Raw genomic sequence first — 56,216 nt, 5'->3', positions numbered from 1 at the left:
AGAAACCTGATTCTTTTTTCTTTAGAGGGCTTTAGCGAAATGGCGAATGCACAACAACCCCTGGTCGGCCTGGTAGGCTGGCGCGGCATGGTCGGCTCGGTCCTGATGGACCGCATGCAGGCCGAAGGCGACTTCGGGCTCATCGAGCCGATGTTCTTCTCCACGTCGAACAAGGGCGGCCAGGCGCCGGCACAGGCGAAGAACGAAACCCGCCTGCAGGACGCGATGGACATCGCGCAGTTGGCCAAGTGCGACATCATCATCACCTGCCAGGGCGGCGACTACACCGGCGAGGTGTTCCCCAAGCTGCGCGCCGCCGGCTGGAAGGGCCACTGGATCGACGCGGCCTCCACCCTGCGCATGGAGGATGACGCGGTCATCGTGCTCGACCCGGTCAACCTGCCCGTCATTCAGAACGCGCTGGCCAAGGGCGGCCGCAACTGGATCGGCGGCAACTGCACCGTGAGCTGCATGCTGATGGGCGTGGGCGCGCTCTACAAGGCTGGCCTGGTCGAGTGGATGACCTCCATGACCTACCAGGCGGCCTCGGGCGGCGGTGCCCAGCACATGCGCGAGCTGCTCACCCAGTTCGGCACCCTCAACGCCGAGGTGCGCGACCTTCTGCACGACCCGAAGTCGGCCATCCTCGAAATCGACCGCAAGATCCTGGCCAAGCAGCAGAACCTGTCGGCCCAGGAAACCGCCAACTTCGGCGTGCCGCTGGGCGGCTCGCTGATCCCCTGGATCGACAAGGACCTGGGCGATGGCATGTCCAAGGAAGAGTGGAAGGGCGGCGCCGAGACCAACAAGATCCTGGGCCAAGGTGCAAGCTTCGGCACCGCCGAGACGCCGGTCGATGGCTTTTGCGTGCGCATCGGCGCCATGCGCTGCCACAGCCAGGCCCTGACCTTCAAGCTCAAGAAGGATGTGCCGCTGGCCGACATCGAAGCCCTGATCGCCGCCGACAACGAGTGGGTCAAGGTCGTGCCCAACACCCGTGAAGCTTCGGTCAAGGACCTGACGCCGGTGGCTGTGACGGGCACCATGACCATCCCGGTCGGGCGCCTGCGCAAGCTGGCGATGGGTCCGGACTACCTGGGCGCCTTCACCGTGGGCGACCAGCTTCTTTGGGGCGCCGCCGAGCCGCTGCGCCGCATGCTCCGAATCCTGTTGGAAGCCTGATGCCGGCAGCGGACGCCAATTCGGCGGCCGTCGTTGCAGGCTTGCAACGACCAGGGTGCGACGAAGGTCGTACTCTCTCGGTTAACAAGCCTTGCCGCCTTGTCAGCTGCGGGGTGAGGTGTTAACGTCCACTTACACTTTTGGGCAGAGCTGCCCCTATCAGCATGACAAGACTTTCGTTGCCTGCCGCCCCTGGTGCGGCGACCCGTGCGATTTCGAAAAAACCTGGTCGTTGTCAGCTGACTGTTCTGGGCGCAGCCGTGGCGCTGCTGGCCTTGAGCACCGATGCCAGCGCGCTGGCCCTGGGCAAGCTGAACGTGCGCTCCGCCTTGGGCGAGCCGCTTCGTGCCGAGATCGAAGTCACTGAAATCACGGCTGCAGAGGCCGACGGCCTTCGCATCAACATCGCCTCGCCGGCCGCCTTTGGCGCCGCCGGCGTGACCTACAACCCGGCGCTGGGCGACGTGCGCGTCAACCTGCAGCGCCGCGCCGATGGCCGCTACATCATCAGCCTGAACGGCAATCGTTCGATGAACGATCCCTTCATCGACCTGCTGATGGAAGCCAACTGGAGCGCCGGCCGCGTGGTGCGCGACTACACGGTGCTGCTCGATCCACCCAGCAGCCCGAAGTCGCAGGTTGCCATTGCGCCGACCGCGCCGCAGGTGAGTTCGGCGCCGGCGCCGCGTGCCAGCACCCGTGCGGCGCGCGCCGCCGCGGCCCCGGCGGCCACCCAGGCCGCGCCGGTCGCTCCGGTGGAAGCAGCGCCTGCCGCGCCCAGCCGCCCGCGTGCCGCTGCTCCGGCGGCGGCCCCCGCCGAAGCGCAGGTGCGCACCGGCAGCGGCGAGGAGCAGCAGGTCACGGTGAAGGCCGGCGACACCGCCGGCAAGATTGCCAGCGCCCACAAGCCGGCCGATGTCTCGCTCGACCAGATGCTGGTGGCCATGCTGCGCGCCAATCCCAGCGCCTTCATCGGCGGCAACATCAACCGGATCAAGGCCGGGGCCGTGCTCAACGTGCCCGGCGCATCGCAGGCCGGCTCGGTGCCCGCCGACGAGGCACGCCGTACCGTCACGGCCCAGAGCCAGAATTTCAACCAGTACCGCCGCCGCCTGGCGGAAAACGCGCCCGCATCGCGCGTGGACAGCGCCGACCGGCAGGCCGCAGGCAAGCTGCAGGCCAATGTGGAAGACCGCAATGCCGCCGCTGCTTCGCCCGACAAGCTGACCATCACCCAAGGCAGCGCCGGCAGCGCCAAGGCCGCCGACGAGAAGCTGGTGAAGAGCCGCCAGGCCGCGGACGACAGCTCCCGTGTGGCCGAGCTGTCGAAGAACCTGAACGATCTGAGCAAGCTGCAGGCTGCCAGCGGCGCTGGCGCCGCGGCCCCGGGCAGTGCGCCTGCCGCGGCCGCGCCGGCCGCCGCTCCTGGCATCGCCGTGCCGGCACCCGCCGGCGTCGCGCCGTCGGCCACGGCACCGGCCCCGACCGCATCTGCACCCGCCACGCCCGCTGTGACTCCCGCCGCTGCTGGCGCCGCGCCGGCAGCCGCTGCACCGGGCGCGCCCACGACGCCCGGCGCCGCCGGGACGCCCCCCGGCGCTCCCGCAACCGCCCCCGGCACATTGGCTCCCGGTGCGGACGCAAGCGCCGCAGCACCGGTGGTCGGCGCTACCCCGGCGGCCCCTGGCGCCACGCCCGAGGGCACGCCCGCTCCTGAGACCGCTGCACCTGTCACGCCGCCGCCGGCTGCCGCCGCACCGGCCAAGCCCAAGGTCGCCGCTGCGCCGCCTCCTCCGCCCAAAGGCTTCTTCGAGGAATTGCTCGAGAACCCGCTGGTGCTCGGCGGCGCCGGCCTGCTGGCCCTGCTGGCCGGCTGGCTGGCCTACCGCGTGACCCGCCGCCGGCGCGCCAATGCCGGCGAGAGCATCTTCCTGGAAAGCCGCATTCCCAAGGACTCCTTCTTCGGATCGAGCGGCGGCGAATCGGTGGACACCAAGAACCAGAGCCTGTCGGCCAGCTCCTCGCTGTCCTACTCGCCCAGCCAGCTGGACGCCGGCGATGTCGACCCGGTCGCCGAGGCCGACGTCTACCTGGCCTACGGCCGCGACCTGCAGGCCGAGGAAATCCTGCGCGAGGCGCTTCGCATCAACCCCGAGCGCAGCGCCATCCACCTGAAGCTCCTCGAAATCCACGCCAAGCGTCGCGATCTGCGCGCCTACGAGGCCCTGGCCTCGGACGTGCACAAGCTGACGGGCGGCACCGGCACCGAATGGGCACGCGTGGTCGAACTCGGCCGCGACCTGGATCCGGGCAACCCCTTGTACCAGCCCGCCGGCGCGTCGGCGGCCAGCCCGGCACCGGCGCCCGTCGCCGCACCGGTGGCGGTCGCGCCCGTGGCACCGGTGGCGGCGCCCGCGCCGGCGGTGCCGGCCCCGGCCTTCATGCCTTCGGTTGCACCGCTGGACTTCGACCTCGAACTCGACAAGCCCGCCAAGCCGGTCAAGCCGACGGTGGCCAAGCCTGCCTCGGCCCCCATCAGCGCCAGCCTGCCGCCGGTGGCCGCGCCGATCGCTGCAGCCGCTTCCCTGGCCGGCCTGAATGGCGCAGGCCGCCGCATCACCGATCTCGAGAACGATTTCGACACCGCCCCCGCTGCCCTGGAGCCGACGCCTCGCCGCACACCGCGCCTGGGCGACGACGAAGAGCACACCCAGCCAGCCACCCTGCGCGCCGGTCTGCCGGGCGATTCGGGCTATGTCGAATTCGAGATGAGCACCCGTGGCGGCCCGCTCGGCACCAGCACCTCGCCGGCCCGACTGGAGCCGGCCTTCGAAGACAGCGGCGAGAACCCGCACACCGTGAAGCTGACCCTGGCGCGCGAGCTGCACGCCCTGGGCGACGCCGAAGGTGCGCGTTCGCTGGTGGAAGAAGTGGCGGCCGAAAGCTCCGGCGACATGCGCGCGCAGGCGCAGCAGCTGCTCGGCCAGTTGCGCTGATCGGGGTCTTCGCTTGGGGGTTCACCGGTGAGGCTGGCCCTCGGCGTTCGCTACAACGGCAGGGCCTACGACGGCTGGCAGAGCCAGCCATCGGGCAAGACGGTGCAAGACAAGCTGGAGGCCGCCTTGGCGGCCTTCGCCGTTCAGCCGATCTCCACCCTGTGTGCCGGGCGCACCGACTCCGGCGTGCACGGCCTGATGCAGGTGGTGCACTTCGACACGGAGGTCGAACGCACGCCCTTCTCCTGGGTGCGCGGCACCAATCGCTTTTTGCCGGAAGACATCGCGGTGCAATGGGCGCATCCGGTCCCCAAGGCCTTCCATTGCCGCGCCAGTGCCCTGACGCGGCGCTACCTGTACGTGCTGTCGCAGTCGCCCGTGCGGCCCAGCCTGGAGGCGGGCCGCGTCGGCTGGACGATGTACCCGCTGGACGGCGATGCCATGCGCGCCGCGGCGCAGATCCTGCTCGGACAGCACGACTTCAGCTCCTTTCGCGCCTCGGCCTGCCAGGCCCTGTCGCCGGTGAAGGACATGCGGCGCATCGAGATCGAGCGCGACGGCCAGGGCGAACGCTGCCGCTGGTACTTCGAGTTCGAGGCCGACGCCTTCCTGCACCACATGATCCGCAACATCATGGGCTGCCTGGTGCGGGTCGGACAGGGCCAGGCCAAGCCGGAATGGATGCGCGAAGTGCTGCAGGCGCGAAGCCGCATCGCCGCGGCACCCACCTTCTCGCCGGCCGGCCTTTACTTCCTGGGCCCGCAATACGGGCCCGAGTGGGGTCTCCCGCCCGAGGTCACCTTGGGCGGCGCCGCCGCTGCGTATCATGGGCCGCCATGAGCGTTGCCCCTCTTGCCCCTCTTCCTAGCGGCTCCCGTACGCGAATCAAGATCTGCGGCCTGACCCGCGAAGAGGATGTGGATGCGGCCGTCCAGGCCGGCGCCGACGCGGTCGGCTTCGTGTGCTATGCCAAGAGCCCGCGCGCCGTGACGCCCGAGCGGGCGGCGCAACTGGCCTCGCGCCTGCCGCCCTTCGTCACGCCGGTGCTGCTGTTCGTCAATGAAGACGCCGCCGCCGCCACCCGCGCCCTGAGCGCCATTGCCGGCGCCATGGCTCAGTTCCACGGCGACGAAACGCCCGCCCAGTGCCTGGCCGGCAGCGGCAACGGCGCCCATCGCTTCCTGCGCGCGGCCCGGATTCCGCTGGGCCCGGCCGGGATCGACTTCGACCTCGTAAAATACGCGCAGGATTTCTCAAACGCCCAGGCCATATTGCTCGACGCCCATGTCGAAGGCTATGGCGGAGGCGGCAAGGCATTCGATTGGTCACTCCTTCCACACGTCGCAAACGCTCACCTCGTCTTGTCTGGTGGGTTGACGCCTGCCAACGTCGGCGATGGCATCCGCGTGCTGCGGCCGCGCTGCAAGTCGCTGGCCGTTGACGTGAGTTCCGGCGTGGAAGCCCGAAAGGGCATCAAGGACGCCGGCAAGATCCGCGAATTCGTGGCCGCCGTGCGCGCGGCCGACGCCTTCGCCTCCTAGTTTGCGCTGGCAGCCCGCCCTCCCCTCGTTGGGACTTGAGGCCGGCCTGCCGGCATCCATCGAGGCTTTTGAAACCATGTTCGACTACCAGCAACCCGACGCCAGCGGCCATTTCGGCATCTATGGCGGCACCTTTGCCAGCGAGACGCTGACGCACGCCATCAACGAGCTGCAGAGCGCCTACGTCCGCTATAAAAACGACCCGGACTTTCTCGCCGAATTCCGCTACGAGCTGGCGCATTTCGTCGGCCGTCCCTCGCCCATCTACCACGCAGCCCGAAGCAGCCGCGAGATGGGTGGCGCGCAGATCTACCTGAAGCGCGAAGACCTCAACCATACCGGCGCCCACAAGATCAACAACGTGATCGGCCAGGCGATGCTGACACGCCGCATGGGCAAGCCGCGCGTCATCGCCGAGACCGGCGCCGGGCAGCACGGCGTGGCCACCGCCACCATTTGCGCGCGCTACGGCCTGGAGTGCGTGGTCTACATGGGGGCCGCGGACGTCAAGCGCCAGAGCCCCAACGTCTACCGCATGAACCTGCTCGGCGCCACCGTGGTGCCGGTGGAATCGGGCAGTCGCACCCTGAAGGACGCGCTGAACGAGGCCATGCGCGACTGGGTCACCAACGTGGAAGACACCTTCTACATCATCGGCACAGTGGCCGGCCCGCACCCCTACCCGGCCATGGTGCGCGATTTCCAGAAGGTGATCGGCGAGGAATGCATCCAGCAGATGCCGGGCATGCTGGCCCAGCAGGGCATCACCGGAGAGGCGCAAGGCAAGCAGCCCGACGTGGTGGTGGCCTGCGTGGGCGGCGGCAGCAATGCCATGGGCATCTTCTATCCCTACATCCCCTTCGAATCGACCCGCCTGATCGGCGTGGAAGCCGCAGGCGAAGGCCTGGACAGCGGCAAGCATTCCGCCTCGATCCTGCGCGGCAGCCCGGGCGTGCTGCATGGCAACCGCACCTACCTGCTGCAGGACGACAACGGCCAGATCACCGAGACGCACAGCATCAGCGCCGGCCTGGACTACCCCGGCGTGGGCCCGGAGCATGCCTATCTGGCCGACATCGGACGCGCCGAGTACGTGGGCGTGACCGACAAGGAAGCGCTGGAGGCCTTCCACTACCTGTGCCGCACCGAAGGCATCATCCCGGCGCTGGAATCCAGCCACGCGGTGGCGCATGCGCTCAAGCTGGCCAAGACCATGCGTCCCGACCAATCCATTCTCGTGAACCTCTCGGGTCGCGGCGACAAGGACATCGGCACCGTGGCCGACCTGTCGGGGGTCGATTTCTATGACCGGCCGTCCATGCGCGGCCTGTCGGTCAAGGGAGGCAAATAATGAACTACCCTCACGCTCGTCACTTCGTGTACTCGCTGCCCCCCGAGGGGGCGCGCGCCTCCCTAGAGGCGGCTCGTCGGGAGGCGCCATGAGCCGCACGACTGCCACTTTCGCCAAGCTGAAGGCCGAGGGCCGCCGGGCACTGATTCCCTACGTCACCGCCGGCTTCCCCTATGCCGACATCACGCCCGAACTGATGCACGGCATGGTCGCCTCCGGCGCCGACGTGATCGAGCTGGGCGTGCCCTTCTCCGACCCGATGGCCGACGGCCCGGTGATCCAGAAGGCCGGCGAAGCCGCGCTGGCGCTGGGCATCGGCATGACGCAGGTGCTGGCCATGGTGCGCGTCTTCCGCGAAAAGGACGACAGCACGCCGGTGGTGCTGATGGGCTATGCCAATCCGGTCGAGCGCTACGAGCAGAAGCACGGCCAGGGCGCCTTCATTCGCGACGCAGCGGCTGCCGGCGTCGACGGCCTCCTGGTGGTGGACTACCCGCCGGAAGAATGCGAAGGCTTTGCAGAAGCGCTGCGCGCCCAGGGCATCGACCTCATCTTCCTGTTGGCTCCGACCAGCACCCCCGAGCGCATGGCCCAGGTGGCGCGCATCGCGTCGGGCTACGTCTACTACGTCTCGCTCAAGGGCGTGACCGGCGCCGGCCACCTGGACACCGAAGCCGTCGGCCAGATGCTGCCGCGCATCCGCGAGCATGTGAAGATTCCGGTCGGCGTGGGCTTCGGGATCCGCGATGCCCGCACGGCCCAAGCCATCGGCAGCGCTGCCGACGCCGTGGTCATCGGCAGCAAGATCATCCAGCTGATCGAAGACCAGCCGCGCGAGCAGGTCGTGCCGCGGGTCAGCGAATTCCTTTCCGGCATCCGCGAGGCGCTCGACGCCCTGCCGGCCGCCACCCCCAAGAACGCCGCAGGGCGCTGAACAGGCCCTAGGGCAAAATACCGCCCGCACCCACCAGGAGTGACCGCATGAGCTGGTTAGAAAAACTGCTTCCCCCCAAGATCGCCCAGACCGACCCGAGCGAGCGTCGCCAGATGCCCGAAGGCCTCTGGATCAAGTGCCCGAGCTGCGAAACGGTGCTCTACAAGACCGACCTGGAACACAACCAGAACGTCTGCCCGAGCTGCGCGCACCACCACCGCATCGGCGCCCGCGCCCGCCTCGACGGTTTCCTCGACCCCGAGGGCCGCTACGAGGTCGGCCAGGAAGTGCTGCCGGTCGACGCCCTCAAGTTCAAGGACAGCCGCAAGTACCCCGAACGGCTGAAGGAAGCGCTGGAGAACACCGGCGAGACCGACGCCCTGGTGGTGATGGGCGGCGCCATCCACAGCATCAACGCGGTGGTGGCCTGCTTCGAGTTCGAGTTCATGGGCGGCAGCATGGGCAGCGTGGTGGGCGAGCGCTTCGTGCGCGGCGTCGAGACCGCCATCGAGCAGAAGGTGCCCTTCATCTGCTTCACCGCCACCGGCGGCGCGCGCATGCAGGAAGGCCTGCTCTCGCTGATGCAGATGGCCAAGACCAACGCGGCCCTGACGCGCCTGGCCAAGAAGGGCCTGCCCTACATCAGCGTGCTGACCGACCCGACCATGGGCGGCGTGAGCGCCGGCTTCGCCTTCATGGGCGACGTGGTGATCGCCGAGCCCAAGGCGCTGATCGGCTTTGCCGGTCCGCGCGTGATCGAGTCGACCGTGCGCGTGACCTTGCCCGAAGGCTTCCAGCGCGCCGAGTTCCTGCAGACCAAGGGCGCCATCGACTTCATCTGCGACCGCCGCGAACTGCGCAAGACCATCGCCGACACGCTGGCCATGCTGCTGCGCCAGCCCGCCGACGCAGTGATCTGAGTTAGCGTCCGAGGGCGTACGCCCAGCCCAGGGCGTCGCCCAGGACGATGGCGACGATCTGCAAGAGCACGATCACGACCAGCGGCGACAGGTCGACGCCACCCACCAGCGGAATGAGCTTGCGCACCGGCCGCACCAGCGGCTCGGCCAGCCGCGCCACCAGGTCCTGCAGCATCGACGAAGCGGTGTGGATCCACGACAGGATGGCGTAGACGATCAAGAGCGCCGTCAGGCCCGACACCGTCAGCTGCATCAAGCCCACCAGCGACAGGATCGGCAGCACGCTGTAGCGGCCGCCTGCGCCGATCAACAGGAACAGCAGCAGGAACTTGGCCATCACCAGCAGCCAGGCGGCGATCAGGCTGGCCAGGTCCCAGCGCCGGAATGGCGGCACGATGCGGCGCAGCGGCAGCACGAGCCAGTCGGTGATCGCAAACACGAAGCGCCCCAGCGGATTGCCGAAGGGCACGCGGTGGTATTGCATGTACAGCCGCAGCAGGCAGGCGCCCCCGAACAGGCCGGCGATCACATCGAGAAGAAACGAGGGAATCTGGTAGAGCATGGCGCGCCGCGTGGAAAGGGAGTGCGATGATAGCCAGCCCGGACCGATTCATGACCTCCAGCGCTCTCACCACCCTCCCCCTTTTTCCTCTGGGCAGCGTTCTCTATCCCGGCGGCGTGCTGCCGCTGCGCATCTTCGAAACGCGCTACCTCGCGATGGTGGGCCAGGCACACAAGACCGGCTCGCCCTTCGGCGTGGTGGCCCTGACCCAGGGCGCCGAGGTGCGCGTGGCTGGCGCGCCGGCCGAGCGCTTTGCCACCGTCGGCACCTTGGCCGAGATTCGTCACTTCGAGGCGCCGCAGCCGGCACTCTTGATGATCGAATGCGCAGGCACGCGGCGCTTTCGCATCCACACGAGCGCCCAACAGAAGAACGGCCTGTGGATCGCGCAGGTCGAATGGCTGGCCGATGACGTGGACCTGGCCGTGCCCCAGGACCTGGCCCATGTGTCGCAAGCTCTGCGCCGCTTGGTCGACACCCTGGAAGAACGGCGCCATGCCGAAGGCAAGGACGACATGCGCTTGCCCGTCGCGCAGCCCTGGCGCTTCGACGATTGCGGCTGGGTCGCCAACCGCTGGTGCGAGCTGCTGCCCATGCAAACCGAACTCAGGCAGCGCCTGATGGCGCTGGACAGCCCGCTGATGCGTTTGGAGCTGGTGGCCGATCTGTTGCAGCGCCACGGCATCGCCTGACAGAGCCTCCCGGCTTTTCACTTCGCTTCGCTGCGTGTAATTCGCCACCTCCCGGGGAGGGGACCTCACCTGCGGCCCGGCGAAGCCGGATCCGCGGTGCGGGACTGGAATCGCGAGATCTCCGCCGCGACTAAAATAGCCGGCTTCGCGCCGCCCGACGGGCACTCCAATTCATTCGCGCGCGCCCCCACGCCGCTGCCCTCTTCCATGACCCAGCCCATGCCCACTACCGCCGCACCCGCGACCGACGACAACCAGCTGATCGCCGAGCGCCGCGAGAAACTGAAGGCCTTGCGCAGCGCTCAGGCCGAAGGCAAGGGCGTCGCCTTTCCCAACGACTTCAAGCCTGCCAATCGGGCGGCCGAGTTGCTGGCGGCCCACAGCGGCACCGAAGCCGAAGCGCTGGAAGCGCAGAACGTCGCCGTCAGCGTGGCCGGCCGCATGATGCTCAAGCGCGTCATGGGCAAGGCCAGCTTCGCCACCTTGCAGGACGCCACCGGCCGCATCCAGCTCTACATCACGCGCGACGCCATCGGCGAAGAGGCCTACGCGCAGTTCAAGCACCTGGACCTGGGCGACATCCTGGGCGCGCACGGCACCCTGATGAAGACCAAGACCGGCGAGCTGTCGATCAAGGTCGCGCAGCTGCGCCTCTTGACCAAGAGCCTGCGCCCGCTGCCTGACAAGTTCCACGGCATGGCCGACCAGGAGCAGAAGTACCGCCAGCGCTACGTCGACCTGATCACCGACGAATCGGCGCGCGCGCGCTTCACCGCCCGCAGCCGAGCTGTTTCGGCGCTGCGCGAGTTCATGGTGGGCCACGACTTCCTCGAGGTCGAGACGCCCATGCTGCATCCGATCCCGGGCGGCGCCAACGCCAAGCCCTTCAAGACGCACCACAACGCGCTCGACCAGGAAATGTTCCTGCGCATCGCGCCCGAGCTGTACCTCAAGCGCCTGATCGTCGGCGGCTTCGAGCGCGTGTTCGAGATCAACCGGAGCTACCGCAACGAGGGCATCTCGGTGCGGCACAACCCCGAGTTCACCATGATGGAGTTCTACGCGGCCTACTGGAATTACCGCGACCTGATGGACTTCACCGAGAACCTGATCCGCAACATCGCGCAGAAGGCCGTCGGCACCTTGCAACTCGAGTACCAGGGCAAGCCGGTGGACCTGATCCAGCCCTTCGAGCGCCTGACGATCCGCGAAGCGATCCGCAAGCACACCGAGGCCGGCGAGCACGTGGACGACGCCGACTGGCTGCGCAATGCCCTGCGCAAGCTGGGCCTGACCGAAGAGAAGAACCGCCTGGCCGGCCGCAGCCTGGCCAGCCTGCAGGTGCTGTACTTCGAGGAAACGGTGGAAGAAAAGCTCTGGCAGCCCACCTTCATCATGGAGCACCCGACGGAAATCTCGCCACTGGCGCGCGCCAACGATGACCGTCCGGAAGTCACCGAGCGCTTCGAGCTCTACATCACCGGCCGCGAGTTCGGCAACGGCTTCTCCGAGCTCAACGATGCCGAGGACCAGGCCGCGCGCTTCAACGCGCAGGTCGACGCCAAGGACAGCGGCGATGACGAAGCCATGTTCTACGACCACGACTTCGTGCGCGCGCTGGAATACGGCATGCCGCCCACCGGCGGCTGCGGCATCGGCATCGATCGGCTGATGATGCTGTTGACCGATTCGCCCAGCATCCGCGACGTCATCCTGTTCCCCGCGCTGCGCCGCGAATCCTGATGCACGAAGCGATGCCCGCGATCGGCATCGACTTCGGCACCTCGAACTCCGCCATTGCGTGCGCGCCCCAGGGCGCGGGCGCCGCGCGGCTGCTGGCGGTCGAAGGCGAGCACCAAACCCTGCCCACGGCGGTGTTCTTCAACGCCGAGGACCGCAGCACGCATTTCGGCCGCGACGCCATCGCGCACTACCTGGCAGGTACCGAAGGGCGCCTGATGCGCTCGCTCAAGAGCCTGCTCGGCAGTTCGCTGATGCAGGAGTCCACGGCGGTCTACGACGGTTTCGTCAGCTTTCACGACATCGTTGCGCGCTTCCTGCATGAGCTCGGGTCTCGGGCAGCGACGACGCTCGGCGAGCGGCCGCAGCGCGTCGTGATCGGGCGCCCGGTGCACTTCGTCGACGACGACGCCAAGCGCGACCGCCAGGCCGAAGACAGCCTTCGCGGCGCGGCGCGGTCGGCGGGCTTTCGCGACATTGCCTTCCAGCTCGAACCGATTGCCGCAGCATTCGACTACGAACAGCGCGTCGCCCGTGAATCGCTGGTGCTGATCGTCGACATCGGCGGCGGCACCTCGGACTTCACGGTCGTGCGCCTGGGCCCGTCGCGCATGACGCGGGCCGAGCGCACCGACGACATCCTGGCCACGAGCGGCGTGCACATCGGCGGCACCGATTTCGACCAGCGCCTCAATCTCGAGTGCGTGATGCCGATGCTCGGCTTCAGGCATGCCGGACCGCAGGGCCGCGAGGTGCCGAACCGCGTCTTCTTCGACCTGTCGACCTGGCATCTGATCCACTGGGCGCAAGCACCCCAGGCCATCGGCCAGGCGCAGCTGCTGCGCGACAACTACACCGACCGTCGCCTGCATGAACGACTGATGCGGGTGCTCAGGGAGCGCCTGGGCCATCACATCGCCAACGAAGTCGAAGGCGCCAAGATTCGCGCCTCGATCAGCGGTGAGCCGGTCGCCATCGACCTTTCCTTTGTCGATGGCGCGCTGAACGCGACGCTGACGCCCACGGACATGCGCCAGCAGCTGGCCGAGCAACTCGACGCCGTGATCGCCTGCGCACACGCCTGCGTCAAGCGCGCCGGCCTGACCAGCCACATGCTCGATGCCATCTACCTGACGGGCGGCTCGTCAGCCTTGCAGCCCTTCCAGCAGGCCCTGCGCCGCAGCTTTGCCGGCGTGCAGGTGATCGAAGGCGATCTGTTCGGCGGCGTGGCCGCCGGCCTTGCCTATGCCGCGCGCGTCGCGCAGCGCGCCGACGCATGAAGTACCTCGCAGGTTACGCCCCGGCGCTGCTGGCCCAGGTGCAGCAACGCATCGACGAAGGCAAGCTGGGCGACTTGCTGCGCGCCCGCTATCCGGAGGCGCACGAGGTGCGCACCGACCGCGCGCTCTACGACTACGCGAGCGCGCTCAAGGCGCAGTTCATGCGCAAGGCCGAGCCCCTGTCCAAGGTGGCGTATGACAACAAGCTGCACGTGGTGGGCCATGCGCTGGGCACCCATACGATGATCTCGCGCGCCCAGGGCGGCAAGCTCAAGGCCAAGCGCGAGATCCGCATCGCCAGCGTCATGCGCGAGGTGCCGCCCGAATGGCTGCGCATGATCGTGGTGCACGAGCTGGCCCATATGAAGGAACGGGCGCACGACAAGGCTTTCTATGCGCTGTGCACCCACATGGAACCGGCCTACCACCAGTACGAGTTCGACCTGCGGCTTTACCTCACGCACCTGGACCTGGGCGGCGAGGCCTTGTGGTCCGCCTCGGGCGCGTCAACCTAGGCAGCAGCTTCCAGGCGACGCAAGGCGTCCAGGTAGCGGCGCGAACCGGTCAGGGCGTCCCAGGCCGGCGCCGCGCCCGCCGGCAGCAGCGCCATCCGGCGGCCGGCACTCTCGGGGTCGGGTGACCAGCGGCCGGTGCGCAGCGCCGCGGCCACGCCTTCGCGCATTTCATCCAGGCCGGCCGCCTTTTCGCCCACGCTCTGGTTGCACAGCATGGCCAGATCGCAGCCGGCCTGCAGGGCGGCCAGCGCCGCATCGGCGAAGCTGAGCAGACGCTCGTCGATGTAGCGGCCGGCCTCCATGCTGAGGTCGTCGCTGAAGATGGCGCCGGCGAAGCCCAGACGGCCGCGCAGCACGTCCTTGAGCCAGCGCGCAGAGAAGCCGGCCGGACGGGCGTCGACCTTGGGATAGATCACATGCGCCGGCATCACCGCGGCCAGACTCGGGCTGAGCCACTCAAAGGGACGGCCGTCCTCCGCCAGGATGGTCTTGAGGCTGCGCCGGTCGACCGGAACGGCCACGTGCGAATCCGCCTTCACGAAGCCGTGGCCGGGAAAGTGCTTGCCGCAGTTGCCCATGCCGGCTTGCAACATGCCGTGCATCACGCTCTTGGCCAGCAGGGCCACCACGCGCGGATCGCGGTGAAAGCTGCGGTCGCCGATCACGCTGCTCTCCCCCCAGTCGAGATCGAGCACCGGCGCAAAGCTGAAGTCGATGCCGCAAGCGCGCAGCTCGCTGGCCATCACGTAGCCCGCGCTGCTGGCCAGCTGCGTGGCCTGCATGGCGTCCCGCATCCATAGCCGGCCCAGTTGGCCCATGGCGGGCAGGCGGGTGAAGCCGTCGCTGCGAAAGCGCTGCACGCGGCCGCCTTCGTGGTCGACGCAGATCAGCATGTCGGGCCGCAAGGACTTGATCTCCCGATTGAGCGCGCTCAACTGCGCGCGGCTTTGCCAATTGCGGGTGAAGTGGATCAGGCCACCCACCAGGGGATCGGCCAGGCGGCGGCGGTCATCGGCCGTCAGCTCCGTGCCGGCGACGTCGATGATGAGCGGCGCGTGCGCAGTTTCTGTCTTCTTTTTCATGGGTTGGCAGGAGGTGGCAGGCCGCGCTCGACGACCACGAAGCTGGCGGCGTAGTCGCTTTCATCGGTGACGGTCACGTGAGCCGTGAGGCCCTGGGCCTCGAACCAGTCCTTCAATGCGCCATGCAACACGATCTGCGGCTGGCCGCTGGGCAGGTTGGTGATCTCGCACAGGCGCCAGCTCATGGGCATGCGCATGCCCTTGCCGATCGCCTTGCTGAAGGCCTCCTTGGCCGAGAAGCGGGTGGCCAGGTAACGCACGCCGCGCTTGGGCCAGCGGGCGCTGCGGGCGCGCCAGACGGCAAGCTCGGCGTCACCCAGCACCTTGGTGGCAAAGCGCTCGCCTTGCCGCTCCAGGGTGGCCGTGATGCGGCGGATGTCGCAGATGTCGGTGCCGATGCCGTAGATCACCGTGCTTCGCTGATGCAGCGCAGGTAGTCGCGGGTGGTGGCGGCGTAGCCCTGCTCGAGCGCGTCGGCAATGAAGGCATGGCCGATCGAGACCTCGCGCACCTCGGGCACCGCGCGCAGAAACTGGGCCAGGTTGTCGCGACTGAGGTCGTGGCCGGCATTGACCTCCAGGCCTGCCGCCTGCGCGGCCTTGGCCGCCTCCACGTAGAGCTGCAGCACCGCATCGGCGCGCGAGGTGCCGCGCGAGGCGGCGTAGCCCTCGGTGTAGAGCTCGACCCGATCGGCGCCGACGGCCTTGGCGGCGGCCATCATGTCCGGATCGGGGTCCATGAACAGGCTCACTCGCACGCGCAGCGCCTTGGCCTCGGCGATCAGAGGGCGCAGCCGCTCGGCATCGTCCGGAAAGCTCCAGCCGTGGTCGCTGGTGAACTGGTCGTGGCTGTCGGGCACGAAGGTGGCCTGGTGCGGGCGCAGTTCGCGCACGTAATCCATCAGGTTGTGAAAGGGATTGCCTTCGATATTGAACTCGGCCTTGGGCCAGTCCTTGGCCAGCAGTTCCGACAGCTCGCGCACGTCCTGCCCGCGAATGTGCCGCTCGTCCGGCCGCGGATGCACTGTGATGCCGTGCGCGCCGGCGTCCAGGCAGACGGCGGCGGCAAAAAGCACGCTGGGAATGCCCAGGTGGCGCGTGTTGCGCACCAAGGCGACCTTGTTGAGATTGACCGACAGGGCAGTGGAGGTGGGGCTCATAGGGCTTGCAGATCTCTCATCAGTTGCCGGGTGCGCAAGGTGCCGACGCCGCAATGGTAGTTGAGCAGCACGCGCAGCTGGTTGCGCAGCGCGCTGTTGCCGCCGGGCGCCAGGCCGGCGATGCGGCGCAAGGTGGCGGTGAACGGCACGCGCTCGTCCAGGGCCGACTGCAGGCTCTGCCAGTCGGCGCCGGACAGGGAGGCCTCCTCGCCCTCCGCCTGGCGCAGTCCGGCCTCGGCCACCAGGGCGTAGGCGAGCGACTCCTTCAGCGGCCCCAGCGTCAGGGTCTGGGCATCGAGGCTGGGCAGCAGGCCGATCTCACGCAGGAGGATCAGCTCGAAGGCGCGCAGCGCAGCCGACTGCGCCGCGCTCTGCGCTGTCGCATGTTCGCCCGCCAGCACCTCCACCGCGCCCGCATAGGCGTCGAACAGCGCCGGGTGCGGATCGTCGCGCGCCAGAAGGCGCATCAGCAATTCGTTGAGGTAGTAGCCCGACAGAAGCGCGTCGCCGGTGGGCATGACATGGCCGCCCATCCATTCGGCTGCCTTCAGCGTGCGGATCTCGGTGTCGCCGCCGAAGTTGAGCTGCAGCGGCTGCAGCGGCAGCAGCACCGGCCGGAAGTTGGAGCTGGGCCGCTTGGCGCCCTTGGCCACCAGCGCAATGCGGCCGTGGTGCCGGGTGAAGGTCTCCAGGATCAGGCTGGACTCGCTCCAGTCGTAGCGGTGCAGGACGTACGCCGGCTCGTGCGAGACGCGATGGGTGGCCACCTGACGCTGCTCTGCCGCCGGCTTACTCGTAGCCGAAGGACTTGACCCGCGCCTCGTCGTCCGCCCAGCCCGAGCGCACCTTCACCCACAGCTCGATGAAAACCTTGGCGTCCATCAGCTTTTCCAGCTCCTGGCGCGTCTCGGTGCCGATGCGCTTGATGCGCTCGCCCTTGTCGCCGATCACCATGGCCTTGTGGCCGTCGCGCTCGACCACGATGGTGGCGGCGATCTTCAACAAGCGCTTCTGGCCCTTCTTCTGCGGCGGCTCTTCCTCGAACTTGTCGATGACGACGGTGGAGGTGTAGGGCAGCTCGTCGCCGGTCAGGCGGAAGAGCTTCTCGCGCACCGTCTCGCTGGCCAGGAACTTCTCGCTGCGGTCGGTCAGCTCGTCGGCGTCGTACCACCAGTCCTGCTCGGGCAGGTATTTTTCGCAGATGCCCAGCAGGCGCTCGATGTCCTTGGCATTTTTGGCCGACATCGGCACGAACTCGGCAAAGTCGTGCTCCGTCTGCATCTGGGCCAGCCAGGGTGCGATGTCGCCGCGCCGGTGCACGTTGTCCAGCTTGTTGGCGATGAGGAGCGTGGGAATCTGCTTGCCCAGGAGCTTCAGCACGCGGGCGTCGGCCGGGGTGAAGCTGCCGGCCTCGACCACGAACAGGATCAGGTCGACGTCCGCCACCGCGCCCAGCACGGTCTTGTTGAGCGAGCGGTTCAGTGCATTGGCATGGCGCGTCTGGAAGCCCGGCGTATCGACGAAGACGTATTGCGTGCCGCCGCTGCCATCGGGCTGCGCCACCGTGCGCATGCCGGTGATGCGGTGGCGCGTGGTCTGCGCCTTGCGCGAGGTGATGCTGATCTTCTGGCCCACCAGTGCGTTCAGCAAGGTGGACTTGCCCACGTTGGGCTTGCCGACGATGGCGACCAGGCCGCAGCGGCGGCCGGCCACGGCCGGTGCGCCGCCCTCGCCTGCGGCGCCGGGTGCTGCGCCCGCTGGCGGCTGCGTATCTTGGGATTCCTGGTTCATTTGCTTCTCTGGTTGCGCGCCTTCAGGCGGATCAGCATGGCGGCGGCGGCGGCCTGTTCGCCGGCCCGGCGCGAGCCGCCGATGCCGCGCTCGGTCCAGCCGAACTCGGCCACCTCGCACTCGACCTCGAAGGTCTGCTTGTGCGCGGCTCCAAGTGTGGCTGCCACGCGGTAGACGGGCAACTTCATTTTGTGTCCCTGCAGCCATTCCTGCAGTTCGGTTTTCGGGTCCTTGGCGGCGGCGTCCATGCGAGGGGTGATCTCGACTGACTCGTACAGCCGATGCACCAGCGCCTCGGCCGCCACGAAGCCGGCATCGAGGTAGACGGCACCGATCACGGCCTCCAACGCATCGGCCAGGATGGAGGGTCGGTTCGGCCCGCCCGAGCGGGCCTCGCCCTCGCCCAGGCGCAGCAGCGGCGACAGGGCCAGCTTGATCGCCAATTGATGCAGCGTGTCCTGCTTGACCAGGTTGGCGCGCACGCGCGAGAGATCGCCTTCGGGCAGCTCGGCCAGGCGGCGGTAGAGCAGGTGCGAGACGGCCAGGTTGAGCACCGAGTCGCCCAGAAATTCCAGGCGCTCGTTGTGGTCGGCCGAGAAGCTGCGGTGCGTCAGCGCGCGCTGCAGCAGGCGCGGATCCGCAAAGCTGTGTTGTAGGCGCGCTTGCAGCGCGGCAATTCCGCTTTCCGACACAGCCGATCCATGCGCGCCGAGCCTCAGCTCGACTGGCCCTTGTATTTCAGCAGCAGGTAAGCGGGGCCGAACAGATGGATCTCGCGGTCGTAGGCGAACGAGACGACGACCTTGTCGCCGACCTTCTGGACGTCGAGGTCCTTGCCGCTGACGGACTGGAAGTCGTCGATGGCCTGCGCACGGTCGAAGATCGCGCGCACCTCAGGCACCGTGGTGCCGTCTTTCGCCTTGTTCACGGCCTTGGTGATGGCCTGGTACTCGATCAGCGTCGGAATGACCTGCGCCACCACGATACCCACGCAGCCCACCACTGCGGCCACGAACAAAAGGCCGACGAACGAAATGCCGCGCTGCCCCGACGGGCGGCCCCACCGCTTAACCCTCATGACTATCCTCGTCTTATTGAACGCTTATTGGAATGAACCGATGCGTTTGAAATTGCCGAAGTTCATCCAGATGAAAAACGCCTTGCCGACGATGTTCTGGTCTGGAACGAAGCCCCAATAGCGCGAGTCCAGCGAGTTGTCGCGGTTGTCACCCATCACAAAATAATGGCCCGCGGGCACTTTGCAAACCACGCCTTCAATACTGTAACGGCAATTGTCACGATTCGGGAACTCGGCGATCTCCACCTCGGACAAACCGGCGCGGCGGCTATCGTCATTCAGCAGTTTGTGTTCTTTTCCGCTCAGGTCTTCGCTGTATTGCTTGAGGTAGCGCATGCTCTCCTCGTCGAAATACTCGGGCACCGAAGTCTTGGGCACCGGCTTGCCATTGATGGTGATCTGCTTGTTGAGATAAGCCACCTCATCGCCCGGCACGCCGACCACCCGCTTGATGTAATCCATGCTGGGCTTGGGCGGATAGCGAAACACCATGACGTCGCCGCGCGCCGGCGGCGTGCCGTCGGTGAGCTTGGTATTGATCACCGGCAGGCGAAAACCGTAGGTGTACTTGTTCACCAGGATCAGGTCGCCCGTCAGCAGGGTCGGCATCATCGAGCCGGAGGGGATCTTGAATGGCTCCACCAGGAAGGAGCGCAGCAGAAAGACCGCCAGGATCACCGGGAACAGGCCAGCCGTCCAATCGAGCCACCAGGGCTGCATCAACAGGCGCTCGCGCGCCTTGCCGTCTTCGCGGTCGACCTGGGTGATGCCCTGCTTGGTCAGCTCTTCACGCCGCTGCGCCAGCGAAGCATCGAGCGCCTGCGCCGCCTGCGCGCGGCGCGGTAGAAAATAGAAGCGTTCGGTCAGCCAGTAGATGCCCGTCACCGTGGTGGCCAGGAATAGCAGCAGCGAGAAGTTGCCTTCGACCGCGCCGAAATACCAGGCGCCGATATAGCCGGCAAAAGCGGCGAGGATGAGGGAGGTGAGAAAAGGCATTCTTTTTAGTCTTCGACTTGCAGGATCGCGAGGAACGCTTCTTGCGGGACCTCGACCGAGCCGATCTGCTTCATGCGTTTCTTGCCCGCCTTCTGCTTTTCAAGAAGCTTCTTTTTGCGGGTGATATCGCCGCCGTAGCACTTGGCGAGCACGTTCTTGCGCAGCGCCTTGATTGTCTCACGCGCAATGATGTTGGCCCCGATGGCGGCCTGGATCGCCACGTCGTACATCTGGCGCGAAATGATCTCGCGCATCTTGCTCACCACCGCCCGGCCGCGGAATTGCGACTGGCTGCGGTGCACGATGATCGACAGCGCGTCGACCTTGTCGCCGTTGAGCAGGATGTCGACTTTGACCACGTCCGAGGCGCGATATTCCTTGAACTCGTAGTCCATCGAGGCGTAGCCGCGGCTCACCGATTTGAGCTTGTCGAAGAAGTCCAGCACGATCTCGCCCAGCGGCATCTCGTAGGTCAGCATGACCTGGCGGCCGTGGTAGGCCATGTTGATCTGGACGCCGCGCTTCTGGTTGGCCAAGGTCATCACCGAGCCCACGTATTCCTGCGGCATGTACAGGTGGACGGTGACGATCGGTTCGCGAATCTCGGCCATGCGGCCGACATCGGGCATCTTGGAAGGGTTCTCCACCATGATCACCTCGCCGTCGCTCTTGACGACCTGGTAGACCACACTGGGCGCGGTGGTGATGAGGTCCTGGTCGAACTCGCGCTCCAGGCGCTCCTGCACGATTTCCATGTGCAAAAGGCCCAGGAAGCCGCAGCGGAAACCGAAGCCCAGCGCCTGGCTGACTTCCGGCTCGTAGTGCAGCGAGGCATCGTTGAGCTTGAGCTTTTCCAGCGCGTCGCGCAGCGCGTCGTACTCGCTGGCCTCGGTCGGGTACAGACCGGCGAACACCTGCGGCTGGATTTCCTTGAAGCCCGGCAGCGGCTCGGTGGCAGTGAAGGCGGCGCCGCCGCTGCCACCCTTGATCAGGGTGACGGTGTCGCCCACCTTGGCGGCCTGCAGCTCCTTGATGCCGGCGATGATGTAGCCCACCTCGCCCGCCTCCAGCGAGTCGCGTGACTCGTTGGCTGGCGTGAAGACGCCCAGGTTGTCGGCGTTGTAGTTGGCACCAGTGGCCATCATCTTGATGCGCTCGCCCTTGGCCAGGCGGCCATCGACCACGCGCACCAGCATCACGACGCCGACGTAGGCGTCGAACCAGCTGTCGATGATCATGGCGCGCAACGCGCCTTCGGGGTTGCCGCGCGGCGCCGGCACCTTGGCGACAACCGCTTCCAGAATTTCCTCGATGCCCAGGCCGGTCTTGGCCGAGCATGGAATCGCATCGCCTGCATCGATGCCGATCACATCTTCGATCTCGGCCTTCGCGTTGTCGGGATCGGCCTGCGGCAGATCCATCTTGTTGAGCACCGGCAGCACTTCAACGCCGAGGTCGAGCGCGGTGTAGCAGTTGGCCACCGTCTGCGCTTCCACACCCTGGCTCGCATCGACCACGAGCAATGCGCCTTCGCATGCGGAGAGCGAGCGCGACACTTCATACGAGAAGTCGACGTGGCCCGGCGTGTCGATCAGATTGAGGTTGTAGACCTTGCCGTCGCGCGCCTTGTAGTGCAGCGCAGCGGTCTGCGCCTTGATGGTTATCCCACGCTCCTTCTCGATGTCCATCGAGTCGAGCACTTGCGCCTCCATCTCGCGGTCCGCGAGCCCGCCGCAGCGCTGGATCAGGCGATCGGCAAGCGTCGACTTGCCGTGGTCGATGTGCGCAATGATCGAAAAATTTCTGATGTGATTCATCAACGGGGACGCTTAAGTACTTGAATTGGCTCGTGCACGCCGCTTGCGGGCAAGAAAAAAGGGCGCGTCCTCTAGGAGACGCGCCCTGAACCAACAAGCAATGGCAACTGCAGTAGTTGGAGCTTCATTGTAGGCAAAAAGGGGGGCGCGTACAGCCGAGGGAACCGGCCAAAAGGCTCGTTGCAGGTCAGCAACATGAAACTTATAAACAGCTTATCAACAAAACCTGTGCAGCATGCTTGGGACAACTTGTGGGCGATCTGTGGAGCGCCGGTGGACTGTCACAAGACATCCCGCATCGTGAACAAGCATGTTTGCCTTATGCGCCGGACCTGCCAGAGAGCCCTCGTATTCTACCAAATTGGGTTGTTAGCTTTTGGATAAGTTAGTGTGCGCAAACTAATTTATTGCTGGATGGAGGCGTCGAATATTTTTGAAAGCGTCTGCATTTGGCCAAAAAAAGGCCCCAAACCCGACTAGCGGCTGGGGCCACTTGACGCACCGGCGTCCGATCAGCGAGAGGGCCGCAGCAACGCGTACTGCGCCCAATCGCCGCGCCGAAAGAGCATGCTGATGGGCTTGGACTTGTCGGCCTTGGCCAATGCGCTGTCGAACTCCTTCAGGCTGGAGATCTCGGTGTTGCCCACGGCAAGAATCACGTCGCCCTCGCGCAGTCCGGCGCGGGCGGCGGCTTCGGTAGCGGACTCGACCTTCACACCACCCTTGAGCTTGAGTTCGCGCTTTTGAGCTTCGCTCAGTTCACTCACCGCCAGCCCGAGGGAACGAGCCGCCACCGAAGAAGAGGACTTCGCAGCGGGCTCCTCGCGCTCGGCCGCCACCTTGGCCGGCTTGTCGGGCTCGATCTCGGCGATGGTCACGCTCAAGTCGCGCGTGGCGCCGCGGCGGAACACGGTGACGGTGCTGCGCGTGCCCGGCTTGGTATTGCCCACCAGGCGGGGCAAGTCGCTGGGCCGCTCGATGGGCTTGCCGTCGAACTTGGTGATGATGTCGCCCGCCTCGATGCCGGCCTTCTCGCCCGGCGAGCCGGCTTCCACGCTGCGCACCAGCGCGCCGGCGGCCTTGCCCAGGCCGATCGATTCGGCCACGTCCTTGGTCACCTGGTCGATCTGCACGCCGATACGTCCGCGCGAGACGCGGCCATTGGAGCGCAACTGGTCGCTGACGCGCACCGCCTCGTCGATCGGAATCGAGAAGGAGATGCCCATGAAGCCGCCCGAGCGCGAATAGATCTGACTGTTGATGCCCACCACCTCGCCACGCATGTTGATCAGCGGTCCGCCCGAGTTGCCCGGATTGATGGCCACGTCGGTCTGGATGAAAGGCAGGTAGTCGCCGGTGTCGCGCTGCTTGGCGCTGACGATGCCGGCGGTGACGGTGTTCTCCAGGCCGAAAGGCGAGCCGATGGCCATCACCCACTCGCCCACGCGCAGGCGGGAGATGTCGCCGACCTTCACCGCCGGCAAACCGGTGGCGTCGATCTTCACCACCGCCACGTCGGTGCGCTTGTCGGCGCCGATGATCTTGGCCTTGAACTCGCGCTTGTCGGTCAGGGTGACCAGCACTTCGGAGGCGTCTTCCACCACGTGCGCATTGGTCATCACGTAGCCGTCGGCGGTCAGGATGAAACCGGAGCCGACGCCGCGCGGACGCTCTTCTTCCTGCGGTTGGGGACGATTGGGACGCGGCGAGCGCGGAGCGCCCGGCATCGGTTGGCCGAAGAAGCGCCGGAAGAACTCCTGCATCTCCTCGTCCATTTCGGGACTGCCGCGCTGGCTCACCCGCTCGATGGTCCGGATGTTGACCACCGATGGGCCGACCTGGTCCACCAACTCGGTGAAATCGGGCAGCGCGCGCGATGGCGATTGCGCCAGCGCCGGCGTGGCCGGCATGAAGCCCAATGTCGCGCCAAGCGCCAGCGCACCGGCCATGGCGTAGCTACGAAGATTTTTTCCCTCGGCTTTGAACAGCATCATCATCGATTGGCTCTCACTAGACAAAGAAAGAAAGAAACAAGGAAGCGCGTGTTTCAGCGCGGCACCCGTGCCAGGCTTTGCGCAAAGGCGTCCAGCGTGCGGGGCGGGACTTCGCCGACCGCCGTCAGCCACCAGTCGCCGGAAGGATCCGCCAGGCGTCGGGTAAGCGTATAGGTGGCGCCAAGGGCCATCAAGCCCTCGCGGGCATCGCGCTTGGCGTCATAGGGTTCGAGGAACAGCGAGACCGTCGCCAGCCCGTCGGTGAACGTCCATTGCAGGGTGCGCTCGGCGCTCGAAGCCGCGCCCATGGCGCGCCGGTAGCAACTGGTCGACTTGAAGCCTGGCACCGGGCTCTTGAGCATCCAGCCTTCGGCCTGCGGCGTGGTGCGTTCGATCTGCGACTTCTCCATGCGGTAACCGGCGGTGTTGCCCATCAACTGGGCCAGCGCCTGCACCTTGACCGGCGCATCGAGCTGAAGCTCGGAGAATGCCGATTGCTCCACCACCCGGCCATCGCTATCGACGGTCTGCAGCTTGGTGAGCAGCCCGGAGTTCTTTTCGGTCCAGACGCGATAACCGAAGCGCAGGTTGTCGCGCGGCATCAGCTGGATCACGTCGGTGTCGAAGCCGGCCACCCGCCCCTTGCCGACGACCTTGACGGTGTAGAAGTCGGCAACGGCGGAATCCGGCGCGCCCAGCAGATTGGGGAAGAGATCCAGGTTTTCGCGCTTCTCGCTCTTGACCACGCGCTGGTCGGGCAGAAAGGTCAGCACCTGCTCGTTGCGCCGGAAGGTGGTGCGCGGCGGGCCAGACAACACGTCGACCCGCTCGATCTGAAGGTCGCCTTCGCAGGCATGCCAGATGCGGGCGCTCGACAGGTTGCCTGCCGCCACCGTGACCACGAAGGTGCCCACATAGGAATGGCGGCGCGCGGCGCCGTGCATGCGCTTGAGCCAGTCCACCACGCCGAGCTGCGGGGTTTCATCCGAGGCCGTAGCGCTGCGCGCCGCGATGTTGGCCGAGGGACCGCCCACCGCGGTCTGCGCCGTCGCGAATTGGGCCATGCAAAGCGCCGCCAAGGCGGGCACGAAGACCTGCATGGGATGTCGCGTCGGAATCGTCATTGCGTCTTGGAGCTGCGCATGACTCAGCGCGACTGGCCCTCGAAGGTGGCATTGCGCAGGAAGCCCGAAGGCATGTGCGAGCCGCCGCCGGCTTGCTGGTGCGCTTCCAGCAGCGCATCCAGGCGCGGATCACGCAGCATCAGTTGCGGCTGCTGCCGTTCGCCGATGAGCACGCGCGTGGTCGTCGTCGGGCTCTCGCCTGCTGGCTGAATGGACGATGCCAGCACGGGCACGTTGCCGGCGCCTTGCACCCCTTGTGCCAACTGCGCACCTGCCGGCGCCTGCAGCGGACCACCAACCCAGTTCCAGCCGACGGCGGCTGCTAGCGCAAGCGATGCGACGCCGGCCACCAGCTTCCAGCGGAAGATAGGCTCGTTCGCTGCCTCGGCCTGCGGGGCAGCCTCGACGGCGGGCGCCGCGGCCACGGCCGGCTTGACGCCTTCCGATGCCAGGCGTTCACGCAATCCGGCGAGGAAGGCCGAGGAATCACGGCATACCGTGTGCCGGCCGGAGCGCAGCACCTCGCCAACCACGTGATAGGTGTTCCATGTGCCGCGCAGTTCATCCTGGCCGCACACTTGCTCGACGGTCCGGGCGAAGTCTTCGCCGCGCAATTGGCCGTCCAGAAGCGCCGAAACCTGTTCGCGCAACTTGTCGGAGTCGTTCATCTCGTTCACCTGCTTTCAACCTACCAGCGCTTCCCGGACTGGTTGTCCAGAAGCGGTTTGACCCGGGCCGAAATGGCTTCGCGCGCCCGAAAGATGCGCGAGCGCACCGTGCCGATCGGGCAATTCATGACCTCGGCAATCTCTTCGTAACTCAAGCCTTCGATTTCCCGCAGGGTCACTGCCTGCCGCAGTTCGGCGGGCAGCGCCTCCATGGCGGCGTTCACCGCGGCCGCGATTTCCTTGGCCGCAAGAATGGTGTCGGGGCTCTCGTCCGTCGTTGGTTCGTTTCCGGGCCTGTAAGTTTCATCGTCGTCCTCGCTGGCGCGCAGGGCGGCCTCGGACACGGTCGGATCACGCTTCATGTCCACCAGCGCCTTCTTGGCGGTGTTGACGGCGATGCGATAAAGCCAGGTATAGAACTGCGCCTCGCCCCGAAACTGGTGCAGCGCACGGTAGGCGCGGATGAAGGTTTCCTGGGCGATGTCCTCGACCAGGTCGACGTCGCGCACCATGCGGCCGATCAGGCGCTCGATGCGCCGCTGGTACTTCAGCACCAGCAGCTCATAGGCCTTGTCGTCGCCGGCGACCGTACGCTGGACGAGCTGGAGGTCGGCATCGGCCGAGTTGATGGGTGGCGCTGGTGGCGGCGTGGCGGGCGTCGTCATGGCTGGGCCGCCCCCTCATGAGGTGCGGCGATCGATTCCGTCGCGTGCAACGCGCGCCGCAGGTCCAGCCAGCGCGAAGGCCAGCTTGCGCGTTCCAGCCAGAGCCAGGCGGCAGCCCGCCCAGGTTCGTACAGGCGCACCAGCATCAGCGCCTGAAAGTCCAGATGAATCGACACGCGCGCCGCGCTCAGTGGCTTGCTACCCGCGCACGACCAATGCTGACCATCCCATTGCAACTCGGCGCCCTCGCCCAGATGGGCTGCACGCCAGGCGGCATTGCCAGCCACCAGAAGCGTGAGCGCCAGCAGCGCCGTCCGCCAGCCCGCGCCGCTGAACTGGAGGCACCAGGCGGCCAGCCCGGCCGCCCCCAGGCACCAGATTCCCAGCAGCAACCCGCGCGCCATACGCGAGCGCCCCACCGGATAACTCACCGATGGGGCGCTGTGCATGGAGGAAGGTTCGAACTCAAGCGCGCTTGAACACCAGCGTGCCGTTGGTGCCCCCGAACCCGAAGTTGTTCTTGACCGCGACGTCGATCTTCAGATCGCGCGCCTGGTTGGCGCAGTAGTCGAGATCGCACTCCGGATCCTGGTTGAAGATGTTGATGGTCGGCGGGCTCTTCTGGTGATGAACCGCCAGCACCGTGAACACCGACTCGATGCCGCCGGCGCCGCCCAGCAGGTGGCCGGTCATCGACTTGGTCGAGTTCACCACCATCTTCTTGGCCTGGTCGCCGAAGGCCAGCTTGATGGCGTTGGTCTCGTTCACGTCGCCCAGCGGCGTGGAGGTGCCGTGTGCATTGACGTAGTTGACCTGGTCGGCATTGACGCCGGCGTTGGCCAGCGCGTTGACCATCGAGCGGCGCGGGCCGTCGACGTCAGGCGCCGTCATGTGATAGGCGTCGCCCGACATGCCGAAGCCCGCGATCTCGGCGTAGATCTTGGCGCCGCGGGCCTTGGCGTGCTCGTATTCCTCGACCACCATGACGCCGGCGCCTTCGCCCAGCACGAAGCCGTCGCGGTCCTTGTCCCAGGGGCGCGAAGCCGTCTTGGGATCGTCGTTGCGGGTGCTCAATGCACGCGCCGCGGCGAAGCCGCCGATGCCCAGGGGCGACACGGTGGATTCGGCGCCGCCGGCAATCATCACGTCGGCATCGCCATACTCAATCATGCGGGCTGCCATGCCGATGGCATGCAGTCCGGTGGTGCAGGCGGTGACCACTGCGACGTTCGGCCCCTTGAAGCCGAACTTGATCGACACGTGGCCCGAGATCATGTTGATGATCGAGGCCGGCACGAAGAATGGCGAGACGCGGCGCGGACCGCGGTTCACCAGTTCGGTGTGCGTCTGCTCGATCATCGGCAGTCCGCCGATGCCCGAGCCGATGTTGCAGCCGATGCGAACCGCCTGCTCCGGCGTCAGCGCGTCGCCGGTGGGCAGCCCGCTGTCTTGCACCGCCTGAACGGCCGCGGCCAAGCCGAGATGGATGAAGCGGTCCATGTGACGCGCTTCCTTCTCGGGGATGTATTGGGTGATGTCAAAACCCTTGACCTCGCCGGCAAAGCGGCAGGCGAAGGCACTGGCATCGAAACTCTTGATCGTGTCGATGCCCGACTGACCGGCCAGCAAGTTGGCCCAGGCTTCCGTGACGGAATTTCCGACTGGAGCCAGGCAACCGAGCCCGGTCACGACGACGCGGCGTTTGGTCATGCCGGCAAACCTTTCTGGGAAGAGTGAATCCGCTCTGGCGGCGCGTCACCCAGAAGGCCCGCGCGCCACTGAACAGAGTTCAGCGCGGCCGATCAGGCCTTTTGGTTCTTGGTGGCGTAGTCGACGGCGTTTTGCACCGTGGTGATCTTCTCGGCGTCTTCGTCCGGGATCTCGATGCCGAATTCGTCTTCGAGCGCCATCACCAGTTCGACCGTGTCCAGAGAGTCCGCGCCGAGGTCGGCCACGAAAGCCTTTTCGTTGGTGACTTGGGACTCTTCGACGCCGAGTTGCTCGGCGATGATTTTCTTGACACGTGCTTCGATATCGCTCATTTGGTTCCCTCTGAGGGTTGTAAGTAACTTGTGGATTTTAGCTGGCCGGGCCTTGGTATTTGCCCGACCTGCCGCTTGGAGAAACTGATGCCTGGCTAATGCTGGGCTGAGGCCTACATGTACATGCCACCGTTGACGTGCATCTCCTGCCCCGTCACGTAGCCTGCCTGCGGCGACGCCAGGTAGGCCACCGCGTGCGCAATGTCGGCCGGCTTGCCCAGATGCCCCAGCGGAATCTGCGAAAGCAGCGCCTGCTGTTGGACCTCTGGCAACGCTGCCGTCATGTCGGTGGCAATGAAGCCGGGCGCGACGCAGTTGACCGTGATGTTACGGCTGCCGAGCTCGCGCGCCAATGCGCGCGTCATGCCGGCGACACCGGCCTTGGCTGCCGCGTAGTTGGCCTGCCCCGGATTGCCGGAGGCACCGACCACGCTGGTGATGCTGATGATGCGGCCGTAACGCTGCTTCATCATCGGGCGAATCACGGCACGCGACAGGCGGAACACCGCCTTCAGATTGGTGTCGAGCACCGCGTCCCAGTCTTCGTCCTTCAGGCGCATGGCCAGGGTGTCGCGCGTGATGCCGGCGTTGTTCACCAGCACCTGCAGGCTGCCATGCTCCTTGACGATGGCATCGACCAGGGCGTCGGTGGCTGCGGCATCGTTGACGTTGAGCACGCGCCCTTCACCACCGTGGGCCGACAGCGCGGCCGTGATGGACGCGGCGCCCTCGGCCGTGGTGCCGGTGCCGATCACCTTGAGTCCGCGCTGCGCCAGTTCGAGCGCGATGGCCGCGCCGATGCCGCGCGTGGCGCCGGTCACCAGGGCCACCTGGCCTTCGAATGCAATGGAATCGCTCATGATGGTGTTCAGGCCAGCTGTTGTTTCACATCGGCCAGCGAGGCCGGATCGAAGATCGCACCCGCGGCGAGATCCGGCGCGATGCGCTTGGCCATGCCGGCCAGCACCTTGCCGGGACCGCACTCGATCACCGCCGCGACGCCGCGCGCCTGCAGGGCCTGCACCGTCTCGACCCAGCGCACCGGGCCGGCGGCCTGGCGCACCAGCGCGTCGCGAATGCGGGCCGGGTCAGTCGGGGCGGCCACGTCGATGTTGTTCACCACCGGGATCTGCGGCGCGGCGAATTCGATGTCGGCCAGCTTGGCGCGCAGCGCATCGGCCGCGGGCTTCATCAGGCTGGAATGGAAAGGCGCCGACACCGGCAGCGGCAGCGCACGCTTGGCGCCGCTCGCCTTGAGCATTTCGCAAGCCTTCTCGACGGCGGCCTTGCTGCCGGCGATCACGGTCTGCATGGGGTCGTTGAAATTGACGGCTTCCACCACTTCGCCAGAACCGGCGGCAAAGGTGGCGCCCGCTTCGCCACAACCGGCGATGACCTTGGCGGCGTCCATGCCCAGAATGGCGGCCATGGCACCGGCGCCGACCGGCACCGCCTGTTGCATGGCCTGGGCGCGAAAGCGCACCAACGGCGCGGCCTGCGACAGGCTCAGCACGCCGGACGCCACCAGCGCCGAGTACTCGCCCAGCGAATGACCGGCGAGCACAGCCGGCTTGGCGCCGCCCTCGGACAGCCAGGCGCGCCAGGCGGCAATGGCCGCCACCAGCATCACCGGTTGCGTGTTGGTGGTGAGCGCCAGGGCTTCCTTGGGGCCTTCGCGAATCAGCTTGGCGACGTCTTCGCCCAGAGCTTCAGAAGCCTCGGCCAGGGTTTCGCGCACGGCCGGATGATCGCCCCAGGCGTCCAGCATGCCGACGGCCTGCGACCCTTGGCCGGGGAATACAAAGGCAAATGATTTCATGGTTGTGGTGTCTCCTGCAGCGGCGACCGACCCGCCACAGAGGGCGGGTGGGGCCTCGCGCACTACATGTTCAATAGCACGGCGCCCCAGGTGAAGCCGCCGCCCACGCCTTCCAGCATGACGGTATCGCCCTTCTTCACCTTGCCGCTGCGCACCGCATCGTCGAGCGCGAGCGGAATGGATGCCGCCGAGGTGTTGCCATGCTCGTGCACCGTGACGATCAGCTTCTCGCGCGGCAGCTTCAACTTCTTCGCGGTGCCTTCCATGATGCGGATGTTGGCCTGATGCGGGATCAGCCAGTCGATGTCGGCATCGACCTTGCCGGCCTTGGCCAGCGTGGCGCGCGCCGCTTCTTCCAGCACACGCACGGCCAGCTTGAAGACGGCTTGACCGTCCATGTGCAGCAAGGGCTTGCCCAGGACCTGGCCACCCGACACGTGACCCGGCACGCACAGGATGTCGGCGTGCTTGCCATCGGCATGCAGGTCGCTGGCCAGGATGCCGGGAGTTTCGCTGGCTTCCAGCACCACGGCGCCGGCGCCATCGCCAAACAGCACGCAGGTGGTGCGATCGTTGAAATCAAGGATGCGGGAGAAGACTTCAGCGCCCACCACCAGCGCGCACTTGGCGCTGCCGGTGCGGATCATCGCGTCAGCCACGGTGAGGGCATAGACGAATCCACTGCACACCGCCTGCACGTCGAAGGCGGGGCACCCGGCGATGCCCAGCTTGTTCTGCAGGATGGCCGCCGAGGACGGGAAGACCATGTCCGGCGTCGAGGTAGCGACGATGATCAGATCGACCTCGCTGGCCTTGCGGCCAGCCGATTCGAGCGCATGCCTGGCGGCCTCGAAGCCCAGATCACTGCTGGTGACGTCGGGGGCGGCAAAGTGGCGGGCGCGGATCCCGGTCCGCTCAATGATCCATTGGTCGGAGGTCTCGATGCCACGCTGCGCGAGTTCGCGCGCGAGATCGTCGTTGGTCACCCGGCGCGGCGGCAGGTAGCTGCCCGTTCCGGTAATTCTTGAATATGAGGCCATCAGACTTGAAGTGCCGCCGGTTCAGCCGGCGCCGCGGACTCTTTACGCGCAAGAAGCGGTGCGGCGTGCGCGATGCGGGCTCGAACGCGGTCGAGCAGATTGTTGCGAGCGGCATCATAAGCGCGATCCAATGCGTACCCGAAAGCCATCTCGTCAGCAGAACCATGGCTTTTGAACACCAGGCCACGCAGACCCAACAGCGCCGCGCCGTTGTAGCGACGATGATCCAGGCGGTTCTTGAATGACTTTAGAACCGGATAGGCAATGATCGCGGCAATTTTGGTGAAAATGCTGCGCGAAAACTCAAAACGAATGAAGTCACCGATCATCGACGCGACCCCCTCGCTGGCCTTCAGGGCCACGTTTCCGACGAAGCCGTCGCACACCACGATGTCGGTCGTACCCTTGAAAATGTCGTTGCCCTCGACATTGCCATAAAAGTTCAAATCCTGCGAATTAGCCGCCGTTCGGAGCAGTTGCGATGCTTTTTTAATCGCTTCGCTGCCCTTGATGGCTTCTTCACCGATGTTGAGCAAGCCGACCGACGGCGACTCGTTCCCGGTCAGGGCCGAGACCAGGGCGGAGCCCAGAACGGCGAACTGCAACAGGTCTTCCGCATCGCAGTCGACGTTGGCGCCCAGGTCCAGCACAGTGGTGGCACCACCCTTGACATTGGGCAGTTGCGGCGCAATGGCCGGGCGGTCGATGCCGTCCAGGGTCTTGAGCAGGTAGCGCGCAATGGCCATCAGCGCACCGGTATTGCCGGCCGACACCGCGGCTTGGGCAGCGCCCTCCTTGACCTGCGCGATGGCCACGCGCATGGAGGAGTCCTTCTTCTTGCGCAGGGCAACCTCGATGGGGTCGTCCATGCCCACCACCTCGCTGGCCGGCACGATGCGGGCCCGCGGATGGAAAAAACCAGCCAACACCGCAGGCGCGCCGACGAGCAACAACGAGGCCTGCTCGTGGCGCTCCAGGAATGCCTTGCACGCCGGCAACGTGATCGACGGGCCGTGGTCGCCCCCCATGCAGTCGACGGCCAGTGTGACCGCGGGCAAGGGAGCAGAAGCGAATTCGGAAGGCGTAGCCATCAAAACAAAGGCCCGACGCTACAGCAGAAGTAGCCTCGGGCCTGCGCCTGGGGATATCAGATCAGGCTTCGTTCTTGGTCTTGAGCACCTTGCGGCCGCGATAGAAGCCGTTCGGGCTGATGTGGTGACGCAGGTGCGTCTCGCCGGTGGTGGGTTCGACGGCGATGCCGGGCACGCCCAGGGCATTGTGCGAACGGTGCATGCCACGCTTGGAGGGCGACTTCTTGTTTTGCTGGACGGCCATGATGGCTCCTGGAATTCGGTTGGTTGGTGGGGCGTTCTTGCAGCACAACCTCTAGCTATCTAGCCCAGGCCGCCTGCCTATCCCGATCTTCTTGCCAGTCAAGCCCTTGAAGCCCTTGGTCGAGCTCTTGTAGCCATAACTGAACACGGGTACGCGCGAAGCCCATGATTATAGCGCAGCTTGCCCAAGATGCGCCAGCCCCTATTCCGGCTTGCCGGAGCGCAGCTTGGCCAGCGCGGCGAACGGGTTGGCGCGCTTGTCTTGGGCGGCCTCGAAATCAGGGTCCGCCACCGACAAGGGAACGTCCTGCGGGCACACCTCATGGCGCGGCGTGATGGGGAGCGCCATCAGCAACTCATCTTCGATCAGGCCATGCAGGTCGAAATCGCGGCTCACGACCAGCACGTCTTCCTCGGATTCTTCGTCCAGCGCAGCCGCCGCGTCCTCGTCGGGCGCGAAGCGAAACCAGCGATCGACCTCGATGCGGGTCTGCACCGGCGCGAGGCAACGCTGGCACACCAGCGGCAAGGTAGCGCTGGCGCTCAAGTGCAACCAGGGTTCGGCGCGGCCGGCGGCGTCATGGCGCTCTTCGCCCACAGCCTCCCAGGCAATGACGCCGCTCGAAGTCGGCTCCACCGCTTCCGCGGCCAGCCGGCCGTATCGGTTCAAGGCGTCCGCGGCCGAGAGGCGGACGCCGGCCTCGGCAAACCCGGCCACGTCCAGGCGCTCGGGTGCAAATTCTCTCTTCATGCGCCCAGTCTAATCCGCCGGGCTGCCGGCATCCCAGACAATCGGCTCCATGCAAAAAAGGACTGTGATCTTGGCTTCCACCTCGCGCTACCGGCGCGAGCTGATGAAGCGCCTGTACCTGCCCTTCGAAGTCCAGTCGCCCGAGGTCGACGAGACAGCGCTGGATGGCGAATCGCCCCAGGTGCTGGCCGAGCGACTGGCACTGGCCAAGGCCGAGGCCGTGGCCGAGCGCTTTCCCGAGGCGGTGGTGATCGGCTCCGACCAGGTGGCGGACCTGCAAGGCCACGCCCTGGGCAAACCGGGCACCCATGCGCGCGCGGTCGAGCAACTGCGCCGCATGAGCGGCCAGACGCTGATCTTCCAGACAGCGGTGGCGGTGGTGTGCCGCGCCACGGGCTTCTCGCAGCGCGACATTGCACCGGTGCGCGTCGTGTTCCGAAATCTGAGCGATGCCGCCATCGAGGCTTATCTGCGCGCCGAGCAACCGTACGACTGCGCCGGCAGCGCCAAGAGCGAGGGCCTGGGCATCGCTCTGCTCGAGGCAATCGACAGCGACGACCCCACGGCTCTGGTTGGCCTGCCCTTGATTCGAACCTGCAGGATGCTGCGGGCCGCCGGAGTGGACCTGTTGTGACCCGGCAGCACGGCACCCTCTACCTCGTTCCGGCACCGTTGGATTTCGGCTGCGAGACGCAGGCGCCCGTCGAAGACGTCGTGCCGCTGGGCACGCTGCGCGTTGCCGCCGGCCTCACGCACTGGATCTGCGAAAACGCCAAGACCGCGCGTGCCTACCTCAAACGCATCGAAGCAGTCGCACCCTTGGCGGCGCCGCTGCAGGCGCAGCAGTTCCAGGAGCTGCCGCGCGAGGTGCACAAGAAAGGTGACCATGCCGGCCAATTCGACGCCAAGCCCATGCTGGCCCCGGCCCTGGCCGGGCACGACATGGGCCTCATGAGCGAAGCCGGCATGCCGGCCGTGGCCGATCCGGGCTCGTCGGTCGTCAAGGCGGCGCACGAGTTGGGGCTCGCGGTGGCGCCGCTGAGCGGGCCGGTATCGCTGCTGCTGGCGTTGGCGGCCAGCGGACTCAACGGCCAGAACTTCGCCTTCGTGGGCTACCTGCCGCAAGACGCCGAAGAGCGCACGCGCCGAATCCGCGAACTGGAGGCCCTGGCGCTGCGCAGCGGCCAGACCCAGCTCTTCATCGAGACGCCCTATCGCAACGCCGTGTTGATGCAGGCGCTGACGCAAACGCTGCAGCACAACACCCGGCTCGCTGTGGCGCGCGGCCTGACCCTGCCGAGCGCCAGCGTGCGCTGCCAGACCGTCAAGGCCTGGCGCGGCCAGCCGACTGCAGAGCAGGAGCGGCTGCCCGCGGTATTCGCCATCGGGCGCTAAAGCCTTGATGAGCGCCACCCTGCTTCTCGCCGGTGCCGCGGCACGCTGGGCCACGCGGGCTCAGTTCTTCTGCTCCGGCTTCATCTTCGCGACCTGGGGCGTGCACATCCCGACCGTCAAGCTGCACTACGGGATCAACGAGGCCGAACTGGGCCTGGCCATGCTGGCTGCCGGCGGTGGCGCGCTGCTCGGCCTGACGCAAGCCGGCCGCTGGATCGGGCGCCATGGCGCGCGCCGCACCACCGCCGCCTGCGGCACGGTCTACGCATTGCTGCTGGCGGCTCTTGTTGCCATGCCAGGCTATGCGGCGCTGTTGGCGCTGCTCGCCCTGTTCGGCGTCATGACCAGCGTGTTCGACGTGGCCATCAACACCGATGCCGCACAGCTCGAAGCGCAATCGCAGGGGCACCTGATGAGCAGCATGCACGGCATGTTCAGCCTGGGCGGCATGATCGGCGCGGCCACCGGCAGCGCGGCACTGGCTGCCGGCATCGCGCCGGCGCTGCACCTGGCTTGCGTGGCCATTGCCAATGCACTGGTCATCGGCACGGCCGCGGCGTTCATGCTGCCTGGCCAGCTGACGCGCTCTCCATCACCCGAGGCCGGTTTTCAGCTCCCTCGTGGCGTGCTGCTGGTTCTGGGCGCACTGGCGGCGCTCGGACTGATCGCCGAGGGCGCAATCTACGACTGGAGCGTGCTGTACATGCACCAGGAGCTGGGCAGCCCGCAAGAGCAGGCGGCACTCGCCTACGCCAGCTTCTCGGCCGCGATGGCGGCGGCGCGCTTCGGCGGCGACGCCCTGCGCGCCCGCTTTGCATCCGCCTCGCTGCTGCGCGCCAGCGCCTGCCTGGCGGCCGCATCCATGGCGCTGGTGCTGCTGACCTCCACGCCCTGGATTGCCCTGTTGGGCTTCGCCGGCGTCGGCGTGGGTTTTGCCAACATCGTTCCGGTGCTGTTCTCGGCGGCAGCGCAAGTGCCGGGAATGGCGCCGGCGCGCGGAATCGCCGCGGTGGCGGCCGCCGCTTACCTGGGCTTCATGGCCGGACCGCCGGTCATCGGCTTTCTGGCCGAAGTCAGCTCGCTGACGAGCGCGCTGTACCTGGTGGTGGCCTTTGCTGCGGCGCTGGCTCTATCGGCCGGCCGCGTCGGCAGCCGGCGCTGAACGACGCTTGACGACTGCTGCGCTTTAGCGCACCGCGGGCACGGCGCGCGCCGCGGCGTGAACCACGGCATCGCCGAAGGCCGCGCCAAAGCGTTTGGCCAGGCGCTCGGCCACGTTCTCGTGGCGCGTGTAGTCGACCAGCTCCTCGGCCTTGACCACCTCGCGCGCCACGAAGTCGACGCTGCCCAGCTGGTCTGCCAGGCCGATGTCGACGGCCTGCTGGCCGGTCCAGAACAGGCCGCTGAACAGGCCTGGGGTCTGGACCTTGAGGCGATCCCCGCGCCCGGCTTTCACCACGTTGATGAACTGGGTGTGGATCTGGTCCAGCATCTGCTGCGCATGCGCGCGCTGCCCGTCGCTGATGGGGCTGAAGGGATCGAGAAAGCCCTTGTTTTCGCCGGAGGTGAGCAGCCGGCGCTCGACGCCGACCTTTTCCATCACGCCGGTGAAGCCGAAGCCGTCCATCAGCACGCCGATGCTGCCCACCAGGCTGGCCTTGTCGACGAAGATCTGGTCGGCGGCCGCGGCGATGTAGTAGGCAGCCGACGCGCAGGATTCCTCCACCACCGCGTACACCGGCTTGTTGTACTTGGCACGCATGCGCTTGATCTCGTCGGCCACGATGCCTGCCTGCACCGGACTGCCGCCGGGCGAATTGATCAAGAGCACGATCGCCTTGGCGCCTTCATCTTCGAAGGCAGCCTTCATGGCGGCGGTGATGAACTCGGCACTGGCATCGGCCCCCTGGGCGATCTCGCCCTTGACCTCGACCACGGCGGTGTGCGCGCTCGACTTCACCGCGGTTGGCGTCGCGCGCGAGAAGCCCAGCCAAGCCAGCGCGACGAAGAAGGCAAGCCAGGCCAGGCGAACGCCTGTCTTCCAGCGCCGGGCGGCCCGCTGCTCCTGCAGCGCCGAAAAGGCCAGCTTCTCCAGCGTGGCGCGTTCCCAGTTCTTTTGCGAAGAGGCCTCGCTGGCGCTGCGTGCCGTGCCAGGCGGCGGTTGGAAGGGTTCGAAACCTTCGGGTTCCGTACGGGATTGTTCAGTCATGAGGGTCTCAGAAAACCAGAGGTTTCAGGTTCCAGTCAGTATGCCAGCGCACCACGCCGCCCTGTTCGCTCAGGGCAATCTTGACCAGGCCGCCGCGGCACGGTCCGCCAGCGCATTCGCCGGTATCAGGGCGATAGACGGCCCCGTGGGTGGCGCACAACAGCCATTGGCCGGTGTCGTCGAAAAAACGGTCCGGCTGGTAGTCCAGCTCCATCGCCACGTGACTGCAGCGATTGAGAAACGCATGCGCCACGCCCTCGAAACGGACCGCGAAGGCGCGGCAGCTCTGGCCTGCGTGCACCACGTCGAAGGAGACCGCCTGGCCGCCTTCGACCAGCTCCGACGAATTGCAAAGAGGAATGGGTTCGTCCGTCATTGAAAAAGCCTTTGCGCTGCGCGCCGCAATTTCAACCGTTTTGCAGCAACCACGTCTGCAGGCCGGCCACCGAATGGGCCACGAACAGCGGGCTGAGCGCTTCGAAGGTGTCCGGCTGGTGCGCCCCATAGCTCACGGCCACGCTGGCGCAACCGGCGTTGCGCGCCAACTGGAGATCGTGCGTGGTGTCGCCGATCATCAAAGTGCGCTCCGGCGCCACGCCCTGCTCTTCCATCAGTTCAAGCAGCATGCGTGGATGCGGCTTGCCAAAGGTCTCGTCGGCCGTTCGGGAGCCGTGAAAGCGACCATTCAGCGCGGTGGTGGCCAGCGCTGCATCGAGGCCGGCGCGCGATTTGCCGGTGGCCACGGCCAGCTTGTGGCCGCGACCCTGCAGGGCATCGAGCAAAGGCAGCACGCCCTCGAACAGCACCAGGTCATCGTGGTGCTGCATGTAGTGATGGCGGTAACGGGCGCCCAGCTCGGAATACTTCTCCCGCGGCACATCTGGCGCGGCGCGGGCCAGCGCCTCGCCCAGGCCCAGGCCGATGACCCAGGCGGCATCGAGGTCGCTGGGACGGGCACCACCGACATCAACGACGGCGGCCTGGATGCAGCGCACGATGAGGCGCGTGGAGTCGTACAGCGTGCCGTCCCAGTCGAAGGCGATCAGGTCGAAGCGGCGGGAGGTGGCGGAATCGGTCATGGAATCTTGGAGAGCTGTTCGCGGGCGGCTGGCGGCAGCACGTCGGCCAAGTCCGGCGGCAGGTCGGCCTGCAGCGCCATGCGCTCGCCCGCTGCCGGGTGGTTGAACTGAAGCCGCCACGCGTGCAAGAACATGCGCTTGAGCCCCAGCTTTTGCAAGTGGCGGTTGCGGGTGTAGTCGCCGTATTTTTCATCCCCGGCGATCGGATGGCCGGCCGAGGCCAGATGCACGCGAATCTGGTGGGTACGGCCGGTCTTGATGGTGACCGCCAGCAAGGTCATGGCCTGCGCTTCGCCCGGCAACACGACAGGCGCCAGCACCTTGACCAGCGTGACGGCACGCATGGCGTCGGGATCATCCTTGGCCACCACCCGCACCCGGCGTTCGCCCTCCCCGGCCGCTCCATCGGCACCCGGCAGCAGGTAGCGGGCCAGCGGCGCGTCGAGCACCTTCTTGTTGGCTGGCCAGTCGCCCAGCACCAGGGCCAGGTAGGTCTTGCCGGTCTCGCGTTCGCGGAACTGATCCTGCAGCTTTGTGAGGGCGCTGCGCTTCTTGGCCACCAGCAAGATGCCGGACGTTTCCCGATCCAGCCGGTGCACCAGTTCCAGGAACTTGGCTGCCGGGCGGGCCGCGCGCAGCTGCTCGATCACACCGAAGCTCACGCCGCTGCCGCCGTGCACCGCCACGCCGGCCGGCTTGTCGATGGCGATCAGGGCGTCGTCTTCATGCAGCAGTGCGAATTCACGCGCCGGGACCGGCTTGGCCGCAACGTCCGGGGCCGAACTCGCGGACGTACGCATCGGCGGCAGCCGGACCACGTCGCCATCTTCCACCCGCGTCTCGGCCTGGGCGCGGCCCTTGTTCACGCGCACCTCGCCTGAACGGATGATCCGATAGACGTGCGTCTTGGGCACGCCCTTGAGGTGGCGAAAGAGGAAATTGTCGAGCCGCTGGCCGGCAGACTCCTCGTCCACCGTCAGAAATTTGACCGATTCACCGGGGGCTCGGCCTTGCGATGTCGGGGGCATCGGCTTCGCACCTATAATGTTTTTCACCAGCGCGGTCATGTAAGTGCTTGATTAGACGAGAAGTTTAGAGCACCCGAGAAGCCGCGCTGTGAGGTCGATGCCGCTTTGGCAGCGCTTTCTGCAAACCCCGCGCCCCAGCGCAAAGTGGCAGAAACACTGCACAAGTCAAGCCGACGCCCACGAAACACGAAAACGGAATTCCCAGCCGGCAGACCAAACACCTGCCGGCGGATCGAAGCGAGACTCTTGTGCTGATGTTGCTGATTCAAATGGTCCTGCACTGGCTAAAGCCGGTTGCGCTGGCCATTGAATTTGCCGCGGAACGCGTCACCAACGTTGCGTTCCCAGCCGTCCCACAGACGGCGCATCGGCATCACATCGGGCTCGCCCCCATCCACGCGCCCCCACTCCGACTGACGAGCTAGCGCTCGGGCAGACGGCACGTTCACGCGCGCCCCAGCTGCCACGCAATCGGAGTCCAGCGGCAATCCCGTCGTTTCGCGAGCGGTCGTCCGTGCATCGTTGGCCCGTCATGGGCATGTAGAGCGATAGAAACAAGGACAACGCATCATGAAGCGGATGCTGATCAATGCCACGCAGGCCGAAGAACGCCGCCTGGCCATCGTCGATGGACAAAAGCTCCTCGACTATGAAATCGAAATCGAAGGGCGCGAACAGCGCAAGGGCAACATCTACAAGGCCGTCGTCACCCGCGTCGAGCCTTCGCTGGAAGCCTGCTTCGTCGACTACGGCGAAGACCGCCACGGCTTCCTGCCGTTCAAGGAAATCTCCAGGCAGTACTTTGCGGAAGGCGTGTCGGCCAACTCGGCGCGCATCAACGAAGCCATCCGGGAAGGCCAGGAACTGGTCGTCCAGGTTGAAAAAGAGGAGCGTGGCAACAAGGGCGCGGCCCTCACCACCTTCATCTCGCTGGCTGGCCGCTATGTCGTGCTGATGCCCAACAACCCGCGCGGCGGTGGCGTCAGCCGCCGCATCGAGGGCGACGACCGGGCCGAGCTCAAAGAGGCGATGGACCAGCTCGAGTACCCCAAGGGCATGAGCATCATCGCGCGCACTGCCGGCATCGGCCGCAGCGCGCCCGAGCTGCAATGGGACCTGAACTACCTGCTCAAGCTGTGGGGCGCCATCGACGGCGCGGCCAAGGGCGGCAAGGGCGCCTTCCTGATCTACCAGGAATCCAGCCTCGTCATCCGCGCCATTCGTGATTACTTCAACCACGACATCGGCGACATCCTGATCGACACCGACGACATCTACGAGCAGGCCCAGCAGTTCATGGCGCACGTCATGCCCGAGCATGCCGGCCGTGTGAAGCGCTACCGCGACGATGCAGCCCTGTTCAGCCGCTTCCAGATCGAGCACCAGATCGAGTCGGCCTACGCCCGCACCGTGCAGTTGCCCTCGGGCGGCGCCATCGTGATCGACCACACCGAAGCGCTGGTGTCGGTGGACGTGAACTCGGCGCGCGCCATCAAGGGCGGCGACATCGAAGAGACCGCCACCCGCACCAACCTGGAGGCCGCCGACGAAGTGGCCCGCCAGATGCGCCTGCGCGACCTCGGCGGCCTGATCGTCATCGACTTCATCGACATGGACGAGTCGAAGAACCGTCGCGAAGTCGAGAGCCGCCTGCGCGACGCGCTACGCCAGGACCGCGCCCGCGTGCAGTTCGGCTCGATCAGCAAGTTCGGCCTGATGGAAATGAGCCGCCAGCGCCTGAAGCCCGCGCTGAGCGAAGGCGCTTCCATCCCCTGCCCGCGCTGCGGTGGCTCGGGCCATATCCGCGACACCGAATCGAGCGCGCTGCAGATCCTGCGCATCATTCAGGAAGAGTCGATGAAGGACAACACGGCGGCCGTGCACGTGCAAGTGCCGGTCGAAGTGGCCTCCTTCCTGCTGAACGAAAAGCGCCCCGAGATCGCCAAGATCGAGCTCAAGCAGCGCGTCACCGTGCTGATGGTGCCCAACAAGACGCTGGAAACGCCCAACTACAAGCTCGAACGCCTGAAGCACGACGATCCGCGCCTGGACCACATCGAAGCCAGCTACAAGATGGCCGACGAGATCGAAGATCCGACGTCGGTCACGCGCCGCTCGCAAGAGCCGACCAACAAGCAGACGCCGGTGATCAAGGGCGTGCTGCCCGACGCACCAGCGCCGATCGCCATGCCCAAGCCGGAATCGGCACGTGCTCCGGCCGCGCCGCGCGCGCCCGCGGCGGCTCACGCACCGGTAGCGACTCCTGCTGCACGCGCGCCGGCCGAGAGCCGCTTCATCAGCTGGCTCAAGGGCCTGTTCGGCGGCGGCTCGGCGCCGGCCGCGAAGCCCACACCGGCACAGGCGGCCGCACCCGCAGAAGCCAAGCCCGCACGCCGTGATGGCCGCCCTGGCCGCGACGGCGAAGCCCGTGCCGGTGAACGCCGTGGTGGACGCGATGGCGAGCGCCGCGGCGGCCGTGATGGCGAAGGCCGTACCGCACGCGAAGGCGAGCGCCGCAGTGGACGCGGCGGCGAACAGCGCCGCGACGGCCGCTCAGAGTCGCGCGGCGACTCGACAGTGCGCGAGCAGGCCAGCCGAGACACTCGTGAGGTACGTGAGCCGCGCGAGCCGCGTGAAGCTCGTGAGCCACGCGAGGCCCGCGCACCACGCGAAGGCCGCGAGGCTCGCGACGGTGAGCGCCGCGGTGGCCGCGGCGACCGTGGTGAGCGTCGCGACGAGGCGCGCGCCATCCCCGCCGTGGACAGTGCACAAGAGGAACTGAACGAAGCCCAGATGGCCGCGCCGGAACGTCTGCTTGGCGAAGGGGCCGCGGCCAGCAGCGATCGGCCGCAGCGCGGCCGTGGCGAGCGCCGCGAGCGCGGTGACCGTAGCGAGCGCGGTGAGCGCCGCGTCGAGGCCGAGTCGGCCAATGCGGATGCCGCACACGCCGAGCCCCGGCCGGATGCCGAAGCCGGCCAGGCTGCCGAGGCCGTGCGCGGCGACAACGAGGAGCGCCGCCAGCGTTCGCGCGACCGCTATGGCCGCGACCGGCGCGAACGCGCGCCGCGCGAGAGTGACGAGGCCCGCCAGGAATCGCCCGTCGCCGTCGAAGAGAGCGTGCCGGCGCAGCCCGCCATGCCGATCGTGCGTGCCGCATCTGAATCGGCGTCGCCACCTTCGCTGGAACTGCGTGCTGCGCCCCTGGCGCAGCCGATCGAGGTGCCGTCCGAAATGGCGCGTGTCATGCCGAAAGTGACGCCATTCGAGCTTCCCTTGGCGCATCTGGCGCAGATCGCCGAAGGCTCGGGCCTGCACTGGGTGAATTCGGACGCGGAGCGCGTGGCCCGGGTGCAAGCCACCATTGCGGCCGAACCCAAGCCGGTCCATGTGCCGCGCGAACGCCCGGCCGCCGTTCAACTGGACGACGGTCCGCTGATCCTGGTGGAAACGCGGCGCGACCTGGCCCAGGTGGTGCTCCCCTTCGAGGATGGCGCATCGGCAAGCAACCCGCGCGTGAGCTGACTGAACCGGCGGCAGTTGCCGCCAGGCAATCCCCTGAACGAGGGCGACCAGGATTTTTCCTGGTCGCCCTTTTTCATTGCCCCATGCGCCGGCATGCCCGCCCGCGACATGAAACGCGAGACGCATCCGGTTACCACAGGATTCGTAGTTGGTGCACACACACCACAAATTTCACAGTTGTCGTGTTACTCGTGATAAAAACTAAGGTATTACACGCAAGTAATCTTCTGCTGCAACGCAGCATCAAAAAGAAGACGGGTTCCGCGCAACGCCACGAGCTCACATTCGCCGTATGGCGTACCTCTTTTGAGGACAGGACAATGTCAGTCGAATGTGTTCAAATTCTTGCGAATAGTATTAAAGCGTTACACTGCCCGCCCGCCGTCAACCTGGCTCGCTGCTGCACCTGATTCGAGGATTTGCATGTTTCGACCTGATTCCAGCGCCCACGGTCATTTGGACCGACAACTGTCTCCCGGGGGAGGGGGAAGTTCATCGTCTTACGTCGCGACGGTCCTGCCGCGCCGGATGAGTCTTCTGGAACGCATTGCCAAGCGCGCGATGGACATCCTGGGCGCGCTGCTGTTCTTCCTGGTGTGCGGCCCCTTCTATCTCCTGGTTGCCCTGTGCGTGCGCGTCAGCATGGGCAGCCCCGTTCATTTCGGCCAGGTTCGCCTGGGTGAAGGCGGCCGGCGTTTCCGCTTCTACAAGTTCCGTTCGATGGTGCATGACTCCGACACCGTGCTGGACCAGTTCCTGAGCCAGAACGACATGGCGCGCACCGAATGGGACACCTTCCAGAAGCTGGAAAAAGACCCGCGCGTCACCTCGACCGGCCAGTGGATCCGCAAGCTCAGCCTGGACGAACTGCCCCAGTTCTGGAACGTGCTCAAGGGCGACATGAGCCTGGTCGGTCCGCGTCCCTGCATGGAGCGCCAGCGCACGCTGTATGGACGCGACTGGGAGCACTACTGTGCCATGCGCCCTGGCATCACCGGCCTTTGGCAGGTCAGCGGGCGCAACCGCCTGCCCTACGCCAGGCGGGTCGAGCTCGACGCCCACTACGTGAACAACTGGTCGCTGTGGCTCGACGTCAAGATCCTGCTCAAGACCGTCGTGGTGGTCTGCACCGGGGATGGCTCGCGATGAGCCGGATCCTGCCCATCGTTCTGTGCGGTGGCAGTGGTACCCGCTTGTGGCCGCTGTCGCGCAAGACGCTGCCCAAGCAGTTCGCGCCACTTCTCGGCGACAAGAGCCTCCTACAACTGACGTTGGAGCGCCTGCGCCTGCTCAGTACCGATGTGATGTGCGTGGCGGCCGAAGAACATCGCTTTCTGGTCCAGGAGACCACGCAGGCGGCGGGAGTCGGCGGTTCCCAGTTGCTCGAACCGAGCGCACGCAACACGGCGGCAGCGATGGCCGCGGCCGCCTTGCTGGCCGAGCCCGGGCAACTGCTGCTGTTTGCGCCCGCCGACCATCACATTCCCGACCCTGACAAGCTGGCAGCCACCGTGCGCAGCGGCGTGGCGGCGGCGCAGGCCGGCTACATCGTGACCTTCGGCGTGGTGCCCACCTTTCCGAGCGCAGGCTACGGCTACATCCGTCAGGGTGCCCCGCTCGAAGGAAGCGCCGGTGAGCAGGGTGCCCGCCGCGTCGACGCCTTTCTCGAAAAGCCTGCTGCCGATCGCGCCGCCCAGATGATCCTGGCCGGCGGTCACTTCTGGAATGCCGGCATCTTTCTGGTCCAGGCGCAGGTGCTGCTGTCGGCGCTCGCGCAGCACGCGCCAGACATCCTGGAAAGCTGCAGGCGCGCCACCGCACGGCCGACGCGCGACGGCGACTTCATCCGCATGGACCGCGCCGCCTTCGAATCCTGCCGCAGCCAGAGCATCGACTACGCGGTGCTGGAGAAGTCGGAACAGGTGGCCGTGGTGCCCTTCGAAGGCGTCTGGAGCGACGTCGGCAGCTGGAACGCGGTGGCGGCCCTGCATCCCTGCGACGAGCAGCACAACCGCATCAGCGGAAACGGCTTCGCCATCGACGCGACCCGCACATTCATTCACGCACCCACCCGGCCCGTGGTGGCACTCGGAACGCGTGACCTGCTCATCGTCGACACGCCCGATGCGCTGCTGGTAGCCCACAGCGACAACGCGGAGCAGGTCAAGGACGCGGTCAGCCTGCTGACGACGCGCGGACGCAGCCAGGCGACGCGCCATCGGCGGGTCCCTCGGCCCTGGGGCGCCTACGACAGTGTCGATGACGGCGAACGCTTCGCCGTCAAGCGCCTCACGGTCAAGCCAGGCGCCAAGCTGGCGTTGCGCATGCACCACCACCGGGCAGAGCATTGGGTGGTCGTCAAGGGTGCGGCGCAGGTGCTGTGCGACGGGACGGCGACGCTGGTGCGGGAGAACGAATCCATCTATATCCCACCGGGCACCGTCTACCAGCTCGGCAACCCGGGCAAGACGGTGCTCGAGATCATCGAGGTACAGACCGGCGGCTATCTCGGCGAGGACGACGTTGTTCGCTTCGAGGAAGGCAGCGAGCCGGATTCAACGCAGGCGGCAGCGCAGCGGTTGATCGCCTGAACCCAACACCCAGATAGCTGGCCTTGCAGCAATCCACCATGAACGGCACACAGAAACGAATTTTCGTCGCGGGTCACAAGGGAATGGTGGGTAGCGCGATCGTTCGCTGCCTGCAACGCCAGGGTGCGCGGTCGATCATCACCCGTACCCACGCCGAGCTGGACCTCACCGATCAGGGCCAGGTGCGCGCCTTCTTTGCCAAGGAGCAGCCGGACGAGGTCTACATGGCAGCGGCCCGCGTCGGCGGCATCCACGCCAACAGCACCTATCCGGCGGAGTTCATCTACTCCAATCTCATGGTGCAGAACAACGTGATCCACGAAGCCTGGCGCAGCGGCGTGCGGCGCCTGCTCTTCCTGGGATCCAGCTGCATCTATCCGCGGCTGGCGCCTCAGCCCATGACCGAAACTGCACTGCTGATGGGCAAGCTGGAACCTACCAACGAGCCCTACGCGATCGCCAAGATTGCCGGCATCAAGCTGTGCGAAAGCTACAACCGCCAGTACGGCACCGACTACCGGAGCGTCATGCCGACCAATCTCTACGGTCCCGGCGACAACTACCACCCGGAAAACAGCCACGTGGTGCCCGCCATGATCCGGCGCTTCCACGAAGCCAAGATGTCGAATGCGCCCTTCGTGACGATCTGGGGAACCGGCCGCGCCAAGCGCGAATTTCTCTATGTCGACGACATGGCCGAAGCCTGCCTGCACACCATGGGCCTGCCCCAGCAGGTCTATGTGGAGAACACCCAGGCGATGGAAAGCCACATCAACGTCGGCACCGGCGAAGACCTGTCCATTGGAGAACTTGCAACCTTGGTGGCCGAAGCCGTCGGCTACCGCGGCGGGCTCAAGTACGACACCAGCAAGCCCGACGGCACGCCACGCAAGCTGCTTGACGTGTCGCTGCTGAACCGCCTCGGCTGGAAGGCGAGCACCCCATTGCGCGAGGGCCTTGCGCGTGCATACGTCGACTTTCTGGCTCAACAGGCGCGCGAACCTGAAGCCGTTGCCACGGCCTGAGCCGCGCCACCCCCGCGCCGCGCCCATGGGCGCGAGCGCCCCGGTGCCTGTGCCACGAACCATGCCTTCCGAGCTCGTCACCCTGATTCCCCCCGGCACCGGAGGCGTGCGCGACTACGCCGAGATCATGAGCCGGCACATCCCGAGCCGCCTCCTGGCACCCACGGAGCAAACGCCGCTGGCGGACTACGGCGGCGGCGACATCGTGCTGAACTTCAGCGGCTACGGCTACCACCCGCGCGGCATTCCCAGCTGGATGGTCGAACGGCTCGCCCAGCTGCGCGCAGGCGGATCCAGGATCGGCATCTTCTTCCATGAGCTGTTCGCGACGGAGCCTCCTTGGCGCTCTGCGTTCTGGCTGGGCCCCACGCAGCGGCGCATTGCGGCCGACCTCGGCAACCTCGCCACCTACTGGCTGACCAACTGCGACTCGGCCGCGCAATGGCTGCGCACGAACTGCACGCCGGCGCCGCATCGGGTGCTGCCCGTCTATTCGAACGTCGGGGAGCCATCGCCCCAGCCCGGCCCGCGCGCCGACAAGGTCGTGATCTTCGGCGGCTCGGCGATTCGCTCGAACACCTACCGCCGTCTCGGCCCGGACTTCTGGCGCTGGATCCTGGAGCAAGGCCTGAGCGTTCATGACATCGGCCCGCCGATCGAGACTTCCGACTACGACAGGCTGCGCGAATCCGGCCGCATCCGCGCGCATGGCAGTCTGCCGGCGGACCAGGTCAGCGAGTACCTCGCGCAGGCCAGGTTCGGCCTGCTGTGCTATCCACCGCACCTCGTGGCCAAGAGCGGCGTGTTCGCCGCCTATTGCGCCCATGGCGTGTGCACCGTGCTGCTGGCCGACATCTACCAGCCGCACGACGGCCTGCAGCCCAACGTGCACTACGCGGCCGGCCTTGACGCGCTCGAGAACGGAACGGCGGATCCCGCGACGCTGGGTGCCGCCGCACTCGCCTGGTACCAACCGCATTGCGTCCAAGCGCATGCCCAGGCCTTCAGGGCCCTGATGGCCGAATCAGCATGAATCCTTCCACACCACCGCGCACCATGGCGCCCGGCGCCGCTGCCCTCGCCCGCCCCGCGGCCAGCGCAGCCAAGGTGCGGCTGTCCGTCACCGGCCGCTTGTTCATCTCGGTCATGCTGATCGTCATCTTCGAAGGCGCAATCCGCAAGTGGGTGGCCGAGTCAAGCACCTTGCCGCTGATCCTGCTGCGCGACCTGCTCGCGGCATACACCGTCGGGCGCGCCTTCACGCACGGGCACTTCGCACGCCATCCTCAGCTGGCCTTGCTGATGCTGGCCTGGTCCTGCTGCGTGATCGGCTGGGGCTTGCTCCAACTGGTATTGGGCGAGAGCAATTTCGCGGTGCTGACGATCGGGCTGCGCTTTTGGCTGCTTTACCTGTGGTTCGCGCTGGCGGCCGCGGTCGGCATGAGCGAGCGCGACTACGTCACTGCATTGCGCGTTCTTCTGGCCACGCTGGTGCTGATGGCGCCGCTGGCCGTGCTTCAGCACTTTTCGCCGCCGGGCGCCTTCGTGAACCGGTCGCTCGACATCGACGAGGCGGACATCTTCGTCGTGATCGCCGGCGTCGTTCGAACCACCGGCACGTTCAGCTTCACCTCCGGTTTCACGATCTTTGTCGGCCTGTGTGCGCCCTTCGCGCTTGGCGCATTCGAGGCCCGCAAGCGCAACCCGGTGCACATGCTTGTGGCACTGATCGTGTTTGGCGCCCTCGTCACCTGCAGCCTGGTCAGCGGCGCGCGCGCCTCGGTCATCTACATCGGTGCCATGCTGGTGCTTTTCCTGCTCGGGAACCTGCTCTTCGCGCCGCTGCGCCGCAAGGGCTGGGCCCTGTTGGCGGCCTTTTTTGTCGCGCTGACGGTGGCCATCCTGGCGTTTGTCTTCCAAGGCGCGATCGAGGCGACGCAAGAGCGCTTCGAAGTCGCTGCCCAGAACGAAGACCTGCTGGAACGCATCACGTCCATCTTCCTGGGCGAGGCTGACCTTGCCGACAAGATGAACTGGCTCGGGGCCGGCATCGGCATCGGTTCCAACCTGGCGCAATACGTACAGTTCAGCAGCCGCACCATCTTCGTGTACGGCGAGACGGAGGCCGCGCGCACGCTGCTCGAAGGCGGTTTGCTGGGTGTCTTGTTCGTGTTGCTCAAGTTTGCCGTCATCGTTGGCGGCCTCGCTCGGGCTCTGCTGCTTTCGCTGAAGACGCAGGCTGTATTCCCGAGCCTGGTCTGGGCCGCGATAGCGCTGGCCCTGGTGAGCTGGCCGGCCATCGGCCAGCTCAGCGCAAATGGCTTGCTTGGCATCTTTCTGGCCCTGGGCTTGCTCAGTCAGCGCTATCCGAGGCTGCGACTGTTTGGCTGAAGTCTCGCGCATGAAGTTTCTCCACCTCATCAACTCGGTCGACCCGGCGGGCGGCGGTCCCATCGAAGGTGCGGCCCAGTTGCACCGAGCCTTGGTCGCGCAGGGCCATGCCGGCGAATTCGCGTCGATCGACGCGCCCGATGCACCGTGGGCACAGGACTTCGCCGCCCCGCTGTATGCCCTGGGCCCTGGAAAAGGACGCTTCGGCTACAGCCCCCGGCTTCTGCCTTGGCTGCGAGCCAACGCAGGCCGCTTCGACGCGGTGATCGTCAATGGCCTGTGGCAATACATCGGCCTGGCGACCTGGCGCGCGCTGGCGGGCTCTTCGACCACGCCCTACTTCGTCTTTCCGCACGGCATGCTCGATCCCTGGTTCAAGCGCCGCTATCCCTTCAAGCACCTCAAGAAGTGGCTCTATTGGCCATGGGCCGAGTACCGCGTGCTGCGCGATGCCCGCCGCGTGCTCTTCACATGCGAGGAAGAACGGCTGCTGGCGCGCCAGACCTTTTGGCTCTACCGCTGCAAGGAGGCAATCGTCTTCTTCGGCACGGCGCCGCCGACGGATGACCCCATTGCATCGAAGGAGGCATTCCTGGCCGCCTTCCCGCAGCTGCGCGGCAAGCGGCTGCTGCTGTTCCTCGGCCGCATCCATTCCAAGAAGGGCTGCGATCTGCTGATCGAGGCCTTCGCCAAGGTCTGCAGGGAAGCGCCCGATGTGCATCTGGTCATGGCGGGCCCCGATCCGTCTAACTGGCGTGCCGCGCTGCAAGAGGTCGCCGAGCGGCTCGGCGTCGCACCGAGGATCTGCTGGACCGGCATGCTCGCAGGCCCGCTCAAATGGGGAGCGTTTCGCGCTGCCGAAGCCTTTTGCCTGCCCTCGCACCAGGAGAACTTCGGCATTGCGGTGGTCGAGGCCCTGGCTTGCCACTGCCCGGTGCTGGTCAGCGACAAGGTCAACATCTGGCGCGAAATCGAAACTGCCCAAGCCGGCATCGTGGCGGACGACACGCTGGACGGCAGCGTGCAGCTGCTGGCGCGTTGGCTCGCCGAATCTTCGTCGTCGCAATGGGATGCACGGCGCGAAGCGGCGCGCCACTGCTTCGACCGGCACTTCAGAATGGATCAGGTGGCGCAGGCATTGCTTCACATCGTGCAGGAGGAGCAGTCGGCCCCCTTGCTCGAGCGCATGGACAGTCGCGGCGCCCATGTCTGACATACAACGGCAGGCGCTCGCCGCGCCGGGGGCAGGGGCTGAACAGCACACCAACCTGGCAGCAGGCCGGGCGCCGGCCGGCCGCATGAAGCTGCTGCTCTACGGCATCAACTTCGCGCCCGAAATGACCGGCATCGGCAAGTACACCGGCGAGATGGCGCAGTGGCTGGCGGCCAAGGGTCATGAGGTGCGCGTCGTCACGGCGCCACCCTACTACCCCGCCTGGGCCGTGTGGCAGGGCTACAGCGCGAAGCGCTACACGCGCGAGCAGTGGCACGGGGTCGAGGTGCTGCGTGCGCCGCTGTGGGTGCCGCGCAAACCCACCGGCTTGCGCCGCCTGCTTCATTTGGGCAGCTTCGCGCTCACCAGCCTGCCCTCCCTGTTCGGCCAGTGGCGTTGGCGGCCGGATCTCGTGTGGGTGGTGGTGCCGGCCTTTGCCTGCACGCCCGGAGCGTTGGCGCTGGCGCGGCTCGCCGGCGCCAAAGCCTGGCTTCACATCCAGGACTACGAAGTCGACGCCGCCTTCGAACTGGGCCTGCTCAAGGGCGGCCGGCTGCGTGCCTGCGTCACCTGGGCCGAAAGCTGGCTGCTGCGCCGTTTCGACCGGGTCTCGACGATCTCCCAACGCATGCTCGATCGGGCGCGCAGCAAGGGGGTGGACGGCGCGCGGCTCGCGCATCTGCCCAACTGGGTCGACGTATCCGCGGTACGACCCTGGACGCAGGCCAGCAGCTACCGCGAGCAGCTTGGCATCGCCCAGGATGCGGTGGTGGCGCTCTATTCCGGCAACATGGGCGCAAAGCAGGGCCTGGAAGTGCTGGCCGAGGCGGCTGCCTTGCTGCGCCACCAGTCCTCGATCCAGTTCGTCTACTGCGGCGACGGCGTCGGGCGCGAAGCGCTGGTGCAAGGCTGCGCGGGCCTGTCCAATGTGCGCTTTCTGGATCTGCAGCCGGCAGAGCGCCTACCCGAACTGCTCGGCCTGGCCGACATCCACCTGCTGCCGCAGCGCGCCGATGCCGCAGACCTGGTGATGCCCTCCAAGCTCACCGGCATGCTCAGCAGCGGCCGGCCGGTGGTCGCTGGTGCGCGGCCTGACACCGAACTAGGACAGGTGGTGGCGAACTGCGGAATGCTGGCGGTCCCCGACGATGCCGCTTCCTTTGCAGCCGCCGTCGAATCGCTGGCGGCGCAACCAGACTTGCGCCAGACGCTGGGGCGCCGCGCACGCGCGTGGGCAGAGGAGAAGCTTGCGCGTGATGCCGTCTTGAGTCACTTCGAGCAAGCCCTGCAGGATTGCATCGCCGGCGGCCGGCGATAGGCACCACCTGCCGCGCCGGATACCTACTGGTTCTCGGGCAGGATGCTCTCGTAGTTGTAGCTGGTCTGGCGATAGCGGCCGTAGCTGCCGTACGAGCGGCGTTTGGTATCGATCCCATTGAGCAGCACGCCGGCAGCCGTCTTGCCGCCCAGCGAGAGGCGGCGCGTGGCTTCCCTGAGTTCGCCCATGGTCGAAAGATCGGCCCGCGCCACCAGCAGCACGGTGCCGGCATGCACTGCGATCGACGAGGTATCGGAAGCCACCAGCACAGGCGGCGTGTCGATCACGACGAAGTCGTACTGCTCCGACAGGCGCTGCATGGTGTTGGTGAAGGAATCGGAGGTCAGCAGTTCCGCCGGGTTCGGCGGCAGCTGCCCGGTGGCCAGGAAGTCGAGGTTGGGCACCACCTGCCGGTGCACCGTCTGCTGCACCGTCAAGCTGCCGGCGATCAGCTCGGACAAGCCGCCATGGCGCTGCAGCCCGAGGTACTGATGCAGGTGTCCGCGCCGCAGATCGGCGTCGATCATGAGCGTCTTCTTGCCGGACGCGGCCAGCAGCGCAGCGAAATTGGCGGTGACAAAGCTCTTGCCCACCCCCGGCGTCGCGCCGGTGATCAACACGCGGTTGCTGGGCGCCTCGAGCATGGCGAACTGCATGGCAGTGCGCAGGCTGCGCATGCTTTCGACCGTGGGATCGTCCGGGTGCTCGATGGCCAGCAGGCGCACCCCGGTGGCGCCGGTCAGGCGGCGCTGTGCGATCGCGTTCTGCTGCGCACTGATCGGAATGGTGGAGAACACGGCCAGGCCAGTGTTCGATTCGACCTCGTGCGGATCGCGGATGCGCTGCTCGACCAGCATGTTGCGCACCAGCGCGGCCACCACGCCGAGGAACAAGCCCAACGCCAGGGCCGCGGAGACGATGACTTTGCGCTGCGGCTTGATCGGCAGCTGCGGCTCCACGGCCTGGTCGAGCACGCGCACATTGCCCACCTTCCCTTCCTTGACCAGGCGCAGCTGCATGGCGTTGTTCAAGAGGGACTGATAGAGCTCGGTGTTGACCTTGACGTCGCGCTCCATCCGCACTGCTTCCTGCTGCGCGGCGGGCAAGGCCTTGATGCGCGTCGTGATCTCGCCCAGGTTGCTCTTGAGGGATGCGATCTGGGCGTCGAGCGTCTGCACCGCCGGATGCGCCGAGGTGAAGCGCGCCTCCAGTTCGGTACGGCGTTGCTGCGCGTCCAAGAGCTTGGTCTGCCGGTCGACCGCCTGTCCCAGCGCCAGCGTCGCTTCCTCGGTAAAGGACACGGTGCCCTTCTGGTTGCGATAGCGGTTGTAGACCTCTTCGGACTGCTCCAACTGGCGCTTGAAGGCCGGCAGCTGCACGTCCAGGAAGCCCAGCGCCTTCTGGGCCTCGGCGGCGCGCCGCTCGACGTTCTGGCGCACGTATTGCGCGCCGATGGCATTGAGCACCTTGACCAACTGCGAGGCATTGGCGCTTTGCAGGTTCACGTTGATGATGCCGGACTGCTTGCCGCGCTCGACCAGCGACAGGCCCGATTGCAGATTCGCGATGGTGGCCTGCCGCGACACGCGCGTGACGTGGTACTCCGCCCTCGGCTTGCCCCGCAAATCATCGATCAGAAGCTCGAGCGGCCCGTCTGGCGTTTCGGCCTTGAGCACTCTGCCGACCTGGCCCGTGAGCGGTTCTGCCAGGCGCGCGCTGCGCAAGGTGTACCGGCCTTCACCCTGCGCGGTCACGATGAACTGCGCGCCTTCCAGCGGCGGCGGAAGCTCGAAGCGCGGCACCGAAATGCGCTCGGTGCCGGTCACGTAGCCGGACATGCCCAGGAAGCCGGGCTCCGACAGCTCGGTGGCGCGGCGCGCCAGCCAGCCGCCGACATAGGGTGCGTAGCGCGGCACCGCGTCGATGTACAGCCGGGTGGCGTCCACGGCTTCGCCGATCACCGAACGCGAGCGGATGATTTCCATCTCGGCGGTGGCCGGCGTCTTCAGGTCGAACAGCGTGCTGGCTTCGCCCAGCACGTTCCTGGAGGCACCTTCGGAGTCCTCGACCTGCACCACCAGGTTCGCTTCGTAGACCGGGCGCTGCAGCAGTGCGTACAGCACGCCCAAGGCCGTCACCACCACAGCAATGGTTGCGATCAGCCACTTGTTGAGGATCAATGCGTCCAGGTAGCGGCCCAGATCGACATCGCCCTGCGGGGCCGCGTCGGCCGCGATCGAACCGGAGGCCACCGGCCCGAGTCCCGAATGAGGCAGTTTGGATGTCATGTCTGGCTCGTCACCGGGCGTTGACCACCGACGTATACGCGGTGCTCGAAGGAATGATCAGGTTGACCACCCGGTTCCACATCACCAGCGGGACCGGGTCGACGAAAACCACGTCCTTGGGCTTGAGCGGAAAGCCGTCAGCCATGGCCAAGGCGGTCGCACTCGCGGCGTCCAGGTGGTAGATGGTGTAGCCGCCCTGCGGCTGGTTGCGGACCACGTAGATCTGCCGCGGATTGGAGGTGTTCAGATTGGCACCGCCCGCCTCGCTGAGGGCGTCGTTGAGGCTCAGGCGGCCGTTGCGCATCAGCATGGCCTGCGGCGTGACCACTTCGCCCATCACGACGACCTTGCGCTCATCGCGATTGCGCACAAAGACGATGTCGCCGTTTTGCAGCGGAATGCGCGACGGATCGACGCCGGCTTCCGCCAGCCGCATCAGATCGATCGAGGTGGTGACGCCCTTGCGCGTGAGCGTGACGTAGGAGCGGTCGCCGCTCGGCGCGATGCCGCCCGCACGGTTGATGGCCTCCGGCAAGGTCATGGGAATATCGGTGATGACCTGCAGGCCCGGCACGCGCACTTCGCCTTCCACATAGGCGCGCTTGCTGCGGAAGGCCTCCACGCGCACCTGGATCTGCGGGTTCCTGAAGACCCGGCCCAGGCGCTGCGTCAGCGTGTCGGTGAGCTCCTGGAGGGTCATGCCGACGGCACGAATCGGGCCGGCGTAAGGAAAGCTCAGGATTCCACTGCTGGACACCATGAAACCCGGCGCCGGCGAGACGCTGGCCGGGTCGGCCACCGTTGTGGCGGGCGTCTGGCTGAACACCAGCTCGGGGTGGTCGTAGACGTAGATGCCAATGGTGTCGCCAACGCCGATCCGGTAGATCTCCGGCGCACCCAGCAAGGCCTGGATCTCCGGGCCGATGGGCCTGACCTCTTCCGAACGCATCTGCGCGATCAGCGCCGGCGTGATGGGCGTAATGGCGCCGTCGGGAGGCACGTCTGAACCGGCGCCGGGCAGCGCCGTCGATTTTTCGTTGCGTACCGAGTCGAAACCCGGGACGACAGCGCATCCCTGGAGCAACGCCCCAACGCACAGCAAGCACGCGCCATGTAGGTACAAGGACTTCAATGCCACCTCCGTAGCCAGCAAAAGCATTAATACTTTTGCAATCAGTTACGCAAATGTACAACCAAAGAATTCAGAAGGCCAGCTTACTTCTGAGCTATCCCTAATGGCTGGGATTTGGGGCGAAGAGGCGGTGCAGTCCTACGAGGAGAGGCCGGCTTCGGCGGCGCGCTTCCAGGCAGCGGCGGCCTGCTCCTTGTCGCCGCGCTCTTCCGCCAGCCGTGCCAGCGTCTGCCAGGCCTGGCGATGTAGGCCAACGTCCTGCAGGCCGAGGCCGGCCTGGGTCAGCAGTTGCTGCGCCTTGCCCCAGAGCTGGCGCTTCATGCAGGCCATGCCGGCCAGGTACTGCAGATTGGGGTCGCGCGGGTTGTTGCGCTGGGCGGCCTCGATGCGGGCCAGCCAGTCGGCATCGACCGAGTCGAGGCCGGCCTCCAGCACGCGCGCCAGTTTGACGCGCAGGCCGTCGCCCAAGCCGCGCGGATCGGCCACCATGCGCTCCCACACCGGCAGCAGCCAATTGCGCGCCATGCCCAGATCGCCACGCAACACCACTTGGCGCTGCGCCGCGTGAATGGCCACCTCGGGCATCTCGCGTTCTTCGACTTCGAGTTCGGCCCAGGCGCGCAGCAGCTGGCTCGCGTCATGCGCTTCCGACAGCAGATCGGTGGCCAGGCCGCGGATGATGCTGTGCGCCGCGGTGGGTGAAAAAGCCCGGTGCTTGGCCAGCAGGCGCGCGGTCTCCAGCGCCTCCAGGGTGCGCCGGTCCAGGCGCGCGGCCTTCAGGCGCAGCCGCAATGCCAGCGTGCGCCGCTGCGCGCCATGCGGCAGTTCCTTCAGGCGCGCCAGCGCCGTGGGCGCGTCGCGGTCCTGCAGCGCCCAATGGGCGGCGCGCAGCTGAACGCCTTCGCGCGTTTCGGGGCTGAGCAGCCCGGCGCGTTCCACGCTCTCGTTGAGCGCGTGCTGCAGATGCGCATCGCGCGCCGCCCGGTCCTGCAGGGCATGCGCGCTTTCGGCGCCCAGCAGGTGCGCCATGGTGCGTACCTGCTGCGCCTGCGGCAGTCTGGCATCGAGCCCGACCAGGGTGCGCTCCTGCACCAGCGCGGCTTGCGCCGCCTTGCCGGCACGCGAGAAGCGCCCGGCCAGCAATTGCGAAATGGCGTCCAGCAGGGAGGCGTGCAGGGCCCGCTCCTTCTGCTGCATGCGCCACTGGCGTGCCTGGCGCGGCAGCGAGAACAGCGCCGACAGGCCGCGCAGCGCCAGGTGCAGCACGACGAACAACGCTACCAGGCTCAGCAGCACCAAATTGAGAGAAAGATCGACCCGCCAGGGCGGCCAGAACACGGTGATCGTGCCCTGGTTGTTGCCGGCGAACAGGGCCACCGCGGCAGCGATGCCAAAAAGGGCCAGGAGCCAGAGTGCGGCGCGCATCGTCAGGGCCTGTTCACACTACTGACGGAGATCGCGTTGGCCCGCATTGGGGCTGGATGCAAGGCGCCCGTGCGCAGCAATGCTGAAGCATTGCAAGCGCGGGCAACGCCGCAGACGGCCCCAATGCGAGCCAACCCGAAGGGAAGGCATGCCAAAGCGGCCAACTCCGCGTTGCACGCCTTGCGTGTGCCAATGCACACGCGGCGTCGTGCGCCTTGATTTGTCCGCTTTGGCATGCCTTCGCGACTCCGTAAGTAGTGTGAACAGGCCCTAGCGTCCGGCAGCCGCTGCCGTCAATGCCGCCAGCGTCTCGTCGACATTGGGCGCGACGCTTTCCTTGATCTGCGCCTGCAATTGCTGCAGCAAGGTGGCGGCCGACTGGGTGCGGCGCGAACGCGGATCGAAGTAGCGGTTGACCGCGGTGGTGACCGCCGCCAGCTCGTTGCGGGCGGTATCGACCTGGCGCGACAGCAGGGCCAGACGCACGTTGAGCAGCTTGAGCTTGAGGTTCTCACGCAGGAAGAACA

Annotated in this window: 53 protein-coding genes (1 of these 53 only partly in view); 22 read left to right on the top strand and 31 right to left on the bottom strand. The window is 66.6% G+C overall.

Going from position 1 to position 56,216, the window contains the following annotated elements; genetic code table 11:
• The first annotated feature begins 39 nt into the window (after positions 1-39).
• The 7 genes from asd to accD all read left to right on the top strand — a co-directional run bounded on the left by asd (position 40) and on the right by accD (position 8,924).
• Entirely contained in the window at positions 40-1,182 is a 1,143-nt protein-coding gene (asd, locus tag ACIPRI_RS18190) for an aspartate-semialdehyde dehydrogenase (RefSeq protein ID WP_446622873.1), read from the top strand.
• Between the two features lie 260 nt (positions 1,183-1,442).
• On the top strand, positions 1,443-4,178 hold the full coding sequence (locus ACIPRI_RS18185) for a FimV/HubP family polar landmark protein (protein ID WP_446622872.1): 2,736 nt from the start codon (positions 1,443-1,445) through the stop codon (positions 4,176-4,178).
• A 27-nt stretch (positions 4,179-4,205) separates the two neighbouring features.
• The gene (gene truA / locus ACIPRI_RS18180; protein ID WP_446622871.1) at positions 4,206-5,018 is read left to right on the top strand and encodes a tRNA pseudouridine(38-40) synthase TruA; all 813 of its coding nucleotides are present in this window, start codon (positions 4,206-4,208) and stop codon (positions 5,016-5,018) included.
• Positions 5,015-5,719, top strand: a complete 705-nt coding sequence (locus ACIPRI_RS18175; protein WP_446622870.1) for a phosphoribosylanthranilate isomerase — start codon at positions 5,015-5,017, stop codon at positions 5,717-5,719. Before truA ends, ACIPRI_RS18175 begins: the two co-directional genes overlap by 4 nt.
• A 76-nt stretch (positions 5,720-5,795) precedes the next feature.
• Complete coding sequence (gene trpB / locus ACIPRI_RS18170) at positions 5,796-7,070, top strand: tryptophan synthase subunit beta (RefSeq protein ID WP_446623054.1); 1,275 nt, start codon at positions 5,796-5,798, stop codon at positions 7,068-7,070.
• 88 nt (positions 7,071-7,158) lie between these two features.
• The gene (gene trpA / locus ACIPRI_RS18165; protein ID WP_446622869.1) at positions 7,159-8,004 is read left to right on the top strand and encodes a tryptophan synthase subunit alpha; all 846 of its coding nucleotides are present in this window, start codon (positions 7,159-7,161) and stop codon (positions 8,002-8,004) included.
• A 47-nt stretch (positions 8,005-8,051) separates the two neighbouring features.
• On the top strand, positions 8,052-8,924 hold the full coding sequence (accD, locus tag ACIPRI_RS18160) for an acetyl-CoA carboxylase, carboxyltransferase subunit beta (protein WP_446622868.1): 873 nt from the start codon (positions 8,052-8,054) through the stop codon (positions 8,922-8,924).
• A 1-nt stretch (position 8,925) separates the two neighbouring features.
• Here the strand turns inward: accD and ACIPRI_RS18155 are convergent, their stop codons facing one another.
• Positions 8,926-9,486: a YggT family protein gene (locus ACIPRI_RS18155; RefSeq protein WP_446622867.1), complete on the bottom strand. Its 561-nt coding sequence runs from the start codon at positions 9,484-9,486 to the stop codon at positions 8,926-8,928.
• A 50-nt stretch (positions 9,487-9,536) separates the two neighbouring features.
• Between ACIPRI_RS18155 and ACIPRI_RS18150 the strand changes: the two genes are divergently transcribed.
• The 4 genes from ACIPRI_RS18150 to ACIPRI_RS18135 all read left to right on the top strand — a co-directional run bounded on the left by ACIPRI_RS18150 (position 9,537) and on the right by ACIPRI_RS18135 (position 13,713).
• Positions 9,537-10,178, top strand: a complete 642-nt coding sequence (locus tag ACIPRI_RS18150) for an LON peptidase substrate-binding domain-containing protein (protein ID WP_446622866.1) — start codon at positions 9,537-9,539, stop codon at positions 10,176-10,178.
• 219 nt (positions 10,179-10,397) lie between these two features.
• Positions 10,398-11,921 carry a lysine--tRNA ligase gene (gene lysS, locus ACIPRI_RS18145; RefSeq protein WP_446622865.1) on the top strand — a complete coding sequence of 508 codons (1,524 nt, stop codon included), beginning with the start codon at positions 10,398-10,400 and terminating at the stop codon, positions 11,919-11,921.
• The gene (locus tag ACIPRI_RS18140; RefSeq protein WP_446622864.1) at positions 11,921-13,198 is read left to right on the top strand and encodes an Hsp70 family protein; all 1,278 of its coding nucleotides are present in this window, start codon (positions 11,921-11,923) and stop codon (positions 13,196-13,198) included. Before lysS ends, ACIPRI_RS18140 begins: the two co-directional genes overlap by 1 nt.
• Positions 13,195-13,713, top strand: coding sequence for a YgjP-like metallopeptidase domain-containing protein (locus ACIPRI_RS18135; RefSeq protein WP_446622863.1), 519 nt, complete (start codon positions 13,195-13,197; stop codon positions 13,711-13,713). Before ACIPRI_RS18140 ends, ACIPRI_RS18135 begins: the two co-directional genes overlap by 4 nt.
• On the opposite strand, the gene nagZ is transcribed toward ACIPRI_RS18135, so the two are convergent.
• From nagZ to ACIPRI_RS18025, 22 genes are all read right to left on the bottom strand, one after another.
• Positions 13,710-14,795: a beta-N-acetylhexosaminidase gene (nagZ, locus tag ACIPRI_RS18130; protein ID WP_446622862.1), complete on the bottom strand. Its 1,086-nt coding sequence runs from the start codon at positions 14,793-14,795 to the stop codon at positions 13,710-13,712. The genes ACIPRI_RS18135 and nagZ overlap by 4 nt on opposite strands.
• A complete protein-coding gene (acpS, locus tag ACIPRI_RS18125; RefSeq protein ID WP_446622861.1) occupies positions 14,792-15,205 on the bottom strand; it encodes a holo-ACP synthase in 414 nt (137 codons plus the stop codon). Before acpS ends, nagZ begins: the two co-directional genes overlap by 4 nt.
• The gene (locus ACIPRI_RS18120) at positions 15,202-15,954 is read right to left on the bottom strand and encodes a pyridoxine 5'-phosphate synthase (protein WP_446622860.1); all 753 of its coding nucleotides are present in this window, start codon (positions 15,952-15,954) and stop codon (positions 15,202-15,204) included. Before ACIPRI_RS18120 ends, acpS begins: the two co-directional genes overlap by 4 nt.
• On the bottom strand, positions 15,951-16,721 hold the full coding sequence (recO, locus tag ACIPRI_RS18115; protein ID WP_446622859.1) for a DNA repair protein RecO: 771 nt from the start codon (positions 16,719-16,721) through the stop codon (positions 15,951-15,953). Before recO ends, ACIPRI_RS18120 begins: the two co-directional genes overlap by 4 nt.
• A gap of 22 nt (positions 16,722-16,743) precedes the next feature.
• Positions 16,744-17,745 (bottom strand): GTPase Era, encoded by a 1,002-nt coding sequence (gene era, locus ACIPRI_RS18110; RefSeq protein ID WP_446622858.1) that lies wholly within the window; start codon positions 17,743-17,745, stop codon positions 16,744-16,746.
• The gene (rnc, locus tag ACIPRI_RS18105) at positions 17,742-18,437 is read right to left on the bottom strand and encodes a ribonuclease III (protein WP_446622857.1); all 696 of its coding nucleotides are present in this window, start codon (positions 18,435-18,437) and stop codon (positions 17,742-17,744) included. The genes era and rnc overlap by 4 nt, the downstream gene beginning before the upstream one ends.
• A gap of 23 nt (positions 18,438-18,460) precedes the next feature.
• Positions 18,461-18,823 (bottom strand): DUF4845 domain-containing protein, encoded by a 363-nt coding sequence (locus ACIPRI_RS18100; protein ID WP_446622856.1) that lies wholly within the window; start codon positions 18,821-18,823, stop codon positions 18,461-18,463.
• A gap of 24 nt (positions 18,824-18,847) precedes the next feature.
• Entirely contained in the window at positions 18,848-19,819 is a 972-nt protein-coding gene (gene lepB, locus ACIPRI_RS18095; protein WP_446622855.1) for a signal peptidase I, read from the bottom strand.
• A 5-nt stretch (positions 19,820-19,824) separates the two neighbouring features.
• Complete coding sequence (gene lepA, locus ACIPRI_RS18090) at positions 19,825-21,636, bottom strand: translation elongation factor 4 (RefSeq protein ID WP_446622854.1); 1,812 nt, start codon at positions 21,634-21,636, stop codon at positions 19,825-19,827.
• 512 nt (positions 21,637-22,148) lie between these two features.
• Entirely contained in the window at positions 22,149-23,627 is a 1,479-nt protein-coding gene (locus tag ACIPRI_RS18085) for a DegQ family serine endoprotease (RefSeq protein ID WP_446623053.1), read from the bottom strand.
• A 56-nt stretch (positions 23,628-23,683) separates the two neighbouring features.
• Complete coding sequence (locus ACIPRI_RS18080; RefSeq protein WP_446622853.1) at positions 23,684-24,754, bottom strand: MucB/RseB C-terminal domain-containing protein; 1,071 nt, start codon at positions 24,752-24,754, stop codon at positions 23,684-23,686.
• Between the two features lie 23 nt (positions 24,755-24,777).
• The gene (locus ACIPRI_RS18075) at positions 24,778-25,422 is read right to left on the bottom strand and encodes a sigma-E factor negative regulatory protein (protein ID WP_446622852.1); all 645 of its coding nucleotides are present in this window, start codon (positions 25,420-25,422) and stop codon (positions 24,778-24,780) included.
• A gap of 20 nt (positions 25,423-25,442) precedes the next feature.
• Positions 25,443-26,087, bottom strand: a complete 645-nt coding sequence (gene rpoE / locus ACIPRI_RS18070) for an RNA polymerase sigma factor RpoE (RefSeq protein WP_446622851.1) — start codon at positions 26,085-26,087, stop codon at positions 25,443-25,445.
• A complete protein-coding gene (locus ACIPRI_RS18065) occupies positions 26,084-26,536 on the bottom strand; it encodes a hypothetical protein (RefSeq protein ID WP_446622850.1) in 453 nt (150 codons plus the stop codon). The genes rpoE and ACIPRI_RS18065 overlap by 4 nt, the downstream gene beginning before the upstream one ends.
• Positions 26,537-26,552: 16 nt before the next feature.
• Positions 26,553-27,797, bottom strand: a complete 1,245-nt coding sequence (gene fabF, locus ACIPRI_RS18060; protein WP_446622849.1) for a beta-ketoacyl-ACP synthase II — start codon at positions 27,795-27,797, stop codon at positions 26,553-26,555.
• A 92-nt stretch (positions 27,798-27,889) separates the two neighbouring features.
• Positions 27,890-28,129, bottom strand: a complete 240-nt coding sequence (gene acpP / locus ACIPRI_RS18055) for an acyl carrier protein (RefSeq protein ID WP_007830471.1) — start codon at positions 28,127-28,129, stop codon at positions 27,890-27,892.
• 113 nt (positions 28,130-28,242) lie between these two features.
• Entirely contained in the window at positions 28,243-28,989 is a 747-nt protein-coding gene (gene fabG, locus ACIPRI_RS18050) for a 3-oxoacyl-ACP reductase FabG (protein WP_446622848.1), read from the bottom strand.
• An 8-nt stretch (positions 28,990-28,997) separates the two neighbouring features.
• The gene (gene fabD / locus ACIPRI_RS18045; protein ID WP_446622847.1) at positions 28,998-29,948 is read right to left on the bottom strand and encodes an ACP S-malonyltransferase; all 951 of its coding nucleotides are present in this window, start codon (positions 29,946-29,948) and stop codon (positions 28,998-29,000) included.
• 62 nt (positions 29,949-30,010) lie between these two features.
• On the bottom strand, positions 30,011-30,988 hold the full coding sequence (locus ACIPRI_RS18040; RefSeq protein ID WP_446622846.1) for a beta-ketoacyl-ACP synthase III: 978 nt from the start codon (positions 30,986-30,988) through the stop codon (positions 30,011-30,013).
• On the bottom strand, positions 30,988-32,079 hold the full coding sequence (gene plsX, locus ACIPRI_RS18035) for a phosphate acyltransferase PlsX (protein ID WP_446622845.1): 1,092 nt from the start codon (positions 32,077-32,079) through the stop codon (positions 30,988-30,990). Before plsX ends, ACIPRI_RS18040 begins: the two co-directional genes overlap by 1 nt.
• A gap of 61 nt (positions 32,080-32,140) precedes the next feature.
• On the bottom strand, positions 32,141-32,323 hold the full coding sequence (gene rpmF / locus ACIPRI_RS18030) for a 50S ribosomal protein L32 (protein ID WP_017760020.1): 183 nt from the start codon (positions 32,321-32,323) through the stop codon (positions 32,141-32,143).
• A gap of 201 nt (positions 32,324-32,524) precedes the next feature.
• Positions 32,525-33,073 carry a YceD family protein gene (locus ACIPRI_RS18025; protein WP_446622844.1) on the bottom strand — a complete coding sequence of 183 codons (549 nt, stop codon included), beginning with the start codon at positions 33,071-33,073 and terminating at the stop codon, positions 32,525-32,527.
• Between the two features lie 49 nt (positions 33,074-33,122).
• Here ACIPRI_RS18025 and ACIPRI_RS18020 point away from each other — a divergent pair, with 49 nt between their 5' ends.
• The 3 genes from ACIPRI_RS18020 to ACIPRI_RS18010 are packed head-to-tail and all read left to right on the top strand — an operon-like array spanning position 33,123 to position 35,630.
• A complete protein-coding gene (locus ACIPRI_RS18020) occupies positions 33,123-33,707 on the top strand; it encodes a Maf family nucleotide pyrophosphatase (RefSeq protein WP_446622843.1) in 585 nt (194 codons plus the stop codon).
• Entirely contained in the window at positions 33,704-34,468 is a 765-nt protein-coding gene (locus ACIPRI_RS18015; protein ID WP_446622842.1) for an SAM-dependent methyltransferase, read from the top strand. Before ACIPRI_RS18020 ends, ACIPRI_RS18015 begins: the two co-directional genes overlap by 4 nt.
• Positions 34,469-34,475: 7 nt before the next feature.
• Positions 34,476-35,630, top strand: a complete 1,155-nt coding sequence (locus ACIPRI_RS18010; protein WP_446622841.1) for an MFS transporter — start codon at positions 34,476-34,478, stop codon at positions 35,628-35,630.
• Positions 35,631-35,654: 24 nt separating this feature from the next.
• Here ACIPRI_RS18010 and ACIPRI_RS18005 read toward each other — a convergent pair whose 3' ends face one another.
• From ACIPRI_RS18005 to ACIPRI_RS17990, 4 genes are read right to left on the bottom strand one after another with little or no spacing between them, the layout of a single operon-like run.
• Positions 35,655-36,677, bottom strand: coding sequence for a S49 family peptidase (locus ACIPRI_RS18005; RefSeq protein ID WP_446622840.1), 1,023 nt, complete (start codon positions 36,675-36,677; stop codon positions 35,655-35,657).
• Positions 36,678-36,684: 7 nt separating this feature from the next.
• The gene (locus ACIPRI_RS18000) at positions 36,685-37,053 is read right to left on the bottom strand and encodes a Rieske (2Fe-2S) protein (RefSeq protein ID WP_446622839.1); all 369 of its coding nucleotides are present in this window, start codon (positions 37,051-37,053) and stop codon (positions 36,685-36,687) included.
• Positions 37,054-37,084: 31 nt separating this feature from the next.
• The gene (locus ACIPRI_RS17995; protein WP_446622838.1) at positions 37,085-37,756 is read right to left on the bottom strand and encodes an HAD family hydrolase; all 672 of its coding nucleotides are present in this window, start codon (positions 37,754-37,756) and stop codon (positions 37,085-37,087) included.
• Positions 37,753-38,784, bottom strand: a complete 1,032-nt coding sequence (locus ACIPRI_RS17990) for an RluA family pseudouridine synthase (RefSeq protein WP_446622837.1) — start codon at positions 38,782-38,784, stop codon at positions 37,753-37,755. The genes ACIPRI_RS17995 and ACIPRI_RS17990 overlap by 4 nt, the downstream gene beginning before the upstream one ends.
• A 570-nt stretch (positions 38,785-39,354) precedes the next feature.
• Between ACIPRI_RS17990 and ACIPRI_RS17985 the strand changes: the two genes are divergently transcribed.
• From ACIPRI_RS17985 to ACIPRI_RS17950, 8 genes are all read left to right on the top strand, one after another.
• A complete protein-coding gene (locus ACIPRI_RS17985; protein WP_446622836.1) occupies positions 39,355-42,306 on the top strand; it encodes an Rne/Rng family ribonuclease in 2,952 nt (983 codons plus the stop codon).
• Positions 42,307-42,834: 528 nt separating this feature from the next.
• A complete protein-coding gene (locus ACIPRI_RS17980; protein WP_446622835.1) occupies positions 42,835-43,455 on the top strand; it encodes a sugar transferase in 621 nt (206 codons plus the stop codon).
• On the top strand, positions 43,452-44,897 hold the full coding sequence (locus ACIPRI_RS17975; RefSeq protein ID WP_446622834.1) for a mannose-1-phosphate guanylyltransferase/mannose-6-phosphate isomerase: 1,446 nt from the start codon (positions 43,452-43,454) through the stop codon (positions 44,895-44,897). The genes ACIPRI_RS17980 and ACIPRI_RS17975 overlap by 4 nt, the downstream gene beginning before the upstream one ends.
• Positions 44,898-44,935: 38 nt before the next feature.
• Positions 44,936-45,922 carry a GDP-L-fucose synthase gene (fcl, locus tag ACIPRI_RS17970; protein WP_446622833.1) on the top strand — a complete coding sequence of 329 codons (987 nt, stop codon included), beginning with the start codon at positions 44,936-44,938 and terminating at the stop codon, positions 45,920-45,922.
• Positions 45,923-45,983: 61 nt separating this feature from the next.
• Entirely contained in the window at positions 45,984-46,955 is a 972-nt protein-coding gene (locus ACIPRI_RS17965) for a hypothetical protein (RefSeq protein ID WP_446622832.1), read from the top strand.
• Entirely contained in the window at positions 46,952-48,313 is a 1,362-nt protein-coding gene (locus ACIPRI_RS17960; protein ID WP_446622831.1) for a hypothetical protein, read from the top strand. Before ACIPRI_RS17965 ends, ACIPRI_RS17960 begins: the two co-directional genes overlap by 4 nt.
• A 10-nt stretch (positions 48,314-48,323) precedes the next feature.
• Positions 48,324-49,526 carry a glycosyltransferase gene (locus tag ACIPRI_RS17955; protein ID WP_446622830.1) on the top strand — a complete coding sequence of 401 codons (1,203 nt, stop codon included), beginning with the start codon at positions 48,324-48,326 and terminating at the stop codon, positions 49,524-49,526.
• An 85-nt stretch (positions 49,527-49,611) separates the two neighbouring features.
• On the top strand, positions 49,612-50,844 hold the full coding sequence (locus tag ACIPRI_RS17950; RefSeq protein WP_446623052.1) for a WcaI family glycosyltransferase: 1,233 nt from the start codon (positions 49,612-49,614) through the stop codon (positions 50,842-50,844).
• 23 nt (positions 50,845-50,867) lie between these two features.
• Here ACIPRI_RS17950 and ACIPRI_RS17945 read toward each other — a convergent pair whose 3' ends face one another.
• From ACIPRI_RS17945 to ACIPRI_RS17930, 4 genes are all read right to left on the bottom strand, one after another.
• A complete protein-coding gene (locus ACIPRI_RS17945; protein WP_446622829.1) occupies positions 50,868-53,132 on the bottom strand; it encodes a polysaccharide biosynthesis tyrosine autokinase in 2,265 nt (754 codons plus the stop codon).
• A 10-nt stretch (positions 53,133-53,142) separates the two neighbouring features.
• On the bottom strand, positions 53,143-54,132 hold the full coding sequence (locus tag ACIPRI_RS17940; protein WP_446622828.1) for a polysaccharide biosynthesis/export family protein: 990 nt from the start codon (positions 54,130-54,132) through the stop codon (positions 53,143-53,145).
• Positions 54,133-54,402: 270 nt separating this feature from the next.
• Positions 54,403-55,689: a heme biosynthesis HemY N-terminal domain-containing protein gene (locus tag ACIPRI_RS17935; protein WP_446622827.1), complete on the bottom strand. Its 1,287-nt coding sequence runs from the start codon at positions 55,687-55,689 to the stop codon at positions 54,403-54,405.
• Positions 55,690-55,959: 270 nt separating this feature from the next.
• Positions 55,960-56,216: the end of a uroporphyrinogen-III C-methyltransferase gene (locus ACIPRI_RS17930; protein WP_446622826.1), read on the bottom strand. It continues 826 nt past the right edge of the window; 257 of the gene's 1,083 nt are visible here — the last part of the coding sequence; the start codon falls outside the window, past its right edge; the stop codon is at positions 55,960-55,962.

This window comes from Variovorax sp. LARHSF232 (assembly GCF_052871435.1).
This window is presented reverse-complemented; position numbering and strand designations above follow the sequence as displayed.

Excerpts from the sequence above, each read along its gene's own strand:
- rpoE (WP_446622851.1), bottom strand. The coding sequence starts at position 26,087 with ATGACGACGCCCGCCACGCCGCCACCAGCGCCACCCATCAACTCGGCC.
- ACIPRI_RS18175 (WP_446622870.1), top strand. The coding sequence starts at position 5,015 with ATGAGCGTTGCCCCTCTTGCCCCTCTTCCTAGCGGCTCCCGTACGCGA.
- trpA (WP_446622869.1), top strand. The coding sequence starts at position 7,159 with ATGAGCCGCACGACTGCCACTTTCGCCAAGCTGAAGGCCGAGGGCCGC.
- ACIPRI_RS17935 (WP_446622827.1), bottom strand. The coding sequence starts at position 55,689 with ATGCGCGCCGCACTCTGGCTCCTGGCCCTTTTTGGCATCGCTGCCGCG.
- ACIPRI_RS18080 (WP_446622853.1), bottom strand. The coding sequence starts at position 24,754 with ATGACGATTCCGACGCGACATCCCATGCAGGTCTTCGTGCCCGCCTTG.
- ACIPRI_RS18100 (WP_446622856.1), bottom strand. The coding sequence starts at position 18,823 with ATGAGGGTTAAGCGGTGGGGCCGCCCGTCGGGGCAGCGCGGCATTTCG.
- ACIPRI_RS18135 (WP_446622863.1), top strand. The coding sequence starts at position 13,195 with ATGAAGTACCTCGCAGGTTACGCCCCGGCGCTGCTGGCCCAGGTGCAG.
- ACIPRI_RS17980 (WP_446622835.1), top strand. The coding sequence starts at position 42,835 with ATGAGTCTTCTGGAACGCATTGCCAAGCGCGCGATGGACATCCTGGGC.
- ACIPRI_RS17950 (WP_446623052.1), top strand. The coding sequence starts at position 49,612 with ATGAAGCTGCTGCTCTACGGCATCAACTTCGCGCCCGAAATGACCGGC.
- acpP (WP_007830471.1), bottom strand. The coding sequence starts at position 28,129 with ATGAGCGATATCGAAGCACGTGTCAAGAAAATCATCGCCGAGCAACTC.
- ACIPRI_RS18020 (WP_446622843.1), top strand. The coding sequence starts at position 33,123 with ATGCAAAAAAGGACTGTGATCTTGGCTTCCACCTCGCGCTACCGGCGC.
- fabF (WP_446622849.1), bottom strand. The coding sequence starts at position 27,797 with ATGACCAAACGCCGCGTCGTCGTGACCGGGCTCGGTTGCCTGGCTCCA.
- era (WP_446622858.1), bottom strand. The coding sequence starts at position 17,745 with ATGAACCAGGAATCCCAAGATACGCAGCCGCCAGCGGGCGCAGCACCC.
- lepA (WP_446622854.1), bottom strand. The coding sequence starts at position 21,636 with ATGAATCACATCAGAAATTTTTCGATCATTGCGCACATCGACCACGGC.
- ACIPRI_RS17955 (WP_446622830.1), top strand. The coding sequence starts at position 48,324 with ATGAAGTTTCTCCACCTCATCAACTCGGTCGACCCGGCGGGCGGCGGT.
- ACIPRI_RS18150 (WP_446622866.1), top strand. The coding sequence starts at position 9,537 with ATGACCTCCAGCGCTCTCACCACCCTCCCCCTTTTTCCTCTGGGCAGC.
- ACIPRI_RS18025 (WP_446622844.1), bottom strand. The coding sequence starts at position 33,073 with ATGAAGAGAGAATTTGCACCCGAGCGCCTGGACGTGGCCGGGTTTGCC.
- ACIPRI_RS17995 (WP_446622838.1), bottom strand. The coding sequence starts at position 37,756 with ATGACCGATTCCGCCACCTCCCGCCGCTTCGACCTGATCGCCTTCGAC.
- ACIPRI_RS18155 (WP_446622867.1), bottom strand. The coding sequence starts at position 9,486 with ATGCTCTACCAGATTCCCTCGTTTCTTCTCGATGTGATCGCCGGCCTG.
- ACIPRI_RS17965 (WP_446622832.1), top strand. The coding sequence starts at position 45,984 with ATGCCTTCCGAGCTCGTCACCCTGATTCCCCCCGGCACCGGAGGCGTG.
- lysS (WP_446622865.1), top strand. The coding sequence starts at position 10,398 with ATGCCCACTACCGCCGCACCCGCGACCGACGACAACCAGCTGATCGCC.
- trpB (WP_446623054.1), top strand. The coding sequence starts at position 5,796 with ATGTTCGACTACCAGCAACCCGACGCCAGCGGCCATTTCGGCATCTAT.
- lepB (WP_446622855.1), bottom strand. The coding sequence starts at position 19,819 with ATGCCTTTTCTCACCTCCCTCATCCTCGCCGCTTTTGCCGGCTATATC.
- ACIPRI_RS17975 (WP_446622834.1), top strand. The coding sequence starts at position 43,452 with ATGAGCCGGATCCTGCCCATCGTTCTGTGCGGTGGCAGTGGTACCCGC.
- ACIPRI_RS18140 (WP_446622864.1), top strand. The coding sequence starts at position 11,921 with ATGCACGAAGCGATGCCCGCGATCGGCATCGACTTCGGCACCTCGAAC.
- fcl (WP_446622833.1), top strand. The coding sequence starts at position 44,936 with ATGAACGGCACACAGAAACGAATTTTCGTCGCGGGTCACAAGGGAATG.
- ACIPRI_RS17985 (WP_446622836.1), top strand. The coding sequence starts at position 39,355 with ATGAAGCGGATGCTGATCAATGCCACGCAGGCCGAAGAACGCCGCCTG.
- ACIPRI_RS18010 (WP_446622841.1), top strand. The coding sequence starts at position 34,476 with ATGAGCGCCACCCTGCTTCTCGCCGGTGCCGCGGCACGCTGGGCCACG.
- ACIPRI_RS17960 (WP_446622831.1), top strand. The coding sequence starts at position 46,952 with ATGAATCCTTCCACACCACCGCGCACCATGGCGCCCGGCGCCGCTGCC.
- asd (WP_446622873.1), top strand. The coding sequence starts at position 40 with ATGGCGAATGCACAACAACCCCTGGTCGGCCTGGTAGGCTGGCGCGGC.
- rpmF (WP_017760020.1), bottom strand. The coding sequence starts at position 32,323 with ATGGCCGTCCAGCAAAACAAGAAGTCGCCCTCCAAGCGTGGCATGCAC.
- accD (WP_446622868.1), top strand. The coding sequence starts at position 8,052 with ATGAGCTGGTTAGAAAAACTGCTTCCCCCCAAGATCGCCCAGACCGAC.
- ACIPRI_RS18065 (WP_446622850.1), bottom strand. The coding sequence starts at position 26,536 with ATGCACAGCGCCCCATCGGTGAGTTATCCGGTGGGGCGCTCGCGTATG.
- ACIPRI_RS18085 (WP_446623053.1), bottom strand. The coding sequence starts at position 23,627 with ATGCTGTTCAAAGCCGAGGGAAAAAATCTTCGTAGCTACGCCATGGCC.
- ACIPRI_RS17990 (WP_446622837.1), bottom strand. The coding sequence starts at position 38,784 with ATGCCCCCGACATCGCAAGGCCGAGCCCCCGGTGAATCGGTCAAATTT.
- plsX (WP_446622845.1), bottom strand. The coding sequence starts at position 32,079 with ATGGCTACGCCTTCCGAATTCGCTTCTGCTCCCTTGCCCGCGGTCACA.
- fabG (WP_446622848.1), bottom strand. The coding sequence starts at position 28,989 with ATGAGCGATTCCATTGCATTCGAAGGCCAGGTGGCCCTGGTGACCGGC.
- ACIPRI_RS18120 (WP_446622860.1), bottom strand. The coding sequence starts at position 15,954 with ATGAGCCCCACCTCCACTGCCCTGTCGGTCAATCTCAACAAGGTCGCC.
- fabD (WP_446622847.1), bottom strand. The coding sequence starts at position 29,948 with ATGAAATCATTTGCCTTTGTATTCCCCGGCCAAGGGTCGCAGGCCGTC.
- ACIPRI_RS17945 (WP_446622829.1), bottom strand. The coding sequence starts at position 53,132 with ATGACATCCAAACTGCCTCATTCGGGACTCGGGCCGGTGGCCTCCGGT.
- ACIPRI_RS18040 (WP_446622846.1), bottom strand. The coding sequence starts at position 30,988 with ATGGCCTCATATTCAAGAATTACCGGAACGGGCAGCTACCTGCCGCCG.
- ACIPRI_RS18000 (WP_446622839.1), bottom strand. The coding sequence starts at position 37,053 with ATGACGGACGAACCCATTCCTCTTTGCAATTCGTCGGAGCTGGTCGAA.
- nagZ (WP_446622862.1), bottom strand. The coding sequence starts at position 14,795 with ATGAAAAAGAAGACAGAAACTGCGCACGCGCCGCTCATCATCGACGTC.
- ACIPRI_RS18005 (WP_446622840.1), bottom strand. The coding sequence starts at position 36,677 with ATGACTGAACAATCCCGTACGGAACCCGAAGGTTTCGAACCCTTCCAA.
- ACIPRI_RS18075 (WP_446622852.1), bottom strand. The coding sequence starts at position 25,422 with ATGAACGACTCCGACAAGTTGCGCGAACAGGTTTCGGCGCTTCTGGAC.